Genomic DNA, 57,028 nt, shown 5'->3' with positions numbered 1-57,028 from the left:
GACTTTGATCGTATAGTCGCCTTTGCTCGACGGATTGGTAACGTTCTCGATCTCCAAAGTGAGCGTAGTTCTTGAGGAAATTTTTTCATCGACGGTTATCGTTATATCTCTGGAGCCTACCTTGACCTTGTCGAGACTGATTTTGCTTTTATCCCTGAGCGTAACATCGGATTCGCTTACTTTTTTTAGGGAGTACCCGGAAGGAAACGTAACGGTAATCTCGTCTCCTCTTTTCAAAGCCTCATCGATTTCAAACTCAATCTTATAGTCAGTTTTCTCTCCCGTATCTGTATCGTCGGCGGATACATCGTCCACGGACAGGGCATAAGCCGACATCGGACTCATGGCTAACGGTGCTGTCAATACCGTGGCCGCCATCAGCGCAGCCAGACCTTTTTTTGCGCTTTTGTGCATCACAAACGCCTCCTTTTCCATGCAACTCTCTCCATCATAGGAAAACGCTAGGGAAAAATCGTTACAAACAGGTAACGATTTCGTAACCGGCGGTCCTCCTCAACTGCCGGTCGCTTCCTGACGCGCTGCCTGCGCGAGTTTGGGTATGCCGTTTTTTCCTGTATAAAAAAAAGACTGCACGTGGTGGCAGTCTGCTGTGTTGCTGTATTCATTATCAAGGCTTTGAAGGATTGAAGGCTCTTTTGCCCTTAACCCAAGCCCTTTAGCCAAGAGAGCAGCGCCCAGCGTCTCTCCGTCCTTTTCTTGTACTTGGGCAACCCCCGGTACACCTCCACCGCTTCCCTGTATGCCTGCTTCGCCTTTTCTTTTTGGTTCAAGTCCTCGTAGAGCTTGCCAAGCTTGTAATACACCTCGGCTGATGACTTATGCATGCCGGCCAGCTCTTCCAGATAGGAGAGCGCTTTTTCCGGCTGGTTTTCTTTAGCAAAGGCCTCACCCAAGCGCAAATACGGCTCGCCGTATTTTACCCGCGGATTCAGCTTCAGCGCTTGCAAAAGGGCCTCCTCTCCTTCCGCAATGCGGCCTGTCTTCAAGAGGCAGGTTCCCCGTTCACTGATGTACTCGGCCGATTCCTGCATCACTTGGGATATTTCATCAAGGTTGGCTAGCGCCTCTTTGTACTCCCCTTTTTCCATGAACAGTCGGGCAGCCTCCATTTTGGCAGACGAATCATGCGGGTTCAGCTGGAGCGTTCGTTTGAGGGCTGCCAGGCGCCGATTCCGCCGAAACGGGCCGGTGACGTCCGGAAGCAACCGGACAAAGCGCATATCCAGTACGTAGAGAACGATCAGAATGATCAGAATCGCCACGAACGGGTTTCCCGTTATCCACCATAGCAACGAAAACAACATCACTTTTCCCACGGTCTCATTCCTTTGCGTCTCAGATACTTTTTCTGACTTCTAACACTATACGAAGTTTGCAAATAGCTTGTCAATTAATGGCACAAAAAAGAGGACGACCCTTCCGTTAGGTCTCCTCTTGTCGGGTAAATGGGCTTTTTTCAGCTACCCCTTCAGATATTCGTTTTCCTCTTTTTCGTCACGGGGCACCGGCACTTCGCCGATTACGGAGTAGAGCGTGGCCGCCTCTTCTTTCCGCGGATTTTCCTTGATGTCCTCCACTTTGACCATCACGATCTTCTGTCCGAAGCGGATGGCCAGCTTGTCGCCTATTTTTACCGAGCTGGAGGCCTTGGCCGGTCGATCATTGATCTCGATGCGGCCTTGGTCGCACACGTCTTTTGCCAGTGTCCGCCGTTTGATCAATCGCGATACCTTGAGATACTTGTCCAGTCTCATCTCTCATTCTCCCCTCGTCCCATTCGTTTGGCTTCTTCCCACCACCGGTCCATCTCTTCCAGGCTGGTGTCGTCGAAGCTGCGTCCCGCTTCTTGCAGTTTTTTCTCAATGTAGGCAAAACGGCTGGTAAATTTCCGGTTGGTCAGGACTAGCGCTTCTTCCGGGTCCAGCCCCAGGAAACGGGCCAGGTTGACGACCGCAAACAACAGATCGCCCAGCTCGCCGGCGCGCTCTTCTTCCGTCGCTGTCCGCAGCTCCTGATATTCTTCTTCGATCTTTTTGTAAACATCCGCGACATCGTCCCAATCAAAGCCGACCTGGGCTGCTTTCTTCTGCAGCTTGTAGGCGTACATCAGGGCTGGCAAATCACGTGGGATGCCGGCCAGTTTGGACTGCCGTTCCGAATCGATCCCTTTTGCCGCTTTTTCCTGCGCCTTGATTTCCTGCCAGTTGGCCAACGCTTCCCCTGCATCGTCCGCGCTCTTGTCGCCAAAGACGTGCGGATGGCGGCGAATCAGCTTCTGGTTCAAGCCGGCCACGACGTCATCGACTGTGAAATACCCCTCTTCGGCCGCCATTTGCGAATGGAGCATGATCTGCATCAAAAGGTCTCCCAGCTCCTCGCACATGGCGTCAGGGTCTTCATCGTCGATCGTTTCCAAGACCTCGTAAGTCTCTTCGATCAAATTCTTGCGGATACTCTGGTGGGTCTGCTCCCGATCCCAGGGACAGCCTTCCGGACTCCGCAGCGTGGCGACAATGTCCTTGAGGAAGGAAAATTGCCGGTACAGTACTGCCTCATCCTTGGCCTGGGGTATGTAGACCAACGTCAAATTGCCGAAGTGATCAAGCCGGTCCAGCTCATAAAGCGGCACCGTATCGATCCGCTCCATATCTTTGACTCCTACGGCCGTCGCTACCGTGACCGGATACTCGTCTGGCAGTACCTCCATCAATGTAAGCTTGACCTCGGAGGCAACCAGCTTGTCGTATACCTGTGCAATGATCGTATGCAAGCCGGGATTCACCTGACTTGCTTGCAGAGCCGTACCGTCAAGCAGAGCGAAGCCCTCGATCGGATCGATGCGGAGACGAGCGAACAGCGGGTCCAAAAAGCTCTGACCGCCCCCGACCTCGATTTGCACGCCACGTCCCGGTCCCTCTTGAAGCAGCATCTGAACCGTCCGCTCTGCGACCAGAGGATGTCCGGGTACGGCATACACGATTTCTTTCTCCTCAGCGGCTTTGGCGAGCAGCGTTTCGGCAATTTCTGCATAGACCTGGTCAAAGCTTCCGTGCCGCTCGTATATATCGTCAAATGAGGTGTACGTCACATCCCCCGCCAACTGGGACAAGACAGGGTGCTCACTGGTCCGTACATACAGATTGCCGGCTCCCGTAAGCGTTCGGTACAGACCGTAGGGCAGCTGGTCCAGATCGCCTGCGCCAAGGCCAACTACTGTAATGATGCCTTTTGGATTCATAAGGCAGAGAGCCTCCTTTTATCGAGTGAACTATTTACGCAAAAGGTTGAAACGAACGAGCAAGGAAGCGATGCGCTCTCCCTTCGGCAAAAAGCGGATGTCCGCCAGCGTCAGCCCGCCTGTTTTGAGCAAGGCGACCAGATAGACAGCGCCGCCTGCCGCTACGGTTACGAGACCGACAATGGTATGCAGGAGCCGTTTGGATGCAAGGGCGCCCTCCAGCGAGAGAAGCAATCCCCATTCCACGACAAGAACGACCACTGCCATAGCCAATACCGATAAAAACGGTCTCCACACGATACGCTTGAGTCCGATCCGGGCTCCGGTGTATTTCCGTACAGCCAGTACATTTAATCCCATGGCAACGAAATACGCCAGCACTGTCGCGGCTGCAGCCCCGGAAATCCCCCAGAGCGGCACCAGGGCCAGATTGAAGATCATCTTGACCATTACGCCGATAAACAGGTTGCGAGCAGGTCTCATGACTCGCCCGAGCCCTTGCAAAATGCCGGCGCTGGCAATGCTCAACGTAGCAAACAAGATTGTAAACGATTGAATCGCCAGAGCCTGGGTGCCTTTATCGTCACCGTAGAGCATGACATTGATCGGTTCGGCCAGCAGTGCCAAACCGAAGGAAGCCGGCAAACCGAGCAAAAAAGTGAGACGGATGGCGACCTCCGACCTTCCCGCAATGACCCTCGGCTGCCGCTGGGCTACCGCTTCGCTGATAGCCGGAACGAGCGCGAGCGACAGAGAGGTGGCAAAGAACGTCCCGAACTGAATCAGCGGCTGACTTCGGTCGAACGCCCCTTTGAGCAGTTTGGCCGCATCTTCATTCATGCCGCTCCACTGCAGCATATTGACGACCGTGAGCGAATCCACAAGTGGAACCAAGGGCAGAACCAGCGCCCCCAAGCAAATCGGCAAAGCGTAATAGAGCAAACTCCGGATCACCTGGCGGTTGGACCAGCTTGACCGGCTGGCAGGAGCCTCTTGGGCTGCGGACAACGGTCCCGTCAGCTTGTCCTTTCGCCAATACCACAAAAGGACGAGAACAGCTGTCACCGCTCCGGGAAACGCCGCAAATACAGCACCTGTCCCTGCCAGATACGCGTCCTGATATACGTTCATCGCCCAAAAGGCGGCCACCAGAATAAAGACGACCCGGACCAGTTGTTCCATTACTTGGGACACACCGGTTGGCATCATGTTTTGCTGTCCTTGGAAATAACCGCGCAATATTGCAACCATCGGCACGAGCGGAAGCGACCAGGCGACTGCCCGGAGAGGCTGGGTCAGATGCTCGTCCCCCATAATTCTGGCGATCACTCCTGCACCCCCGTATAACAACAGGAAGAAAAACAGACCGAGCATCACCAGCGTCATGCTGGCAACGCGAAACGCCTTGCGCGCTCCCGCCGGATCACCGACAGCGACGCGCTCCGACACTATTTTGGAAATGGCGATAGGAAAGCCCGCAGTGGCTAAAATCAACAAGGCCGTATAGAGCGGGTACACCTGCATATACACATACAAACCGATGTCACCGGCAATGTTTTGGTACGGAATCCGGTACACCGCACCCAGCAGCTTGGAGACAAGACCGGCCGCTCCCAAAATTGCGGCGCCTTTCACAAATTGTACAGATGCCTTTTCTTGAGCCATGTGTGTGAACGTTCCCCTCTCCAAACACAAACTGCGTACATTATACCACAACCATCTCTCCACAAAAAAATGGACAAGCTACCCGTCCGCTTGCAAATGAAAACGCCTGACGGAACCTTCGGAAGCGATAGCTTCCATCGTTGCCGGACAAAAAAAACAGCCTCGTATCGAGGCTGTTGTATCGAGGCTGTTCTTGTCCAAGCTACTGTTCCATTTGTTTGGCCAGGAAACCTGCCGCGGTTTCTGCCATTTTCGTTTCCAGATCGCCCATTTTCGTCGTCTCGCTTTTGGTGAGGAGAATGACAGAGCCGATGGGGTCGCCGCCAGCCACGATCGGAGAGACGACGAAGGAACCGTAGTTCTCGCTGTAATCGCGACAGATTTCATAAGTACCCGCGTTTTTCTCCAGACGCGTTTTTCGCTCCTCCAGGCATTTCTCGACGATGCTGCCGATTGCTTTCTCCATGTACTCCTTCTTGGATGCACCCGATACAGCGATGACACTGTCGCGGTCGGAAATCAGGACGGTATGGTTCAAGCTCTCATACAGAGAGTCCGCATATTCCTTGGCGAAATCACCCAGTTCGCCGATCGGGGAGTACTTTTTCAGAATGACTTCCCCGTCGCGATCCACGAAAATCTCCAGCGGATCGCCTTCGCGAATGCGCAATGTACGGCGAATTTCCTTTGGTATCACGACCCGACCGAGGTCGTCGATTCGACGAACAATACCAGTTGCTTTCATGTCATGTTGCCTCGCTTTCCTGAGAAGTGGGTTGTGAATGAGTTGGTGGTTAGCTGTATTTTTTCCTCAGATTCTCATTTTAACTACGGACCATCGGCTGCAACATTTTCCAGCTTGTTTCTGTACTCTCCCCCGGGCGGTAGCGAGTGACTATAGTATTCGCCGGGGCTTCAAATATATGCGAGAAAACGAAAAAACAGGGAACCCTGGGCCCCCTGTTTTCCTTATTAGGATGCTGGTTTTGGCTGCGGAATATTGTACTTCGTAATCAGCTTGTCCAGCTCTTCCTTATTGAATTTGTCGTACTCCTGCTCAAGCATTTTGTTCTGCAGTTCGGTTTTCATTTCTTCAAAGGTTCTTTCCTTGCGGCTTTCCACTTTCATGATATGGTAACCGTAAGAAGTCTTGACCGGGTCACTGATCTGGTTGAGCGGCAGCGTCAGTGCGGCATCCTTGAACTCCGGCACCCACTGGCTTACTTCGGCGTTTTCGTACAAACCGCCGGTTTCCTGGCTGCCTGAGTCGTCCGTCTTTTCCTTCGCCAGCTTCGCAAAGTCCTCACCCTTTTTCAGGCGGGCCAAGAGATCGTTGGCGACTTTCAGGGCTTCTTTCTCATTGTTGTTGTGCTTCTCAAAAGAAACCAGAATGTGACGGACGGAGGCCACGGTTATCGATTCTTTATCCAGGCCTTCGTACTCCTTCTTCAGTTGGACGTCGTCAATATTCTTTTTCAGTACAGCCATTGACTTGTTGATCAGGGCCATCTGTTTGACAACGGTGTCCTTGTCGAGCGCTTCCTTTTCCATAAGCTTGGCAAATTTGGACTCGTCCTTGCCGAGCAATCCCAGGTACTGCCCCTTCAGATTTTCGAAGGTTTTTTCAGCAAGCTCCTGAGACTCTTTTTCCATCGCTGCATCTGCCCGGGAAGCGAGAATTTTGGTCGCTGTATATTCACGGGCAAACATTTTCAACGACTCCTGATCGGCGCTTTCGATCATGGCCCCTTGCATCGGGTTCAAGAAATTGATGACACGCAGGAACGTCTCGAATTCTTGCGCGCTCAACACTCCGCCCTGGTACTCCACAATAGCGGTTTTGGGATCAACCGAATATGGCAGCGTCAGTTTTTTAAACTGGTCGAGCACATCATCAGACTGGGATGCCTGTTCACCGTTGTTCGCAGGTTGCTGCGTTTGATCAGCCGGCTTCGCTGCGGAATTCTTTTCCGCTGCTGTACCGCACCCGGTCATCAGAGATACAACCAATACCGCTGATGACAATAAAGCAACAGATCGTTTCATCTTGGTTCTCCCTTCTTCAGGAAGCCCGCATCATCAGGACACGGGCCTTTCCGTATTGGTGTCTTTACGCACCAAATGAAATTGTCGGAGCAGCTTCTCGACGAGCTGTATGCCCTCGTCTTCTCGTAACCCCTTTACTTTAACAGTTATGGTGATCTGTTGTCCACCCGACAACCCTATCCGTCTGCTCCAATTGCTGGCAAGGGCAAACAGCGCCCCTCCGTCGATGTTGTTGTTCTGGCTTGGATGGAAGACCAATTTGATCTCGTCGGGATTTTTCTGGCTGATCTCCGTGATCCGGTGTTCCAGGGCGTATACACGCAACCGGGAGATGGTCAGCAGGTTTTCAACCGGCTTGGTTAAAGGTCCAAAGCGGTCCAGCAGCTCTTCCGCCAAATCGTCGACATCCTCCAGTGACGAAACAGCGACAAATTTCTTGTACATCTCGATTTTTTGCCGGCTGTCCGTGATGTACATCGACGGCAAATACGCGTCGAGCTGGAGGTTGATCTCTACTGGAGAAGCCGCTTCCTGCTTTACTTCCCCTTTCAGCTCATCAATCGCATCCTTCAGCATTTGACTGTACAAGTCAAATCCCACTGAATTGATAAAGCCATGCTGCTCGGCCCCCAGCAGATTTCCCGCACCCCGAATGGACAAGTCGCGCATGGCGATTTTGAAGCCGGAGCCCAATTCGGTAAATTCCTTGATCGCCTGCAGACGCTTCTCCGCCACCTCTGTCAGCACTTTGTCACGCTGGTAGGTGAAGTACGCATACGCGATCCGGTTGGACCGGCCAACACGCCCGCGAAGCTGGTACAGCTGGGACAGACCCATCTTGTCCGCATTGTGAATGATCAGCGTGTTGACATTGGGGATATCCACCCCTGTCTCAATAATCGTCGTACTCACCAGCACATCGTAGTTGCCTTCCAAAAAGTCGAGGATGACGGTTTCCAATTCGCTTTCGTTCATTTGTCCGTGAGCCACCGCAATGCGCGCGTCGGGCACGAGCATGGAAATTTGCTCGGCCATCTGCTCGATCCCCTGGACCTGATTGTAGAGGAAAAACACTTGTCCTCCCCGGGCCATTTCCCGCTCGATTGCTTCCCGGACAAGCGCCGGACTGTATTCCATGACATAGGTCTGGACCGGAAAGCGATTTTCCGGAGGTGTTTCGATGACAGACAAGTCGCGCACACCGAGCATCGACATATGCAAAGTCCGCGGGATCGGCGTCGCCGTCAACGTCAGAACGTCGACATTGGTTTTGAGCTGCTTCAGCTTCTCCTTGTGGCTGACCCCGAAACGCTGTTCCTCGTCGACGATCAGCATGCCCAGATCGCGGAACTGAATGTCCTTGGACAAAAGGCGATGGGTCCCGATAACGACGTCGACCGTGCCTTCCTTCAGCCCCTTCATCGTGGCGTTCTGCTCCTTGCGTGAACGGAAACGGCTCAATACCTCCACCCGGATCGGATAGTCGGCAAAGCGCTCGCGGAAGGTTTCGTAATGCTGCTGGGCGAGAATCGTCGTCGGAACCAGTACGGCCACCTGCTTGCCGTCCATGACAGACTTGAACGCCGCCCGAATCGCCACCTCTGTCTTCCCGTAGCCGACGTCCCCGCAGACCAGCCGATCCATCGGACGCCTTTTCTCCATGTCGGACTTGACCTCGGAGATCGCCCGAAGCTGGTCTGGCGTCTCCTGGTACGGAAACATCGCTTCAAACTCGCGCTGCTCCGCGGTATCGCGGGAAAACGCATGGCCGACCGCCGCTTCGCGCGCGGCGTACAGCTTGATCAAATCCTCGGCGATGTCTTTGACGGATGATTGTACCTTCGTTTTGACGCGCTTCCAGTCGCTGCCGCCCAGGCTGTAAATCTTCGGTTGGCTTTCCTCGCTGGCGACGTATTTTTGAACATGGTCAATCTGCTCGATCGGAACAAACAGACTGTCTCCGCCCGCGTATTGAATATGAAGGTAATCTTTATGAATTCCGAGTATTTCTTTGGTTTCTATGCCTAAATACTTTCCGATCCCGTGGTTGACGTGAACGACGTAGTCACCCGGTTTCAGCTCGAGGTAGTTTTTGATTCGCTCCGCGTTGGTGATCGCCTTTTGCACCTTGCGCGCTTTCCGCTGCTTGGCGGTAAATACCTCGCCCTCCGTAATCACGACCAGCTTGTTTAGCGGAAGCTCGAAGCCGGTTTGCAAATTTCCGAGAATAATGGTCGGCCTGCCCGGCGGAACGGCTACGACCTCATCCGTCAGCAGATCGGCTTCCATCTCGTAATCGTGCAGCACGCGCTCCAGCCGTTTTGCCCGCTCCAGATCGGCCGCCACAAACACGATCTGGTCCTGCGACTTTTTCCAACGGGTCAGCTCTGTTTTGAGAACATTCATCTGCCCGTGGAAATTTTGCATGGTGCGGCAGGTCAGATTGACAATGTTTTGCGGCTGGGTCTTGGGAGACTGACGCAGGAACAACGACAGGTAGACGATCTGACGCTTCTTGGAAGCGACGGTATCGTCATACGAACGAGACAAGGTCAAATTGGCCATGTATTCCCCTTCGGCAATCCGCCCGGTCAGCCACTCCGCTTCTTCCTTTTGCAGCTGCGCCGCCGTATCCAGCACACGCGACGGTTCATCCACGATCAACAGCGTGTTGGACGGCATGTAGGACAGCAGCGTATCGTTCGTCGGATACATAACGGAGATGTACGAATACAGATGGGCAAAACGCTGTCCCTGCTTCAAGCGCTCCACGTCTCCGCCGATGTATTCAACCACTTTTTCTTTTGCGGCCCCATCCTTCAGCCTGGCGACAGTCTCGCCCAGCTTTTGCTCCAGGCGGACAGCCGCTTCCTGAAGCAGGGCCGTAGAGGCGATCATCTCTTTCGCCGGCCCGATGGTGTAGGATTGGGTCGATTCCAGGGAGCGCTGCGTGGTCATATCAAAGGTACGGATCGAGTCGATGTCCACGTCGAACAGCTCGATCCTCACCGGCCATTCCGAGTCGATCGGGTACAGGTCGATGATCCCTCCGCGCACACTTAATTCGCCTTTTCTCTCCACCATATCGACCCGTTCGTAGCCAAGCTCGATACATCGGAGCAAAAAGGCGTCAATGTCCAGCTCTTCTCCCACGTTCAGTTCGATTTGCGCTTCCTTCCAGACATGAGGCGGAACGGCAAGGCGGCGCAGACCGGCAAACGGCGCAACCAAAAAACCCGTAAAGCCTTTGGCCAAACGGTTGCATACATGAATGCGCTGTGCGAGGATATCGGGACTTGCGATAGCCAGCTCCGATCCGATCAGCTCGTTTCCAGGGTAGAGCAAGACGTCATCTGGATGAACAAGCTCGATCAAATCCTCGTACACCTTTTGCGCCTGAAACATGTTATGGGTAATGACGCAGACAGGACGGTCGCTCATTCGCTTGACGGCGACCATTAACGCTTGTCGCGCTGAGCCGGCCAATCCGGAAACAAGCTGTTCGTGCAGCCCGCTTTCCAGACCCGCGGCGATCGTCCCGACGTTGGCGTCCTGTTTCATCGGGTTAATGATGACTTGCATTCACTAGTCCCCTCTCAGGTTTTTCTGTGTCGAACTCTCATTTCGCCAAAATTGGCAGTCTTTTCGATATTCCTTCTTGCGGACAAGCAGCGGGGCTGGATCACAAGCTGAACGCACTGCCGGTCGCCCATGCGAAAAGAAGCCTTAGCTCATCAAGCCAAGGCCTTGTATTTGCAAGCCTTCGAAAGCGTTTCCCCTTTATTGAAGCGGGTTGCCAACCAGTGAGAGCTCCGGGTTTAACTGAAGCGCATCACGGCAGTATGCGCACGTGATGCTGACGACCGTGTCTCCCCCTAGTTCTTTGGATATTATAAGAGCACGCTCTTCTGCGGTCAAGGAGTTCAACCCCAGTTGTTCTTCCGACACTCTGGATTCGTCAAATTCCGCGATCCTTGCTCCGCAGCAGCGGCACTCGTACCGAATGCTCATTTACGATACCCCCCAGTCATTCCTAGGCTTAGTATGACCGGGAGAGTGGAAAAACATACTAACGTGTCGACTCCTGGGGAACAGGCAAAAAAGCTTTTCCTACTCTTGTTTTTTGGAGACGTTGTACTGGTTCATCACTTTCACAAACGGTTCCCTTGTCCACATCGCCGCTGCGGCAGCAGCCAGCTCTGCGGCTTCATCGATCAAAGGGCGCTCTGCCGCGGAAAACGGATGGAGAACGTAATCGCTGACGCTCCCTCCCGGCTGTGGACGTCCGATGCCGATTTTGATGCGCTTAAACTCTTGTGTGCCCATATGCAAAATCAACGATTTGATCCCGTTGTGGCCGCCGGCACTGCCTTTTTCGCGCAAGCGGAGCTGTCCGGGCGGAAGGTCCAAATCATCGTAAATGACCACGACATCGTCGGGAGTCAGCTTGTAAAATTTCAGAATTTCGGCGATCGATTCACCGGAGAGGTTCATGTACGTCTGCGGCTTTACCAGGAGCACCTTTTCCCCTTCGATCCGTCCCTCGCCGACGAGTGCGCGGAACTTGTTTTGCACAACGGGAATGCCCCACTTGTCATTAATCTTATCTATGGCGATAAACCCGGCATTATGTCTTGTATCTTCATATTTTTTGCCGGGGTTGCCCAGTCCGACGATCACTTTCACGCTTGTTCCCTCCTCGTTCTTCATTTCATTGTACTAAAACATAAGCTAGAACAAAAGAAACGGATGAGCCTTTTCATTTGCACGTAGTTCGGGCTTTGGGGGAGGAGATGAAAAAGGGAGAAAAATGCTCGGGTTCGGTGGGACACTTGCATGGGGTCGGCCTGTCCGGCTTTATTTCCAAAGACCCTCGTTTTTTTTCTCCCTTTTTCATCTCTACGGCTGTTCCGTTTACCGGGACTTTTTAGCAAATTCAAAGGAGAAATAAAAGGATAGGAAAAAGAAAACAAACCTTCAATCCCGCTGCGGAAGCGGGTCGAAGGCTTGTTTTCTTTGTTCATTGTTCACCGTTCATTTATCATTGTTAATTGTTTTGTTCTATACTTTCTTCGCTTCCTCCGTCTGGGCCTTGGCATCCTCCGAGACTGCTTCGGCGGCCTGCTCGGCTTCGATCGATTCGTCTGATTTGGCTTTCACCGGGAGGACGCTGATGACGACTTCCATCTCGTCCAATCCCAGGTCGATTGTCGGGGGAATATCGATGTCTTTTGCAAGGATGACGTCCCCGATCTGCAGGCCGTCGACATTGACTGTGAACGACTCGGGGATGTCGCCGGGGAGGCAGGATACTTCTACGCTGTGGCGCACCAGGGTAGCGACGCCCAGCTCGGGATCTCCCGTCATCAGAATCGGTACGCTTGTATGGACCTTTTCATTCATGTTGATTTGCTTGAAGTCGGCGTGCAAAATGTTGCCCATTACCGGATGGCGCTGAAGCTCGTAAACCATGACTGTATGCTGATTTCCATTGATCACCAGTTGAAACGGTTTGTTTGTCGTCTGCTGGCGAAGGGCTTGGTCCAGGACACGTCCTTCTACCTGTATCGACAGGTTGGGGGTATTCGAACCGTACATGACTGCAGGTACCCATCCTTTCCGCCGCAGTTCATTGTTCGTCTTCGCGGTCTCTCCCTTGCGACGGATCATCGCCTGAATGGCTTCCACAAAAAAACCTCCTCTGGCAGCTAGTTTAGAAGTTTCTTCCTTCTAGCTTGTCCAGTGGAGGTCTTTTCCATCCCCTATTGGAATTCAAAGCCTGCGTCTCGCGGCTTTCCTAGTCAAATAGCTTGCTTACGGAAAGTTCTTCGTGAACGCGGATAATCGCTTCCCCGATGATAGGCGCGACCGACAGGACCTTGATTTTGTCAATCAGCTGATCCTGGGTCAACGGAATCGAATTGGTGACGACCAGCTCGCTGATCTTGGAGTTGGCAATGCGGTCGATAGCCGGGCCGGACAGGACCGGATGCGTGCAGCACGCGTAAACGTCCTTGGCCCCGGCCTCGATCAAGGCATTGGCCGCCAGCGTAATCGTACCGGCCGTGTCGATGATGTCATCGATGATGATCGCCGTTCTGCCTTCGATGTTGCCGACAATGTTCATAACTTCCGCGACGTTTGGTTCCGGGCGGCGTTTGTCAATAATCGCGATCGGCGCCTCCAGACGCTCTGCCAGTCTGCGGGCACGCGTTACGCCGCCATGGTCAGGGGAGACGACGACAATGTCCTTCAGCCCCTTCTCGGAGAAATACTTGCCCAAAATAGGTACACCCAGCAAATGATCAACCGGAATATCAAAAAATCCCTGGATCTGGGTCGCATGCAAATCCATTGTGATGACGCGATGAGCGCCAGCGGTTTCGATCAGATTCGCAACCAGCTTGGCTGTAATCGGATCGCGGGCACGCGCTTTGCGATCTTGGCGAGCGTAGCCGTAGTACGGAATGACCACGTTGATGCTCTTCGCCGAAGCGCGCTTCAGAGCATCCACCATGACCAAAAGCTCCATCAAATGTTCGTTTACGGGAGCAGATGTCGGCTGAATGACGAATACATCACAACCCCGAACACTTTCGTTCAATTTGATTTGACACTCGCCGTCACTGAAGCGAATCGCTTCCGCATTGCCCAGAGGAACGCCGATATGCTCGGCAATCTCCTTGGCCAGCTCTCGATTTGCATTACACGTAAATACCTTCAGTTTGGGGTCGCGGTAATTAGCCATTATCTTTCAAGAACCTCCCGTTTAATCCTTTTTGCCTTTTCGCGGCAATTTGTTCGCGTATCCTGGTTTGTTTACCTGACGCTCGCGGGCGATCGCCAGCGCGTCATCCGGCACATCCTGGTTGATCGTCGAGCCGGCTGCGACATATGCGTTTTTGCCTACGGTCACCGGCGCTACCAGATTGGTATTGCATCCGATAAAGGAGCCGTCCTGCACGATGGTCTTGTGTTTGACAGCGCCGTCGTAGTTTACCGTGATTGTCCCGCAGCCAATGTTGACACCCTCGCCAATTTCCGCGTCACCTACATAGCTGAGATGAGGTATCTTGGTCCCTTTACCGATCTTTGCGTTTTTCAATTCGACAAAATCACCGATTTTCGTCTGAGGGCCAATTTCTGTTCCCGGCCGTACATAAGCGAACGGCCCGACAGTAGACTGCTCCTCCACCCGGGCGTCCACCAGAACGGAGTACGAAATGGTGACGCCGTCAGCGACTGTGGTATTGCTCAGGTCAGCTTGCGGACCGATGACGCAGTCGCTGCCGATGGTTGTCCCTCTGCGCAGATACGTACCGGGCTGGAGAATCGTATCGGACCCGATCGTCACATCCGCCTCAATGTACGTAGACAGAGGATCAATGATAGAAACGCCATTTTTCATGTGGCGAACGGCGATCCGTTTGCGCATGTACGCTTCCGCTTCCGACAACTGTGCACGGTCGTTTACCCCCATCGTTTCATCGGGGTCCGCCGCTTCGAAGGCAACGACCTTTTCGCCGGCTTCACGCAGAATACCAATGCAATCTGTCACATAGTATTCTCCTTGCACGTTATCATTTTTCACTTGCGCCAGCGCGTTCCACAATTTTTGGTTGTCAAAACAGTATATTCCCGTATTAATCTCTTTGATTGCCCGAACCTCGTTCGACGCATCCTTGTGTTCGACGATTTCCATAACTTCCCCGGAATCGTTGCGGACAATACGCCCATAACCGGTTGGATCCGGAAGAACAGCGGTCAATACAGTAGCGGCTGCCTTCTGGTCTTCATGGAAATGCAAAAGAGCGGTCAACGTTTCCTCCGACAACAGAGGCACGTCCCCGTACAAAATAAACGTAGTTCCTTCTTTTACCTGTAAAAACGATGCTGCTTGCTGCACAGCATGCGCCGTTCCCAACTGTTCCTTCTGCAATGCGTATGCGACACGATCGCCCAAAGTAGCTTGAACGGTGTCGGCACCGTGACCAACGACGACAACGACATCCTCCACCCGCATGGAAGCCAGTGTATCCACTACGTGCTGGACCATCGGCTTTCCGCAAACAGGGTGCAGAACCTTGTACAGCTTCGATTTCATCCGTGTTCCCTGGCCTGCTGCCAGTACCACGGCATGGATCTTAGACATGTCAACCCTCCAGCGTAGAAGTTCCACAATGACTATATCTTAAATCATATAAGGATTTCAAGATAATAGGCGCAGTATTCTATTTTCGTAACAAATCAACGACTTGCTTTCGCCGCGTTTGACGCCTGTTTCCACCTATCTTATGATGGAAAGGGAAAAGTTGACAAATGAATCGGCAAGGAGGACGGATGCGATGAGTGCCGGCGTATACATCTTGACAGGCTACCTGGGCAGCGGAAAAACAACGCTTCTGCAAAAGCTGCTAGCCTATCTGCGAAAGCGAAGAGGACAGGTCGTCGTGCTGATGAATGAAATGGGCGAAGTCGATATCGACGGGGAACAGCTGCAAGGCTATGGATTTCCCGTCAAAAAACTTCTGGACGGCTGCATCTGCTGCTCCATTCAGGGCGAGCTGACAGAAGGACTCCAGGAGATTCTCTCTACGATCAACCCTGACCATATCCTGATCGAAACAACCGGGGTCGCCGATCCGGTAGACGTCGTAGACGCGCTCACGCACCCCGAGCTTTACGACAATTTGGAGCTCAAAGGCATCGTCAGTGTCGTGGACGCTTCCCGCTTCCGGGACCTGAACTCCCGCTTCCAATCAAAGAGCTCTCTCGTCAAAACGATTCGCAACCAGGTGAAATACGCTGACTTGCTTCTATTAAATAAAAGCGACCTGGTCGCACCGGATGCTCTGGAAAAGGTAAAGGCAAAGATAGCCGAACTAAACCCTCATGCCCCCATTCACGTCACGATCCAGGGGGATATGGACCTGAATCAATTGCTGCAGGTAAAGAGAATTGCCGAAAAGATCGCTTCCGAACGTGACGACGACCGGACAAAAGGACCGGTCCTGCAAAAAAGCATAGGAAAAATGTCTGCACTCGAAAGGGTCAAGCAGTCGCTTGGGCTGACATCTTCCGAGCCCTCTTTGTACAATAGCATAGAAACATTTTCCTATCGGTTTACCCGGCCTGTAGATGCAGAAAAATTCGAAGATTTCCTTTGGGACCTGCCGAAAAATGTGTACCGCGCAAAAGGCTATGTGCTGTTTGCAGGGCGGGATGAGCTGATTTCCTTTCAGCATACAGACAACCAGGTTCACTTGTTTCCCTTTGCGAACCATGGACCGAAAATGGTAGCCGTCTTCATCGGCGAGGGATTGGACAAGGAACAAATCATCCGCGATCTAAAGGCTTGCTATCCATAAAACAAGGCACCCTGTCATAGGACGGGGTGCCTGTTTTTTCGCATTTACGCGCCTGCTTCGATCGTGTTCTCTTCTTCCTGACCTACACGCTCGTACTCATTCAGTACTGCTGCTTGGATCTTTTCGCGTGTCGCCGAGGAAATCGGATGAGCAATGTCGCGGAATTCCCCATCAGGGGTGCGCTTGCTCGGCATTGCTACGAACATGCCATTGTTTCCGTCAATTACACGGATATCATGAACCACGAATTCATGGTCGATGGTAATGGATGCAATGGCTTTCATACGACCATCCGTATTCACGCGGCGAAGTCTGACGTCTGTTACTTCCATCTAGTTCACTCCCTTTATCTATAAAAAGCGTTTAGGAGTATTTCCACGCACTGGGTAAATATTCCTGCTGCGTTTACCGAAATTTTGCAAAAAAAACTATAATTTTATCCAGCATACTCCAATTACTAGCAAAAAACAAGCCCGACACGCGAGTTGTGTCGGGCTGTTGTTGATTGATAAACGTCTTTTTTGTCCGTTATTCTCCCAGATACGCGACGACTTCGATCTCCACCTGCACATCCCGCGGAAGCCTTGCCACTTCTACTGTGGAGCGGGCAGGCTTGTGGTCTCCGAAATATTCGGCGTACACTTCATTCAGGCGTCCGAATTCATTCATATCCTTGATAAACACCGTTGCCTTGACTACGTCGGAAAGCGTCAGCCCCGCTTCTGCCAAAACGCCTTTGATGTTGGCGAAAACCTGATGAGCCTGCTCCACGATGCCGCCTTCCACCAGGGTTCCATCCGGACGAAGCGGGATCTGACCGGAGGCAAACAGGAAAGCTCCTGCCTTTGCCGCTTGACTGTAAGGCCCGATCGCTGCCGGAGCCTGGATTGTCGACACAAAAGAGATTGCCATGCCCTTCTACTCCTCTCTATTTTTGAAAATAACTGCCCAATTCAAGCTCGATCTGCTTGCCTTTGATGTCTACTTCCTGAAGCTTCGCCAGAGAGACGTACTCATCTACGAGCCTCTCCGATACGTCCGCTGTCTCGACAAGGACACCGCAGCCAACAACCGTTGCCCGGAACTCCTGCAGGAGATCGATCATGCCGCGAACCGTTCCTCCCGCCTTCATAAAGTCGTCCACGATCAATACGCGCGACTGCTCAGGCAAGGCGCGGCGGGCCAGCGACATCGTTTGAATCCGCTTGCTGGAACCGGATACATAATTGATGCTCACAACCGAACCCTCTGTCACCTTGTTGTCTCTTCGGACGATGACGACCGGCACATTCAAATAGACTGCCGTCGCATAAGCGAGCGGAATCCCCTTCGTCTCAACGGTCATGACCAATTCCACGTTTTTGTCCGCGAAAGCGGAAGCAAACAGCTTGCCGATCTTCGACATGGTCGCGGGATCGCCGAGAATATCTGACATGTACAAGTATCCGCCGGGCAAGAGCCTTTCCGGATTGCCCAAGTGGCCGATTAAATTGTGCATGAAGGCAAGCGCATCGTCCGTCTTGACCTTGGGAATATACTTTACTCCGCCAGCCGCACCCGCCACTGTTGTCAATACGCCCACACCCTGGCTCTCAAACGCTTCTTTAATGATCGACAGGTCCTCACTGATGGACGATTTCGCGGCTCCGTACTGTTCGGCAAACACGGTAAGCGGAATCAACTTGTGGGGCTCGGCAAGCAAGTGCTGCGTCATATCCACAAGACGGGCACTTCTGCGCAATTTCTTCATGTTTCTTCCTCCAAAAAACCGAATATTATGGTGCTAATGTATCATTTCCATACGTGTTTGCGCAAGCATTTCCCCTCTCGGAAACACCCAACATACGGGCCACAAACACATCTTTTACAAATCCGCGCAAGGCATTGTAAATGCGATGCACTTTTGCTTCCTTTTGGACAAGGGCGAAAACGGTAGGGCCGCTGCCTGACATCAAGACTCCGTCGGCTCCGGACGCCTCCATCAAATCCTTGATTTGCCGTACCTGCGGGTGCACGTTCAAGGTCACTTCTTCCAGCACATTGCCCAGCGAGCGGCACATCAAGGAAAATTTCTGTTCTTCTATAGCGCGCAGCATGCTTTCCGTAGACGGATGGCACCCAATCCCGTTTACGCGCAAATTCCCGTACACATCTGCCGTAGAAACGCCGATGGGCGGTTTCGCCAGGATGACCCAGCAAGGGGGTGGCGGCGCCAGATGCGTAATCTGTTCTCCGCGCCCTCGGGCCAGCGCCGTCCCGCCATACACGCAAAACGGTACGTCTGAGCCAATCTCCGCTCCCACCTCAGCCAGCTCGTCCAGGCCAAGTCCCAAATTCCAGAGCAGGTTCAGTCCTCTGAGCGTTGCCGCGGCATCGCTGCTTCCTCCTGCAAGCCCGGCAGCGACGGGTATGTGTTTATCTATGTACAAATGCGCCCCGCGGGGCACCTGATAGCGTTCCTGCAGCAATACCGCTGCCTTGTAAGCGTGATTGCGAATGTCATCCGGTACAAAGCTGGCCGAACAATCCAGCGAAATACGGCCGTCATCGCGCAAGGTCAGATCAACCCGGTCCGCCAAGTCTACTGTCGTCATCACCATTTCCACTTCGTGATAGCCGTCAGGGCGTTTGGCCAATACATCAAGAGTAAGATTAATTTTGGCGGGCGCTTTGACCGAGATACGCACGTTGTTCACCTCTGCCTACGATCTGTTTTCCTAGTCTCTTATTGTAGCACAGGGGGATTCAGCCTTGCCAGTAGAGGCGAAAATAACCAAACTATTCGCACCAAACATAGCGAGGCAAAAAACGGTCTCGATTGCGCCGATAAAATGCGGCATGAGAAAAGCCGGGGAGATCCCCGGCCTTCCCAGTCAACGAGTGTTTGTGGTATTTTGCTTCGCCAGCGCTTCTTCGGCAATCTGAATGGCGCGTTTCACCAAATTTCCGGCGTCACGCGTCGTGATGCCGCCCCAGCCCTCGGTTTTCACTGTATCGTAAAACCCCAGTTCCTTGGCCAGCTCCAGCTTGAACTCATCAGACATAATGCCTCGTCTGCGTCCCATAACACCCTCCCTTTCTCGTTGACAGACTTAGTATGCACGGCGGAGAACAAAAAAAACAATAGAGCCGAAAGCAGGCTCTATTGTTGAACAAATGTAATGCGAATGTGCTCATTCTCTCTGCAGACAGTCAACTCAACGGTTTCCGTCAAGATGTCGGCATAGCTGTATGAAACTCGTTCGAACAATTGATCGTCATCAAGCTTTACTACGAATACTGATGGGTACGTTTCTTCGAGGATGCCCGTCCGCTCGACGGTCTTGCGTCGACCGCCATTGGCCTTTAGTAGGATGCGTTCGCCAATGTGCCCGTCTAAACTGCGCTTAATGTCAAGTAACGCGTTTCTTGCCATTGTTCCATCCACCTCGCTTGATCCCATTATAACAGCATACGCTTATTTTGTCAAAGAAATAAAAAATTATAGCAATCAGGCCGAGTTTTTGTCAACGGCCTTTTTTTCGATAAATACGTTGATATTTGTCGATTTTATTTACATTCCCAATATAGCCGCAAAAATCCCCTGCTTTTGCTAATTTCTCGCAAGGAGCAGGGGATTTTGAACGGTTATTTTCCCAGAAATTGGCGTCGAATCACCTCGTTTGCGAGGCTGGCGTATTCACCAATCGACAATGTTTCGCCTCGCCGGCCGGGGTCGATCGCCAGGTCGCTTAGCATCTGTATTACTTCGTCTTTTCGCTGTTTATCAAACAGCCCGCTCATCAAATTGTTCAGCAGCGTTTTGCGGCGCTGGGCAAAGCTTGCCCGAACGAGACGAAAGAAGAGAGCCTCATCCTCGACCTTTACCGGAGGACGGTCCCGAATTTTCAATTTGATCACAGCGGAGTCTACATTCGGACGCGGAATAAAGACTGTGGCCGGCACAATCATCGCCACTTCCGTCTCCGCGTAGAATTGGGCGGCCACGCTCAGCGAGCCGTAATCCTTGCTTCCCGGCTTCGCCGCAATTCGCTCAGCCACTTCCTTTTGAATCATGACCACGATGTTCTCCAGCGGCAGTCTGCTCTCCAAGAGCTTCATCAGTATCGCCGTGGTCACGTAGTAGGGAAGGTTGGCGACTACGCTCACCTTTTCATATCCAGCCAGCTTGTCCCGAACCAGAGCGGCGAGATCCAGCTCCAGCACATCTCCGTGCACGACCTCCACGTTGTCATAGGGAGCCAGCGTGTCTTCAAGAATCGGCAGCAGCCGCTGGTCGATCTCGATGGCGACGACCCGTCCCGCCGCTCTCCCCAGCTGCTCCGTCAGCGCGCCGATTCCCGGGCCGATCTCGATGGCAGCCTTGGACCTGTCCAGCTCCGCTGCGTCCACGATGTTGTGGAGGATATTCGTGTCGATCAGAAAGTTTTGGCCCAGACTCTTTTTAAAAGAGAAGCCGTATTTCTCCAGGACCTCTTTCGTTCTGGTCGGTGTTGCAATATCCTTCCCCGAGACGTTCATCGCGACTTCTCCTCCTCTCGTTCTATTGCTTCCATCGCCTTGAGAAATTCCTCGCGGCTTATCTGAAACGCGTTGAGACGGGAGAGCATCTGCTTGGCATTGGCGTAGCCGATACCGAGACTCTCTCCCAGCTTGATGCGCCGCTCTTTGGAATCTGCCCCTGAGGTGAGTCTGTAGGCCAGCATGTCGTCCGCCGTGATCTCTCCCGCACTTTCCGCCATCTCGGTCCTGACGTCTTGCAGCGCGCGGATAATCGTCTCTACGGACGCGTTTTCCACGCCGATATCGTCTTTCTTTGTTCCGTCCGCTTGCGTGATAAAGGCATGCTTGCAGCCAGGTACCGCCTTGCTGATGATTTTGCGAATCCGCTCGCCCTGGTAGTCGGGGTCTGTAAAGATAATGACGCCGCGCTTGGTTTGAGCCAGGCGGATTTTTTCAATCGTTTTTTGATTGATGGCAGACCCGCCTGTTTCAATCGTATCTGCGTTGACTGCCCGCTTGATGGCAGCCGTGTCGTCTCGTCCTTCCACGACAATGACTTCCTTGATCTTCATGTCGATGCTCCCGCTTTCATAAAAGTGTCGGAAACGACAGTTTTGAGGATGCTCAAAACAGTTATAGTTTGCGCCAAAAAATCAGTAATTCCTTGCATTTTTGGGTGAAACATTTACGGCTCGCTTCCGTCTTACTTAATAACACAGCTTAACACAACCTCACCGGATTGGAAAACTCGGCTGCGCTGGCTTGCAACCGAATCTCTGCTTGAATAGAAGCGACCGGCTCGACGAAAATAAAGAAGACAGGAGCATGGCTCCTGTCCTATGGCTTGTGCGGCCCGATAATATAGACAGTTCGGTTTCGCTTGCGTCCAAACTGAACCGCGTCCGCCTCGGTCCCGACGAAAACGTCGATCTTCGCGCCTTTGATCGCTCCACCGACGTCTTCTGCACGACGGTATCCGATGCCGTCAATAAACACCCACCACCCGAGCGGAACGACTTTTGGGTCAACCGCGATCGTGTGCCCTGCTTTTGCCTTCACGCCCGTAGCTGTACGCCCGTAGCCTGGCGAGCTTGGATGTTTGCCTCCACCTGCCGGTGAATAGGCGGTCAAAGTAACCCCGTTCAGGACCTGTTTTGGCCGGAACACTTTTCCGCCCCGGGAGACCATCCCCGCTGCGGACGCTACGACTCGATTTGATTTGTCGTCAATTTGAACAGCAACGGCTGTTCCTACCGCTACAATTCGATCTTTCTTTGGTGTGATTACATCTCGCTTGATCAGCTTACGGGAGACTTCTTTCCCGTTCTCCGTGATCACTTTGTAATGGCCGATGGCTTTCCCTTCTTGACCTTCTTGCATGACGCGCGTCGTCCCTTTTTCCAATACGGGATCGTTTTTGCGCAGCTCCTGGAAGGCCAAGCGCTCTTCTTGCTGCATGACTTTCTCTTCCACGCGAGTAATGACGATGGTCGTCTCCTTCGAAAGCGATTCGGAAAGAGACGGTTTTACCCGGTCCTGCTTGCCTAACGCGATGCCCGCCTCCTGCAGAGCGCCGGCTACATCGCGCTTCAGCGTTTTTACTACTTTTGTCTGCCCGTCCACCTGGACCGGAATCGTCCAGCGTGTATGTAAGGTAATGGTTGTTCCGTTTTTTATTTTGGTGTGAATGTCTGGTTGTAGTAGATCATCTTCCGTTACCGTGATGTTTCGTTCTGCCAAAAACTGTTCGACGGTCGAGGCTTTCGTCCCCACTTGACGGGTCTTTCCATCCATCGAAAACGTAACCTGTTTTGGCTGGGTTGCTTGGGCAGAGAAATAGCCAATCATGGGAACGAGCACCAGAGCCAGGCTGCCGAGAACGACAATCGCCCGGTTCTTTTGCCTTTCCCACACCGTGCGTAACTCCATTTCCCACACTCCTTTTTTGCTGAAAAGCGTAAAGCTTTTCGAGTCTAGCCAGGCAAGGGTTGATGAAATCGCACCAATATTTTGGAAATTGGCCAGTTCTGAACAAGGTCGGATTTGATTGTATTCTACTTTTTTCTCTTTGTCAAACTCCCCCTGCCGGACTGAGGATTTGATTGCTACCAGCCTAGCATTAACCGTTTGGCGAATGGAAGCGGGTTTCTGTCGAGGGTGCATGTCGATTCGGAATGAATCGTTCGACACATTACTTTTATGCTTATGCAGGATGTCCTTTGGAAGAACCTGTTTTTTGGCGCCTGTCCAGCGAAAAACGGCTCCGGCCTCTACCGCCCTGGCAGGGGCACTTGTTTTTGCCGTCCTGCTTTTTCATGCTACCAAAAAAAACGAGCTTGCCCACTCCAAGGGACAAGCTCGTTTTTTTCAATCCAGCCGGAACAGTCTCCGCGCATTCTCGGCAGTCTGTCTGGCCATCTCTTCGTACGTCACGCCGTGGATGTTGGCCATCTCTTCGCAGACAAAGCGGACATAGCCCGATTCGTTCCGCTTTCCGCGGAACGGATGCGGCGTCAGATACGGGCAATCCGTTTCGATCAGCAGGCGGTCAAGCGGTACTTTGGCCGCCACTTCCTTTGGCTGCTTCGCGTTTTTAAACGTGAGCGGACCGCCAAAGGAGATGTAGAAGTTCATATCAAGCGCCATTTTCGCCGTTTCCCAACTGCCGGAGAAGCAGTGCATGATGCCGCCGACCTCAGCCGCCTTTTCCTCTCTCAGGATCGTGATGACATCCTGGTGAGCGTCGCGATTGTGGATGATGATCGGCAGGTTCACCTTGCGGGCCAAGCGGATTTGCTTGCGGAACACCTCCGCCTGAACGTCCTTGGGAGAAGTGTCCCAATAGTAGTCCAGCCCCATTTCCCCGAGTCCTAGCACTTTCGGATGGCGGCTCAGCTCCTCCAGCCATTCCAAGTGTTCGTCAGTCATGTCCTTGGCATCCTGCGGGTGCCAGCCCACGACCGCATAAATGAAGTCGTGCTGCTCAGCCAGCTGGAGACAGGTGGGAATCGTTTCGGCGTTGAATCCGATGTTGACGATGGTGCTTACGCCGTTTTCACGAGCGCGTGCGATCACCTCTTCGCGATCCTCGTCGAATTCCGGGGCGTTGAGGTGCGCGTGTGTTTCAAATAACACGTGAGCGTCCTCCCTTTCCTTATTTCACGATGGCTCCGTTTGGCATGCTCGGGTCTACAGTCGCCAGCGTCAGCTGATCCCCGACGGAAGCCGCCAGAATCATGCCCTGGGACATTTCCCCGCGCAGCTTGACCGGTTTGAGATTGGCCACGAGTATGACTTTTTTCCCAACCATTTCTTCCGGTGTATAGTACTTGGCGATGCCGGAGACAACCTGCCGTTTTTCGTAGCCCAGATCCAACTGGAGAACCAGTAGCTTGTCGGCGTTTGGATGCTTTGCGCATTCGATTACCTGAGCCACGCGCAGCTCCACTTTGGCAAAGTCATCGATGCCGATCTCTTCTTTTGCGTCGGCCGGTTTTTCTGCGGCTTGGGCCTCGGTTTGGTTTGTTGCTTCGCTCACGGTTGTATCTCCTTTCAATTCGTCCTGCTTCTTCTTGTTTTCTTCTGCCTGGCGGCGGGCTTCTGCTGTCGACTCATCGATGAAGGCCAGCTCGGCCTGTACATCCAGGCGCGGGAACAGAAGCTCCTTGCGGCTGACTTTGCTTCCAGCCGGAAGTCCTCCCCACACGCCAGCCGACTCCCAGCTGCACGCTTCCGGTTTGTCGAGAATGCCCAGTTGGTCCCAAATCTTCGCCGGCGTCTTGGTCATGTACGGCTGGATGAGGATGGAGCAAATCCGGATGCTTTCCACCAGGTTGTACATGACTGTCGCCAGTCGTCCCTTGCTCTCGTCAGACTTGGCCAGATTCCACGGCATGGTCTCGTCAATGTATTTGTTGGCCCGTCCGACCAATTCCCAGATGTGGGCGAGAGCGTTGCTGAAGCGCATTTCATCCATATGCTCTTCCACCAGCGCTTTGGTTCTGGTCGCGAGGCTGATCAGGCTGTCGTCGGGCTCTCCCTTGTCCTGTGGGGCGGGAACGACGCCGTCGAAGTATTTCTCAATCATTGTCGCCGTGCGGCTGAGCAGATTTCCGATGTCATTGGCCAAATCGTAGTTCAGTCGCTGGACAAAGCTTTCCGGTGTAAAGACGCCGTCCTGTCCAAATTGGATCTCGCGGAGCAGGAAGTAGCGAACGCCGTCCGAACCGTAGCGATCGATCAGGAGCTTCGGATCGATTACATTCCCTTTGGATTTGGACATTTTGCCATCAGGCATCAGCAGCCAGCCGTGGCCGAACACTTTTTTCGGCAGCGGCTGGTCGAGCGCCATCAGCAGGATCGGCCAATAGATGGTGTGGAAACGGAGAATGTCTTTTCCAACCAAATGCACGTCGGCCGGCCAGTAGCGCAAGTATTTGCTGTCGTCATCGGACAGATAGCCGAGCGCGGAAATGTAGTTGGTCAATGCGTCAATCCAGACGTAAATGACGTGCTTCGGATCGCTTGGAACCTTGATCCCCCAGTCAAATGTGCTGCGGGAGACACTCAGATCCTGCAGACCCGGCTTGAGGAAGTTGTTGATCATCTCGTTGCGGCGCGTTTCCGGCTGGATGAAATCAGGGTTGGCTTCGATGTGCTGCAGCAGTCTGTCCTGATACTTGGACAGGCGGAAGAAGTAGTTCTGCTCCTTCACCTTTTTGACTTCCCGTCCACAGTCCGGGCAAAAGTATCCTTTCTCTGTCTTGCATTGTGTCTCTGTCCAAAACGCCTCATCCGGTACACAGTAAAAGCCCTCGTACTCTCCCAGGTAGATGTCCCCCTGGTCAAGCAGTCGCTGGAAAATCTTCTGGACCACGTCTTTGTGGCGCGGCTGCGTGGTGCGAATGAAGTCGTCATAGGAAATATCCAATTTTTCCCATAAGTCCCGAATCCAGTCGACGATCGGATCGATGAATTCCAACGGCTGCTTGCCGTCTTGGGCCGCTCTTTCCTGCAGCTTTTGCCCGTGCTCGTCCGTGCCCGTCAGGTAGTAGACGTCATAACCGCGCAGTCTTTTGTAGCGGGCCATGGCATCCGCCGCGATCGTCGTATAGGCGTTTCCGATGTGCAGCTTGTTGCTAGGGTAATAGATCGGCGTCGTAATGTAATACGTCGGTTTCATGAGACAAGTACCCTCCTTGATAAAATAGTAAAAGCCCGCCCCGGATTGGGACGAGCTTTGCTCTCGTGGTACCACCCAAATGCTCCGCCTTCTCGCGAATGGCGGACTTGGCAAGTCAAATTATTGACTTCACCTGTAACGCAGGCTTGCGTCACGAACTACTTGATGCCTTGGGGGCTGTTCATCCGTGAAACTCAGGGTCCATGTTCGGCTTGGTCGCTTATACCGGTTCGCAGCTCCCCCGGCTCTCTGCCATAAGTTTGCAAGCCTACTCTTCCCGTCATGGTCGATCATTTATTCAGCATGCTTCTATACTATTCTATTGTACACATTGGGTTTTGTTTGTAAACCATCGCCTGGCAATAATCGCCCATGCGGTTCTCTCGACAAGTTGCAACAGCTTGTCGAACAACAAATGGATTACCTCACATTTTGTCGAATAATATCACGAGCATTCGACATTAACTGACTCTTTTCCCTCCCAAAAATCCCAGTTAGTTTTTTCCATGAAGCAAGGCATATATATAACAAACACATGTAATTGATGCTACTGTATGGATTTTCAATGCCAAAAACACATTTGTCTTCAATTAAATGTAAAATGAATGTTGACACCTTTGGGAATCGCTGGTATGATGAAAACACCGGAAATTGTCGAATATTGACGACTATAAATCCGTTTCAAACAATAAACGACATTTTGAAACATCTTGAGAGGAGAGTCTAGACATGATGAAATCTACAGGTATTGTTAGAAAAGTGGACGAGCTGGGTCGCGTCGTGATTCCAATTGAATTGCGCCGCACTTTGGGGATTGCTGAAAAGGATGCGCTGGAAATTTACGTGGACGGCGAGCGCATTATTTTGAAGAAGTACGAGCCTGCCTGTATCTTCTGCGGCAACGCTGATCGTGTATCCCACTTCAAAGGCAAAATCGTTTGCCAGGATTGTCTGTCTGAGATGCCTGCCGTTAAACGCTAGGCCCTCCTTTTGGAAAACAAGCATCTATTTTGATTCCTTCATAAAAAAGAGGCTGGCCTTCTGGACCAGTCTCTTTTTGCTTGCCTGACGGCTAGAGCGGCATTTCCCGGTGATACTCGTTGTATACGTCCCTCTTTGACACTCCCCTGTCATCTGCCGCTTGCTTGATCGCTTCCTTCTTGCTAAAGCCCTGCTCACAATATCGGTCCACGTGCTCAACCACACTAACCTGCATCCACCAAAGCTCTTCATCGGGATTTTTTTCGACCTGCCCGGTGAATCCCTCAACGACCAGACAGTATTCTCCGCGCGCTTCACCGTCTCGAACATGCCGGATCAGCTCATCCAGCGTTCCGCGGGCAAACTCCTCGTAGCGCTTGGTCAGCTCTCTGGCCAGAACCGCACGCCTGTCTCCCCACTCTTCCCGGATCGCTTCCAATGTCCTTGCGATCCGATGCGGCGCTTCGTAAAACAGCAGCGTTTCCGGATAAAATTTGAGCCGCGCCAGTTCTTTTCGACGATCCTTGTTTTCCCGCGGCAAAAATCCGCAAAACACAAACCGGTCCGTAGGCAGACCGGACGCGATCAGCGCTGTCAACGCCGCATTCGCCCCGGGCACTGGCACGACCGGATATCCTGCCTCTACGGCATCCCTGACCAGATCAGCCCCCGGGTCGGAAATGGCAGGCAGCCCGGCGTCGCTGACCAAGGCGATTCGCTTGCCCTCAGCCAGCCACTGCAGCAGCCCGCTCCCGCTCGCTTCTTTGTTGTGTTCGTGGTAGCTCACTGTTCGCTTCTCGATCTGAAAGTGAGTGAGCAGCTTTCTGGTCTGGCGGGTATCCTCGCAGGCAATCACATCCACGGCGCGGAGTGTTTCCAGGCAGCGGACGGAGATGTCGTCGAGATTGCCAATCGGTGTCGCTACCAGGTACAGCACGCCCGTCTTTTCATCTGCAAAGCTTCGCTGGATGTTCATTCACATCCTCCCTTCGCTTGACTAATAAGCGCTTCTTTCTGGAGGCGGGAAAGCCGCTTGATCGCTTCCTCCCGTTTCAGCCCCCACGAACGATCCGCTCCTTCTTCCATATACATCAGCTCGACAGGGCCCCTTCCTCGCGTATATTTCGCTCCTTTTCCCTCGTTGTGCTCGCGGATTCTCCTTTCGAGCTCGGTTGTATAACCGGTGTAGTACGAGCCGTCCGCACAGCGCAGGATATAGACGAAGTGGCTTTTATGAGAGGGAATCGCGTTTTCCAAAGTAGATCTCCTGAAGTTCTTCACAGTATTCCTCCCCGTTCTCGTAAACAATCAGCGGGGGCTGGATGCGAAGCTCCGGTTTGCCGTTTCTGATTCCCTCGATCAACACCATATTGGGCTCGGCATCTCGTCTCGGATATACGAGACGCATCCGTTTCGGCTCGATTCCGTACTGGCGCATCAAGGTGACGATGTCGATCAGACGGGTAGACCGATGAACCAACGCCAATTTTCCGCCATTTTTCAGCAGCTGGCTTCCCACCCGGATCACATCCTCCAGGGATAACCGGATCTCATGGCGGGCAATCGCAAAATGCTCGCTCAGGTTGTGCTCTCCGCTTCCCGCCGGCATGTACGGCGGATTGCACGTGATCAAGTCAAATTTTCCGTAGCCGAACAACTGGACCGCTTCTTTGACGTCGCCGTGATGCATGGTCAGCCGATCGTCCAGGCTGTTTAATCGGACGTTGCGGCTGGCCATGTCGTACAGGCGAGGCTGAAGCTCGATTCCCTCAAATACTGCCTCGGGGGAGCGAGTCGTCATGATCAACGGAATCGCGCCGTTGCCGGTACAAAGGTCCAGCACTCTGCCGCGCTTGGGCACGGAAGCAAATCGTGCGAGCAGCACAGCATCCATCGAGAAACAAAACACCTCATAGCTTTGAATGATTTTCATTTCGTGAGTCAGCAGGTCATCGATCCGCTCCGACTCGTAAAGCGGCACATTTTTCCCCGAATCCATTCGTCGCTTTCTACTCCTTTGCTTTGCAAACCACGTCTTTTGCGCATACAGGTCTGAAAAAGCGACCTGCCATTTGGGCCCAGGTCGCTTTCCTTCCTTGTTCAGTTCGATCGTATTGCTTCCTTATTTCTGTACGCCGCTGAGGAAAGAGAGGCAGAACAAGCAGTCCCCTTCCTTGCGCAAGCTGCCGAAATGCACATTGCAGATATGAAACCCTTCCGCATACAAACGCGCTAGATTATCGTATCCTTCTCCGACTACTTTCTTCTTGGCCTCTTCGGTTTTGACCTGCTCGGACCGTTTTTGCTTCGGTGCGGGTGTGGTCGTCTTTTTGTCCAGTCGGTTGCGAAGGTGCTGGTTTTCAACGAGTAATTGGGCGTTCTCCTCCATCAAGACGACGATGACGTCCTTTAATTCGCCGATTTCTTGATACAGATCGCCGATACGTTCCTCGATACTGGCCATCTTGACGAAGATTTCCCGTTTGTCCACTTGCTCACCTCATCCCCGCTACCTGTTCTTTTTCTATCGACTACTCAAACGTGGGCTGCCCCACGACGATCTCATCCAACGCAAATTCCATGATCCGTTTGTTTTCCGAAAGCTCCACTTGCATCGAATGGTCCAGGATGTTCAAGGACACCACCCGTCCTGCGCCCATCGGCGTCGTGACCGAGGCTCCGATATCAGGCATCTCGTCGCGCGTGCTTTCATAATTATCATTTTCATATTTCAGACAGCACATCAGCCGTCCGCACAGCCCGGAGATCTTCGCCGGATTCAAAGAAAGGTTCTGATCCTTGGCCATCTTGATCGAAACGGGCTCGAAGTCGCCCAAAAAGGTGGAGCAGCAGAGAAGCCGTCCACAAGGTCCAATCCCGCCGAGCATCTTGGCTTCGTCACGAACGCCGATCTGGCGAAGCTCGATGCGCGTACGAAAGACGGAAGCCAAATCCTTGACCAGCTCGCGGAAATCGACTCGGCCATCCGCTGTGAAATAAAAGATGATTTTGTTGCGGTCAAAGGTGTACTCCACGTCGACCAGCTTCATCTCCAGCTTGTGTTCCTTGATTTTCGTCTGGCAGACGGAAAACGCGTTTTTGGCGGCCTGCTTGTTTTCTTCGACCTGCTTCGCATCCCGGTCATCTGCCATCCGGATGACTTTTTTCAACGGCAGAACCACGTCCGAGTCAGCCACTTGCTTGCGGCCGATCACAACCTTGCCGTATTCCACCCCTCTCGCCGTCTCGACGATCACGGAAGAATCCCGCTCGATCGGCAGCTGGTCAGGGTCAAAGTAATATATTTTGCCCGCTTTTTTAAAGCGGACACCTACAACCTCGTACAAGGTTATCCCTCCTGGATTTGAAGAACCAACCGCTCAAGGGCCAACTGTGCGTTGGCGTTTCGCTCTATCCGATTTTTCGTTTCCATGACCAGATCGATCCCATGCAAGAGCTCAGCTTTTGTCCATATCAAGGCTTGTCCTTGCAGCACATCCTGTTGGTCGCTGTTGATGAGATGGGCATGTCTGTCTACTTGCACATACAGGATATCGCGCAGCCAAAGGATGAGCAAATCCAAAAAGAGGGGCAGTTCCTCCTTTAATTTGTCGCTCTTTTGCAACATATCGTGAATGGTATAGAGTGCTGAGGAGTTGTGCTGTTTGCATTCCTGCACCAATTGTATCATTACATTTCTTAGCTGTGCAAACCATTCTGCTTGACTGAGCGCACGGGCTTCTTCCAAATTTGACGTAATGTGGGACGCAATCCTGGCCATCCCTGCGGAGACGCCCTCCAAGACCAGTTTTTCGGCGATCGCTTCGGCAGAAAGTGGAGAGAAGTGAATGATTTGACAGCGTGACAGGATGGTAGGCAAAATGGCGTGATTATGCTCTGTCAAAAGCATGGCGATCACACCGGCAGGGGGTTCCTCCAAAAATTTGAGCAGACTGTTGGCTGCCTGCGTCGTCATTTTGTCTACATGCTCAAGAATGTACACCTTGTGAATGGATTCTACGGCACGCATGGCCATTTCCTTTTGCAGATGGCGGATTTGATCGATCTTGATGGAGGCTCCATCCGGCGTAATGACCGTAATATCCGGATGATTTCCGGCATCAATGCGTCTGCATGAGAGACAGGCCCCGCAGGCATCCGCCTCTTTCTCTTGACAAAAGAGGGATTTCGCCAGATGCAGGGCCATCTGTTTTTTTCCTGCGCCCTTGGGACCGGTAAACAGGTAGGCGTGTGCCAGCCGGTCATTGCGCAGGCTATGATGGAGCAGTTCAGCCGCCCGGGGCTGCTGCGAAAATGTTGTCCACGTCATGGTTTTCACCTAAAAGTACAGATTGATCAGCATACCCCGAATCTCCCCGATCCGTCCCAGCATATCGATAATGGGCGAATGGACATCTGTGATTTCATCGGCAAGCCGAAGGAGCTGTGCATCTACTTCCTTGATCATTTTGTACAGCTTGCTTTGTCCCCGTCGGTTCGTTCCTTTTCTGTCATCGAGGGCAATCCCGTATTTGACTGCCTCTTCCATAAACTCCTTGATCAGCTGTTTATAACGGTAAAAATCGCGGATCGAACGGGAACGCGCGAGAATTTGGCCTTGCTTGTCGATGTCGTTGAAAAGTCTGATCAGCTGGTCTCGCGACATGCGCTGCTCTTCTTCCCTGATCAGTTCAGCAAAGGCAGCTTTCCCCGTTTGTGGAGTCTTCCGCATGTCTGAAGCCTTGCCCAAATCCACGATTGGTCTGAATCCTTCGCCGATTTTCATCCGGCACCTCCGACAACACTCCTTTGCCGCCTTCCTTTAAGTATATACAAAGCAGCCGCAAAAAGGAGATGCCTCTTTCGCATCGTTTTAAAAGGAGTGAAACTGTTGGACGTCCAAAACAAAGACCGCAGCGCCACCCACCTGAACCTCAAGCGGATAGGGCATAAACGAGTCGACGGCATTGCTCAAGGGTGAGACAGGGGTGACCATCTGTTTGCGTGATTTGCAGTTCTGTTGAATAATATCAATGACATCCGGCAGACTTTCGTCATTCGTACCAATCAAAAATGTCGTATTGCCTGCGCGCAAAAAACTTCCGGTACTAGCCAGTTTTGTGGCTCGGAAACCTTTTTTCACCAACTGCTGCGACAGACGACCACTGTCTTTGTCCTGAACGACAGCAACCACCATTTTCATACGGCGCTCACCCTTTCCGCATCGTTTTGGTTTTCCAGTAGAATACCTGTCTCCCTTCTATAATATGAAGGAAGCCGGGGCAATGTAACGATATTCTTCTTATTCATAGTATACAGCATGTACACGCAAGTACGGTACCCCAACCTTACAAACGCGCTTCGAGCTGCTCCAGTGCCTCCGCGAACACTTCATCGACCGGCCTCTCGGCGTCGATGACGATAAACCGATCGGCGAAGCGATCCCGGACGATACGATACCCTTCCCTGACTTTTTCATGGAAATCCAGCGCTTCCAGGTCAAGCCGGTTGACCTCCCGACCTTTTGTGGCATTGATCCGGGCGAGTCCAACCTCCGGACGGACGTCAAAATACAGCGTCAAATCCGGCATGCAGTCTTCCACCGCAAACTGGTTGATGGCAAATACCTCGTCGATCCCCAGTCCCCTGGCATATCCCTGGTAGGCAAGACTGCTGTCAATAAAGCGATCGCATAGAACCAGTTTGCCCTTTGCCAGTGCAGGCAACACCTTTTCCGCCAAATGCTGCCTTCTTGCCGCTGCATAGAGAAGCGCTTCGGTCCGCTTGTCCATGTTGACGTACTCCGGGTTGAGGATGATCTCGCGAATTTTTTCGGCAATCTCAATGCCGCCCGGCTCCCGCGTCAGTATGACATCCCGTCCCTTCTTTCGAAGTTCGTCATACAGGCGTGCCGCCACGGTCGATTTTCCGGCCCCATCTGCTCCTTCTACGGTGATGAACCGACCTGTTTTTCTCGTTGTCACGACAATTGCTCCCTCCACATTTCTATTCAAGCGGGTTGTGTCCGGCGCTTTCGGCTTTCACACAGATGTGCGATTTACTGCACGACCAGTATCGTCTGAAGCCGACTATCCCGCACACCCTGGAATCTGACCTGACTTTTCCTCAGTTCTTTGAGCAAGGCAAGAAAGGACTCATCGATCCTCTCGCCTGGGGTTAGCAAGGGAATTCCCGGCGGGTACGGAATGATCATTTCTCCCGCGATCCGGCCCAGCGACTGCTCGAGAGGAACGCTCACCAGCGGAGCATCCATCGCCTCGTGGATCGGCATGGCCTGCTCCCGCAAAAAGCTGGAAGACACGATTCCCGGCTGGACAATGCGCTTTGACGGAGAGTGCGGCTGCTCTGGCCGCGACTGCAGTGCACGCAGCAGCTGATCGAGGTCCTCCGGCCTGGTGCCTGACGAGGCCGCCAGCAAAACATGGCCCGTGTCTGCAAGCTCGGGGTAAATCCGGAAATCCTCCAACAGCTGCTGCAATCCGAATCCGTCCATATCCCCAGTGCGGGGCATGAGCATCAGCTTCAGCGGATCCATCGTGGTATAGACACTCGTGGGCTCGCTTGCCGCAAGCTCCACCCATGGCATTTCTCGAACGGCCTCCCTCAGCTTGTCCAATAACGGGAGAAGCTCGCTCCACTCCTCGGGCGCTTCCATCACGAGATGGCGTCTGGCCAGATCCAGCGAGGCCATCAACAGGTAGGAAGGGCTTGATGACTGCAGCAGCGCGAGGCTGCGGGCCAAGCGTTCCCGGTCGATCAGGCTTCCCTGTACATGCAGCATGGATGACATCGTCAGCGCTGTTGTCATTTTATGCGTGGATTGCACGGCAGCATCCGCCCCGCTTGCCATAGCCGACTGCGGAAAAGCGGGATGGAAGCCGTAGTGCGAGCCATGCGCCTCATCGACCAGAAGCGGCACGCCAAAACGGTGAACCGCAGCCGCCATTTTGGCAAGATCGATCCCCATTCCGTAGTAGGTAGGGTTGGTTAAAAAAACGGCTTTCACATCAGGATGGGCAATCAGGGCCCTCTCCACGTCTTCCCGCCGCAAGCCGACAGCTACCCCGCTGGCTGGATCGACGGCAGGCACAATATAGACAGGGTTGGCTCTGGCCAGCATCATGCCGTGAAAAACCGATTTGTGGCAATTGCGCTGAACCAGAATTTTCTCCCCGGGGCGGCAAACCGCCATAATGAGCGCCATGTTTCCAACCGTACTGCCCCCGATCAAAAACCGGGTTTCCTCGGCCCCGAATGCTTCGGCTGCCAGCTTCTGTGCTTCGGCAATGACGCCTTCGGGATGATGCAGATCGTCCATCCCGGATATTTCTGTCGTATCCAGCTCCAGTAGGGGACCGAATGTTCCCCTGCCGATCTGGTCAAAACTGTGCCCCATTTTATGTCCGGGCACATGAAAAGGATGCGGATGCCTGCTTGCGTGCTTGACTAACTGTTCGTACAAGGGAGCGCGCCGCTGTCTCTCCCCGTCGTAGCCAGGGCTTTTTTCCCGCACGAGCTTCACGTCCTTTTTTTATCAGCTTTTTTCATTGTAGCACGATTTTCACCGGCGTAAGTCTGCCAAAACGGAAAAAGGCATGGACCCTTCGGCCAATGCCTTTTTTTTGAACGTAGCTACGCGTCTTTTGTGAGCCAGATGCGCCTCATCTGATGGATAAAAAACGGATATTTGGCATCTTGTACGTCAGTGTGCACCATTTCCTGTTCGCAATGTTGGCAGATAAACTGCTCACAGATCGCGATTCCGTCCAGTCGTTCTTCCTCACAGACGATGCATCGCTGAGCAATCCTTTCCATAGTAAACGCCTGCCCTTTTCCTCAATCTACCAACCATTATACCCCATTATAATCGGCTCCATTCCCAAACGTTCGTGTTTTCGCCGATAGCTCGGTAGATTATCTGGCATGATTCCGCTTCTTCTATGGGAAAGCATGAACAAGCATCGATCACGATCGGCTGGGCCATCCTCCCGACCAGCTCAGGCAATGGCATCTCCCGAATCACCGGATCGGCAGTGCCGATCATCAAAAGATCAGACTTCGCCAGGGCTGAACGCCAATCCTCATGAACAGACCAGGAAGCAGGAAGGCTTTCAACCATGGTGTGATCAGCTTCCGGAGAAACCAGCCGGACTTCTTTCCCGAACATGCCCGCTGCAGGCATCTGCCGCCAAAACGATATGCTTCCCCATAGAGTAATCCTATGTACGTTCGTTTTGTTTAAGACATGCCGAAATTCTCGATCCAACCAGCGATAGAGCGGTGTATGGCTTTTCCGTTCCGGGTACAGCCAGCCTTGGCCGATCCGTTTATCCATTCCGAGCGCGCGGGCGATCACCTGGAGCCGCATCCGCGAGCCTCCTTTGTCGCACTCCTCCCCCATACGCATAAAAAACCGTTCCTTCCACGTCAAATAAAGCCCCAGCTGACGGACAGCTTCGTCAACCTCACACCTGCGGCACACGAGCGAAGTGAAGTTTCGCCGAGCCAGCTGCACGCTCAGCTTTCTCAGCCATTTGCCATTCGGCTCCCCGCCCAGCAGCACTTTGTCTTCATTTGCAAAAGAGAACATCCGAATCACTTCCCACCCGGGGTGAGCATCAGACAATGCATCTGCCAGCCCGGCCCTGATTTTATCCCCGTAGACGAGCAATAGACGGGGGACATCCCCCGCCTCGCTCTGCCGGATCGCCGCCTCCACCTGGTCGTTCGTTGGACCGGCCACCAGCAAGCCTTCTACCTGAACGGCTGCATCCATTTCACTGTCAGAACAAATCTCCAGCCCTTGCTTGTACAGTTCAGCTTTCAGCGATTCCGAAAGAGTGGCACCAGAGATTTCGCTGAGTATGATCGTTCCCTCTGGCAAGATCGTTCTCCGCCTCCTTTTTCCTCGCCCTCTGCCGAGACACGCCCGTCTTTCTCATCAAGAGGGGCTGTGCCATAATAGAGGATATAGATTCTGCCAGATCGTCCTGGCGGGCGGCCCCTGCTCGCTTGCAAAAAGATGCCGGGCTTTTTGAATAAAATTCCCGGTTTATGGCTTCGTTATCCGGGGGTAGTAGTAAATGACGACTCACGAGAACGAATGGATGTGACGTATGAACAATCAAACCATTTACAGCTATAAACTGGTGCGCCGTTTTCGCTGGAGGTTGGCCGGATTTTTGTTTCAGCTGCTGCTTTTCGCACTGTTTTTTACAGCTGCTGACCGCCTGCTGGCTATCCCGTTCCCGGACCTGGTTGTCTCACTCGCTGTACTCCCGGGAATTGCGGTCATCCATCTCTGTTTGTTTCGCATGTACGTTCACTTGCGGGGACATGCCCCTCAGACGACGCCCGACATGCTGTTCTCACCGTGGTGGGGAGCGGGCTATCGACTGCCTGTCCCGCTTTCAGCTTATCGCGGCGCAGAAGCAACCGTTTTGGCAGGCAGCCTGTTTCTGACGGCTTTCCTGTACGTCTGGCTGCCCGTTCCCTACGGGCTCACACTTTTGGCAGGCGCGATTATCTCTTCGCTTCCGCGGCTCTTGGCTCTGCTTGTTTCCCTTCGCTTGCCCAAGCACTGCCGTGTCAAATACGAACATCGCAGCGTCGCCTTTCTGCTGACGGACGGATGATTTCTCTCGCCTCAGATCATCCACATTTTAATGACGATGAGAGCAGCCAGACCCGGCAAACGCAACAACCCGGTCAATAGGGCCGTAACAGGGTTGATTGGAATGTGGAAGTCGGCCAGCTCCCCGATGAGGTTGGCAAAAAACAACAAGACAGCACCAATGACCAGCTGCATGACACCGAGTCCAAGCCAGCGGATCGGTCCCCATACTGATTTGCTGGCTGCAATCAACAGCAACAGCCCCGCCACGAGCAGGGCAATCATCCACCCTGATGTCATGGAAATCCTCCTTTACGCTTGCAGGTACTCCTGCTCTCTTTTGGCATGGGAGAGAAGGTACATGTAGCGTTTTTCCGTTAGCTGCAAATAGTAAATGGCGTCCTCCAGCCCTTTGTCCGGCTCGCAGATCTCCATCAGATGACGGGCGTGCTGCCAGTCGAGCCGAGCGCGGTTGACCGCTTCCTCAATTCCTCTTTTTCTCCATGTCATTGACGGTTTTTCTTGCCTCCAAAAGCCCATTGTCCATCTCCCCTATTGGAAGTAGTAAAGAACCCCGGCCATATTATTGAGCGCATGCAGGATGACAGCCCCCCATATGGATTGGAAACGATGCCGCAAATACCCGAGGAATATACCCATCGCAAACAGCGGGGCAAACAAGGCGATATCCACATGCATCAACGCAAACCACAGACTGCTGATAAAAATGCCGATCACGGTACCCATCCGGCTCACCAGGTACGTTTGCACCACGCCTCGGAACAACAATTCCTCTGCGATCGGTACTAGCCCACCGATCACCACCATCGACGTCAAAACAGCCCATCCATTGCGTTCGCGGGCATGGACGATTTCCTGTTCAATCTGTCTTTCTCTCTCGGAATCGAGTGCCAGCCCAAACCATTCCGCGACCGGTTTGGTTACTGCCACATCAAGAAGCAGCATGACAGCCAGAAACAACAAGATCAAAGCAGCGATCATCCACCCTAGCTGACGGGGCCGACGAACGCCAATCTGGTCCAGCCGCCCCTGCAGCATGAGCGGCACAAGGACCAGGATAAAGAGCTGAAAGGAAGCAGATTCAATAAAGCTGCCAACTGATCCGGCGGGGAAAAATGTGGCGGGCAATACCAATCCATACAACAGCAGCGTACATGCCTGAAACACGTGAAGCCATGCCACAACATGCAGGACGTCGGTACCTGTCACATCTGACGGAGCCCACAGCCAGTCCCTTCTTTTCCGATTTCTCGCTGTCTGTATCGCATACGGGATGGAAGCCAGCAAACTCAGTCCTGTGACGCTCAAGATCAGGATGACGAGCCACATTCCCGGCTCCTCCGCAGTGGTCGCTACCCATAAACCATCGGCTCTCCGCTGAAAGCGGACCATCAGCAACTCCACTGCAAACATGACCCAGTACCCGATAAATAAGACGATAGCCCAACTCTTCGCCTTGTCTTTCCGCGTTTTTCCCGAGAGCAGCAGCCCCGGTCCATTCAGCATTGTCTCACTCTCCCCGTTACACTGTATGTCTCGTCCTAGCAAAAAAGTAGTTTTTTATCAAGTCACTGCTAATTTTTTTATTGATGTTCTGCCAATAAATAAAAACCCACTGCCACTTGTGGGTTTATGCTTTGGTTTTCAAGTATTATATCCGTTGGTTCTAATTATTTCGTTAATGGGCGGACCGCAATCTTTCAACTTTTGCTAATTCTTGACCAATAAACTCCATTTTATAGACATCTGGCTTAGATGTATGCAATAGAAAATTAAAATCGTACTGACTATCGTAATATCCCATCATTAACGTCATTATCGCTCCATGCGTGCCAATTGCTATTTTCTGTCCTTGATATGTCTTTAATAATTCTTTTAAGACAGCTATTGCTCGCTTCTGGCAATCCAGATTAGACTCCCCTCCCGACAGAGCAAAGTCTGGATCGGAAAATGACCGATTCAGCAACGGCAGCAAGTCTTTATCAGGCATTCGGAAGTTTTCCCCTGAAAAATTTCTTTCCTTAAGATTTTCAAAAATTAAAATTTCTTTTCCTGAACATTGGGCGAGCTCCTGAATAGTAAGGATTGCTCGTAGATATGGACTTGATATGAAAACTTCAATTCCCTCAGTTTTCAATAACTCCGTTATACGATGAGCATCCGCTTTCCCTTTATCGGTAAGTCCCCTTGTTCTTTCGTTCCCATCCTTTGGTGAATCGCCATGCCTCACCATGTAAATGCAAGTTTTCATAGTGCCCCCAGCGATGAAATTGTATCAAGCGTTATAGATACTTGTTCTTTCTTTATTCTCATTCGACAAGAGTTTTCATATTCCTTGCTGCCTAATAGCGAAACCAAGTTAATAATGTTGCAATACTTTGTTGCAATGCCATTGAATCGGTTTTTCTCAGCGGAGAGGGCTGCCCCTTTCTCGGCTATCAAAAAAAGGACAGTCCCTCAAGCCAAACTTTCGGGACCATCCCTTTTTCACCAGCTGAACGCACTCCGCGTTCTCTTATAACTCCCGGCGTCCTTCCAACGCCTTGGTCAGCGTAACCTCGTCCGCATATTCCAAATCGCCGCCAACCGGCAATCCGTGGGCAATCCGCGTGACGCGAACGCCGAAGGGCTTGATCAGACGGGAGATGTACATCGCCGTAGCTTCCCCTTCGATATTCGGGTTTGTCGCCAAAATGACTTCCTTCACCTGTTCGTCTCCCAGCCGTTTGAGCAAATCGGGGATGCGAATGTCCTCCGGCCCGATCCCGTCCATCGGAGAGATGGCCCCGTGCAGCACATGGTAATACCCCTCGAATTCCCGGGTTTTTTCCATCGCCACGACGTCTTTTGGCTCCTGTACGACACAGATGATCGAGCCGTCCCGGCGTTTGTCGCGGCAAATATGGCATGGGTCCAGATCGGTGATGTTGTTGCAGACGGAGCAATACTGCAGCTGGCGTTTGGCGTTGACCAGCGCCTTGGCCAGGTCCAGTACGTCGTCCTCTTTCATGTTGAGTACAAAAAACGCCAGACGGCCTGCCGTTTTCGGACCGATGCCCGGCAGTTTCATAAAACCTTCGATTAGTTTTGAGACCGGTTCGGGATAAAACATCGCTTCTACTCCTTCAAAAGGCTCCGACGTTCGCGACTAGAACAATCCCGGAATGTTCATCCCTCCGGTAAAGCGTCCCATCTCTTTGCCAACCATTTCATCCACTTTGCGCAGCGCATCGTTGACCGCCGTCAACACGAGGTCCTGCAGCATTTCGACATCATCGGCGTCCACTACTTCCGGCTTGATGGTGATATCGATAATTTCCTTGTGTCCGTTGGCCTTTACCATCACGGCACCGCCGCCAGCGGAGCTCTCCACTACCTTTTCCTTCAGGCCCTCCTGGGCTTTTTGCATCTCTTCCTGCATTTTCTTTACTTGACGCATCATTTGTTGCATGTTTTTCACGTGGGTGTCCTCCTTAATCGGATGTATGGGTATCTATTCTTTCACTTCGACAAGCCCTTCGCCCACCAGACGGATGGCCTCGGCCACGAACGGGTCCTGCTCCTCTTTGGTCTGGGCCTCACCCTGTGCGGCTTGCTGGTGAACGGACTGCCACTCTTCCTCCATGACGGAGAGAAGCTGCAGCGGCCTGCCAATCACTGCAAAAATGGCTCGCTCGATGACGCTTTTCAGCTCAGGCTCCATCGTCTTGTCGCAGTGGATCGGGCTGGTAAAGGTGACGATAATCGAATCGCCGCCGACAGCAGCGGGCTGCCCGTTTACAAGCCAGGCTTGATACTGGATTTTCACCTTTTTGACCTCGGCCAAAATCTGGCTCCATTGGCCCCGGACCTGACGGGAAGCCGCCTCATCGATGGCCATCGCCGCTTCCCGCACCTTGTTCATCGGCGTCCGTGAGCCACCTCCGGCTGGAGCCGGGCGACGAGCTTCGCTTTTCCGCGGCTCTTCCGCCCTCGGTTGGCCGGCTTCGATGGGCTGGCCCTGAGCGAGCTGGGCGAGCTTCTCTTCCAGCATTTTGACGCGATTGGCAAGAGGGGCCAAGTCGTTGTTATCCACCGCAGCACTTGGTACAGCCGCCGTTGGGGCCTGCCCTTGAACCTGACACAATTTCACCAGCGTCAGCTCCACCAGCACGCGTGAATACGTGGACCACTTCAATTGGGTGAGCGCCTGATTGCACGTCTCAATGGCCGTATAGAGGTCGGCTATCTCGTACAGCTTAGCCACTTGGGCAAACTGTTCGTCGATCGTTGTCCGTTCCACGATTTCTTCCAGATGAGGCGCTGTCTTCAGCAGCAGCATATCCCGATAGTAGTAGAGAAGATCGTGTAAAAATTGCTCCGGGTCTTTTCCCTGCACCATCACCTTGTCAAACTGCTCCATGACGGGAGCTGCATCGCGTTCGGCGATGTGTTTGGCCAAAACGGAGAAGTACCCTTGCGATACCGTTCCCGTTATCTGCATGATGTCTGCAGCTGTCACCTGATCCTTGGCGTAGCTGATCGCTTGGTCCAAAAGGCTCAGCGCATCGCGCATGCCGCCCTCTGCCAGCTTTGCTACGAGCGTCAGGGCTTGCTCTTCTACCCGCACCTGCTGCGCTTCACAGATATAGGACAGACGCCTGACCATCTCCCTGAGCGGGATGCGGTGAAAGTCGAAGCGCTGACAGCGGGAGATAATCGTGGCGGGCAGCTTGTGCGGTTCAGTCGTCGCTAAAATAAAGATGACGTGCGGAGGCGGTTCCTCCAGCGTTTTTAACAGCGCATTAAACGCTTCCGTCGTCAGCATATGCACTTCGTCAATAATGTACACCTTGTACCTGACATCGCTGGGGGCAAATTTTACCTTGTCGCGGATGTCGCGGATCTCCTCAACACCCCGGTTGGAGGCGGCGTCAATTTCCAGTACATCGGTGACGGAGCCGTCGGTGATTGCCTTGCAGGTATCGCACTGATTGCACGGCTCGCCATCCTGCGGCTGCTCGCAGTTTACGGCCTTGGCCATAATTTTGGCTGCACTGGTCTTGCCTGTACCCCGGGGACCGTTGAACAAATAGGCGTGAGACAGTCTTTGCTCGCGCAGCGCATTGCGCAAGGTGACGGTCACATGCTCTTGTCCTACCACGTCTTCAAAGGCTTGGGGTCGGTAAACGCGATACAGCGCGGTGTAAGCCATGTTTGTGTGACACTCCAATCTGCACAGTCCTCTTCCGAATCTCATCTATTATACAACATCTGCTCCCCGTCGTACAAAGAAAACGCCCCGTACTGCTTGCGGGACGCCACGTCATGTCTGGTTTACAAATAGGGGAGCAAGATGTGAAAGGTAGTGCCGTATCCTTTGGTGGAAACGCGAATCTGTCCGCCGATGTCGTGAATGATCTTTTGGCAAACAGACAAGCCCAGACCGGTCCCTTCCTCTTTGGTGGTAAAGAAAGGGTCGAATATTTTGTCAATGATATACAAGGGTATGCCTGGCCCGGAATCCCGGATGTCAATGCTGACCTTGTCGCCGTCCGGATCAATGTGGTGGGAGATGCTCAAGGTGCCCTGTTCTCCCATGGCCTCAATCCCGTTCTTGCATATATTGATGAATACCTGCTTCAGCAATTCCGTATCGCCCACGACAAGCGGCATTTTGCCCCGGGACGAGAACTGGACTTCGATGCCGTAGAGCAAAGCCTGCGACTCCACGATCGGCATAATTTCCTCAAAGACCGTATTCAGGTCGACGATTGCGTATTGCACATCTCGCGGCTTGCTCAGCAAGAGAAATTCGCTGACGAGAGAGTTGATTCGGTTGATCTCCGTCAGCATGATTTCGGTATAGGTTCGTTCGCGGTCCATCCCGTTTTCGCTGAACGATTGTAAAAACATTTGCAAAAATCCTTTTATGGACGTGAGCGGATTGCGTATTTCATGCGCAGTGCCGGCGGCGATTTGTCCGATCATGGCCAGCCTCTCGTTTCGCTCGATTTTTTGTTCGAAGGAGCGCAGGTTTGTTATATCTTTAAACAGAAAGAAGGCGCCTACGGTTTTTCCACATTCATCCTGAAGCGTGTTGGCGTCGACAATGAGTTCATAGCGCTGGTTGTCATTGCTCCATGATGTCGCCATGTTGTACAGCTTGACACCGTCGAGCAGCTCCCGCCTGATGAGACGATGATCCTCCGGTATCCCGGCAAAGACTTGGTCCACGTGCTTGTTGATGACATCCAAGCGGTTTTTCCCCAGCAGCTTGCAAGCCATCTGACTGGCTTCCACGATCCGCCCGTGCTCGTCCAGGACAAACAATCCCAAGCTGCTGTCATTGGTCAGCTTGGCAATCAGTCGTTGAGAGAGGACGCTCTCCGTTTCCTTGCCTGCATCAAACAAGAGGACCGCATAAGACGGATGCTCTCCCGGCTGCATCATCATCAGGGCTGGTGTTTTGCCCGTTCTGCCCTGCTTGTCCTGCCATTGCACATCCAGCGGCTGGTCAGCTTCCCGCCCCATTAGATCGAGATACAACTGCTCGATCGTACCGTCATACGGCAAGAGAAGGTGAAAGGGTTTGTTCATCAAATCTTCGTATCGATAGCCCGTGGCACGCAACAGCTTTTCATTCACCTCTACGATACATCCCGCTTGATCTACCAGGACAATAGCAGTTGGCAACTGTTGTACAAACTGTTGCAATCTTTTGGACGAGCCGACGAGATGTAACGACATCGATTCTCCCACAGCTTGTCCCTCCTGACCTTAGCGATTTCCGGGCGCTTGCCGTTCTGTACAATTTCGTCAAAAAAATGGGAATAACCTTCCGAATCAGCCGATTTTTACCGGAAATTGTTTCGCTAGGGATCGTCAGAAATCAACAAAAATTGTCATGAACGGTTCGTCGGAGAGTCTTTATCGAAACAAAAAAACGATACGATCCGCTCGGGATACATACCGTCTGTTCGTCATTATGAATAGTAACCGTGCACCTATCGTCGATCATCCCCATCCAAGCGTTACTTATGGCCGCAGCTCAGAACAGGCTACCCTGCGGCACACGCGATGATCCACTTATGGCTGCTTCCTTCCGGACCTGACCAGGTTCATGGGTTCGCGTTGCACAGGACCCGCTCCTCAACACCGCTGCCATAAGGCAGCCTCACATGAGAAGACCTCTGATAGGAATTCAACCCTGCTATTGCGGATTGCAGGTTACAGGGCACCGCAACCTCCCCGTCTAGCACGGTAGCATAAGCATACCAAAGATAAGACCTAATCGCAAGGCGAAAAGCCAACCAAAAGAGGGAAACTCCTCCTTAGGCTTGAGCAGCTGCCGGCAGCTCGCTTTGGTTTGCCGATGCCGGCAGCTTGTTTTTATGAAAACAACCCGCTTTGTAAGCTTCGCTAAACACATGGACGATCTCCGGATCGAACTGGGTACTTGAGCAGCGAAGTATCTCGGCGTGCGCTTCCTCCATGGAAAGCGCTTTTCGATAAGACCGCGTTGAGGTCATCGCATCAAACGTATCGGCAACAGCTAAAATTCTCCCCATCAACGGAATGTTTTCTTTTGCCAGCCTGTCGGGGTAACCTCTCCCATCCCACCTCTCATGATGATGGCGGACCCCGGGACTCACGTGCGCAAGGCTCACGATCTGGTTGACGATGTTCGCCCCAATCGAGGCGTGCAATTTGATCAATTCATACTCCTCGTCTGTCAGCTTTCCGTCCTTTAAGAGGACGCGATCCGGTATCGCCACCTTGCCGATATCGTGCATCAATCCCGCGAAACGCAGGTCATCACGGGAAAATTCCGCTTTCTTGTGATCATCCAGATGATCGTAAATAATCAGCGCATATTCGGTGACTCGTTCGCTGTGCCCGGCCGTATAAGGGTCCTTCATCTCTACCGCCAAATAAAAGCTTCGCACGATTTGATCCAATCCTGTCTGCATGTACTCACGTTCACGCTCGATCAGCGTTTGCAGCTGCGAGGCCATTTGATTAAATTTATCCTCCAGCTGGGCTATCTCTTGCAACCGGTGCTTTTTAACCCGTATGGAGAAATCGCCCTTTTGCAAAGCTTCCGTCGCCTCGACCAGAGAACGAATCGGTCTGTCAATCCACTTGGCGACACGCCTCGTAATGATCACCACCAACAACAAAACGAGAATCGTAACCACCCAGAAGATCTCTTTAAGCGGATCAAGCTGTCTGTCAATCGTGCTGCTTGGCAAAAGTTCTGCGTAGGTGTACCCCGATACCGGCGATGTGTAGTGGAACAAGTGGGTGTTTCCTTTCCCGCTGATGAACGGCACGCCTTCCTCTTCGGCATTTTCATGTATCGCTCGGAGCACAGTTGCGTGCTCCTCTTCCGTCCAGCTGTCTATATCGACGCCGCTCTCGTCTACATAGAGCAGCATATTTCCTTTGGAAAAGATGAGCAATGTCGTATTCGTCGGACGGATGTCCCTTTGCAGCCATTTGGTGATAGTTTGGGCATTCCACTCAATCGCGAGGACACCGAAGAGCTTTCCCTGTTCATCCTTTACCAGACGCGATGTCCACCAGCTCTCTCCTTCGCGGCCTTCGCTCTTCATGATATGAAACTGTTCCTGCCCGTTCATCAGTGTGTGATGATAAACATCCCAGTTTCGCGGATCGCTTTTACTGCCCCCTTTTTTCGGCAGCAAAGAGAGGATGCTTCCATCCTTGCCGATCAGGCATATATTTCGCGAGCTTGCGTGCTTTTTATGAAATTCGGTAAATGCTGCAAGTACGGCCGCCGCCTCAGAATTCGGGTTTGATGCGGGAATGCCGCTGCCTGCAGGCATGATGAGCTTGCCGGAATTGATCGGGGCAGACAGTTTTTGCTCCAGCTTGTCCAGTTCTTGCTGCCCCAGTACCGTGTAGAGGGCAAGCTGATCGTCAAGACGACGCATATGCTCCCGTATGTTGGTCGAATACTGTTCAAACAGCGCCTTTTTGGCCGCATGATAATTGACCAGGCTGACGAGTATAATGGGGATCAGGCACAGAATAAGTAAAGCTGCAAAAATTCGATCTTTTGCTTTTGAAAACATTTGCCTCCCCCTTCTCGGCCAGTTTTGGACCCGGCGACACTACAGCAAGGATATCTTCCGTCCTCCTGACATACGCTCAGATAAAGAAGTCGCTTGCCTTGTTTGATAAACCCACTCCGGATGGTAGCCCGCATTCGGCGACACTTCAATACTTCCACCTCCGCTAGGACGGTAAACCTGTTATTTTTGATTTACCGGATTTTTTTGCCATGAAATTTTCCAAACATAGACAAAAGGGAACATTCGTATTATCCTAGCAAAGTACAAACACATTGTAAGGAGTTACATACCTATGCGATACATTCTGCTTGTCTTCTTGGGCGCCTGCAGCTATGGGATTCTGTCGACGATTGTCAAGCTGGCGTACGGACAAGGATATTCTCCAGCGGAAGTAGTGGGCGGGCAGATGTTTTTCGGTTTTCTGCTGACCTGGATACCGGCTCTCTTCGCCCTGCGCCATAAGCCGCCTCTCAGGCGCATTCTGCTCCTGTTGGCAGCCGGCCTCCCGGTTGGCTCCACCGGTTTGCTCTACTACAACGCCCTGCAGCATATTCCCGCTTCTATCGCGATTGTTCTATTGTTTCAGTTTACCTGGATGGGAGTCTTGCTGGAGGCCATTCTCACGCGCAAAAAACCTTCGGCGACCACCTTGTTTTCACTCGTTCTGCTGCTTGCGGGTACGCTTTTGGCCGGAGGTGTGCTGGATAAAGGAATCGGCGGTTTTTCGCTCGTCGGTGTCGCCTTTGGGCTTTTGGCGGCCGTTTCCTACACGCTGTTCATCTTTTTCAGCGGAAAAGCGGCCACTGACATGAACCCCTGGATTCGGACTTCCTTCATGTCGACTGGCTCGATCCTACTCGTATTTCTCATTTATCCGCCCTCTTTTCTCACCAGCGGCGTGCTGTGGGAAGGCTTGTTCGGCTATGTGTTCATGCTCGCCTTGTTTGGCGTGTTTGTCCCCACTGTCTGCTTTACGTTCGGGGTCCCGCACATCGGCCCGGGGATGGCCGGAATCCTGGGCGCAGCGGAGCTGCCGATGGCCGTTTTCTCGTCCTACATCATCCTGCAGGAATCGGTCAGCCTGCTGCAATGGTTAGGCGTCATCATCATCTTGCTCGGCATGATCCTGCCCGAATGGGCACGCCACCGCAGCAAAAACAGAACGCCCTCTTCCCTGTCTTGAGAGGGAGAGGGCGTTTTTTCGCATCCGCACTAATGCGGCAAAAATGCCAGTTGATAAATAAACAGCACAGCAAACATGTAAACGAGGGGATGCACCTCTCTCCACTTCCCTTTCAACACCTTCATCAGCGGGTGGGAAATAAAGCCAAGTGCGATCCCCGTAGCGATGCTAGAGGTCAGCGGCATGCTGACGATGACGAGAAAGGCGGGGAAAGACTCGTCCATCGCATCCCAATCGATATGCCGGACATTGCCCAGCATCATGGAGCCTACCACGATGAGAGCCGGAGCTGTAATGGCGGACATCCCCGACACGGCCCCGACCAAAGGACCGAAAAACGCCGCCATGCCAAACAGGATGGCCACCACGACTGCTGTCGCTCCCGTCCGCCCCCCTGCGGCTACTCCGGACGCCGACTCGATGTAGGCGGACGTCGGACTGGTGCCGAATATCGAGCCGACAAGCGTCGCGGCTGAATCAGCAAACAGCGCCCTCTCTGCCCGGGGAAGCTTGTTGTCCACGAGCAATCCCGCCTGCTTGCTCACCCCGAGCACAGTCCCGGTCGTATCGAACAACGTAACCAGCAAAAAGGAGAACACGACAGCGTACAAGCCATAGTTGACCACATCGGAAAAAGCCTGCATCGGGTTGGAAACGATCAATCCATTCGGCAGCGCGGGGGTGGAAATGATTCCCTTTTCAAAGGTGAGCTGCCCCGTCATATACGCCAGCAGGCCGGTGACCGCCATCCCGAAAAAAAGCGCTCCGTTTAGGTTCAGCGACAAAAACACAAGCGTGACTCCCAATCCGACCAAAGCCAGGACAACCTGCGGCGAGTGTAGATCTCCCAAGGTGACCAGATTGGTCGGGTGACTGGTGACAAGGCCGGTCAATCGAAGACCGATAAAGGTAATAAACAAACCGATCCCGGCAGTGATCGCGTACTTGAGATTATCGGGAATGACTTCGATCAGCTTGGAGCGAAGCGGTGTCAAAGACAACAGAACAAACACGACGCCAGCGACAAAAACAGCGGAAAAGGCGACGGTGTAGGTCAGGGCGCTCCCCGCTTTTACAACCGAGTAGGCGAAATAGGCATTTAACCCCATCGCCGGTGCGATCGCGATCGGATAATTCGCCCACAGCCCCATGATCAGGGTTCCCGCCATTGTAGCGATGATCGTTGCGGTAAAGCCTTGTTCAAACGGCAATCCGGCATCGGCCAAAATGAGTGGGTTTACGACCATAATGTAAGCCATCGTGAAAAATGTCGTAAGACCCGCGATGATTTCCTTCTTCCACGTCCACGTACGCTGGTTGATCATGTTGTGTTGCTCCTGTACCCCGTTTTTCGAAACTCCAGGTCAAAACAAGAAAAATTCCGTTTTGGCGGATACACGTATTTTGATCAAATCAAACCAAATTAATCCGCCTTTTCCTTGTGGTCCGACAGCTCCGTCACGTATATTCCCGCAAGCAACAGGACGACCCCGATCGCGATCACAGTGGTCAACGGCTCTCCCCACAGGAGCCAGGAAAAAAGAAAGGCAAAGACCGCTTCCAAAGAAAGCAGGATGCTCACATGTACCGGCGGGGAAAATTGCTGTGCCTTGATTTGGACGACGTACGCCAAAAGCGTCCCGATCAGGCAGTCAAACCAGAAGGCAAACCAGCCGTATCCGCTGAGCTGACGGGGAAGCGGTTCGCTGACAGCAGCGATCACCGTATCAATGATGCCTACAACCATTAATTGAATCATCACAAAGGAAAGCGTATCGATTTCCTGGTGCTTTTCATATGCCCGGTCCACCATCAGGATGTGCAGGGCAAAAAAGACCGCACAGAGGAAGACGAGCAGATCGCCGAACGCCAGTCCCGCCCAATCGCCTTTTCCAGACAAACAGAGCAGACCTGCGAAAGCGAGCAGAGAGCCGATAACCGCTCCTTTTTTTACCGGCATTCTTCTCCACAGGAAATACAGAAATGGGACGAGTATCACATTGGTTCCTGTAATGACTCCGGCCTTGCCTGGCGTCGTCCTCTCGATCCCCAAGATTTGCAGGGTGTAGGCGGCACACAGGGCGATCCCGCAGATTGCGCCTTGCATCCATACGTCCCGACTAACGGATTTCAGACGTTTCCACGCGAACGGCAACAGGATCATAGCGGCGATCAAAAAGCGCGTTCCGGTGAAAGCAAATGGCGTCAGCTCCGTCAGCAGATCCTTGGACAGGATAAACGTATAGCCCCAGGCGAGGGCAATGAAAAACAAGGACAGATCCGCCCAAAGAAGTTGTTTTTTTAAATGCACACTATCACGCCTCCCATAATCACCCATTATAAGCGAGAGATGAGAGAGTTAGCTTTCCTTATGAAGAAAAAACCTCCGCGTTGCAGCGGAGGCAAAAAAGACAATGGACATTTTCATTTATACTAAAAACTAATCCATCAAGCTACCCATTGGACCAAAAAACTCATAGTGGATTCGCTCATCCGGCACGCCCCATTCCTTCAGCGCGCGGTAGACGCTTTTCATAAACGGAACGGGACCGCAGAAATAAAAGTCAGCCTGATTGTCGGAAAGCTGTGCTTGCAGCCACGGCAGATCGATATAGCCTTCCTTGTCGAAACCGCCGCATTCGCGGTCTTCCTCAGTCGGCTCCGAGTAGAGAACATACGACGCCACGTTTTCATGCCGACGTGCAATCTCTGCGACTTGTTCCTTCATCGCATGGGTCAGGCTGTTGCGAGCAGCATGGATGAACGCGACCTGCCGTTTCGGCTGCCGCTCCACGATCGTCTGGAGCATGCTCACCATCGGGGTAAGGCCGACACCGCCGCTCAAAAGCACTACAGGTGTTTCAGCTTGGGTATCCAATAGGAAGTCCCCGGCCGGAGCGCTGATTGGCAGGACGTCTCCTTCCTTTACATGGCGATGTAGGTAGCTGGAGACGATTCCGGCCGGTCTCTCCTGTTCCCCGTCCTCCCGTTTGACGCTGATGCGGTAGTACTCTTTGCCGGGACTGACGGACAGGCTGTACTGGCGGATATGCGTATAGGCTTCACCGGGTATTGTCATTTTCACGCTGATGTACTGGCCAGGCTGAAACGGGGGCAGCGGTCCCCCATCTTTTGGCTGAAGATAGAAAGAGGTGATGACAGCACTCTCTTCCTCTTTTTTGACTACGACAAAATCGCGAAAATCTCTCCAGCCTCCCTCAGCTCCCTCGGCTTCCTGATACATGCCTTCTTCCACGCTGATAAAGGCATCGGCTATAACACCGTACGCTTCGGCCCAGGCATTGATGATCTCATCGGTAGCCGCTTCTCCCAGCACGTTCTTGATAGCGGCAAGCAGGTTTTCTCCGACAATCGGATAATGCTCTGGCTTGATCCCCAGGCTCCGATGCTTATGCGCGATCTGCTTGACTGCCGGCAAGATCGCTTCCAGATTGTCGATATGAGCGGCGGCCGCATACACGGCATTGGCCAGTGCCATTTGCTGACGGCCTTGCTTTTGGTTCGCGTGATTGAATATGTTCAAAAGTTCGGGATGGTTTGCAAACATCATTTCGTAAAATCTTGTCGTGATGGCTTTGCCGTGCACTTCCAGGACAGGCACAGTCGATTTGATGATCCTGACGGTTTGTTGACTAAGCATTCTAGGCCCTCCTTCTTTCCTGAGGTCAAATTTCTTTGACAACTCCCAGTATAAAGAGGGTCTTATTCTGTATCTGTGACTGCAATCACATCAATCGTGGAAGGTTTGTGAACGACGAAGCCTTCTGGTGTTACATCGGTTGAGGTTTGGCTTTTTCCGGCCGCCAGTCGCGGACGTCGTTATCCTCCAGAATGCCCAAAGTGACGTCGCTGATATCCGGGTCCTTCAAAAGCTCGTCCCGCACCCGAAATTTGATATCATCCGCATCTGCAAGCGTCAAGCCTTTCTCCAGCTCCAGATAAGCCTCCACATGGTAAAAACGCCCCTCCTGCATGATTCTCATCTGATTGATATCCGTTACGGAAGGGTCGGCGAAAATGATCTGCGCCACCCGGTCCTCAACCTCTCGTGGGGCGGCCACGCCAATCAAGCCCACCATATTGTCATATCCGACCTTGAACGCCACTCCCACCATCAGAATTCCGATCAGGATAGTCGCAATGCCGTCGAATACCTTGACAGGCGTCAGCTGCGTGACAACGACCGCAATCAATGCCAGCAAGGCGCCTAATGTGGCGACGAGATCCTCGTAAAACACCAGCCGGGTCGGAGGCGCGGCTCGTCCCACATTTTGAAAGGCGCTCTTTACCACGCCCAATCCTTTCGCTTCCGTCCTTGTCTCCCGGACGATTTCCTTCATCGCCTTCAGCAGGATAGAGCCGTCTACAGCAACTGCCAACAGCAATACGACGAGGTTGAGCACAAAGCGACCGGCCTGTACGGGGTGGGTCAGCAGATGAAAGCCTTCTCGAATCGTTTCATAAGCCATGATAGTGACGACAATCACCGCCACCATGCAAAAGATGTTGATGACCCGCCCGAATCCTGACGGGAACCGGCGGGTTGGCTCTTTTTCGGCGAGTACGCTGCCCGTATAGACAAATCCTTGATTGACGGCATCCGCTACCGAATGCATGGCCGAAGCAAACATGGCTCCGCTGCCGCTCAGAGCGGCCGCTATGCCTTTTACGATCGCCAAGCCCGTGTTGCCAATGGCCGCCGCCCCGGATGATGTATTTCCTTTTTTCATCAGTTGCCACAAGGTCCCCAAGCGTATCCCCCTTTTTTTCCTAAGGCTTCTATAAATCTATGGATAGCCAAAGCATGTAAGTATGATTATGAGGATTCCCCCGGCCATTTCCAGAAATTTTCTCCGTCTGGGGATGGAGATCCTTTTCAAGCTTTTGGCCGTTACTTAATCTGGTGCTGTTTCGTCTATAATGACATAGACATTATTATTTCATTTTTTAGGAGGCTCTATCATGGATCATAAGGGCGTAAAAGCGATTACTCACGCGAGCGCATTCTTTGCACCCGTTCTGGTGCCGCTGCTCGTCTGGCTGCTCATGGCCGATCGAGAGGTGAAGAACATGGCGCTCCAGGCATTGCTGTTCCACGTGATTATCGGGATTTTGATTGCGATTTCCTGGCCGTTCGTCTTTATTATAATCGGTATCCCATTCTTTGTTATTTTTGGCCTCGCGGCGCTGTACTACCCGATCAAAGGGATTTTGTACTCGTTGAGCGGCCGGCCGTTCTCCTATCCGATCATTGGCGCTTTGGTCGGGTAACGAACGACTCACAATAGCCACATCAGAGAAAAATATGATTTTATATAAAATAACTGATACATCTCTCTCTTTTGTAAAGGGGAGATGTATCGGTATTTTTGCGGATATAGACGAACGCATGGACGATAGATCCCGGAAACCTTCCGGGAAACAGAAAAAAGTGTCCTGCCATACTTGTACCACCCAATTTCTTGCCTTAAAGAAAACGTTCCCCTAGCTCAAGGACGTGGATTGTATCTCCTTGCAATCGGCGGTTCCGCAGCCTCGCGAACCCGCCAATCCGAAGCAAAAATTTGGCTTGCTTGCAGAAAAACGCGGCACTCCATCGCGTCGGCACCGCAAGCCTGCTGTTGCTCCTATACTTGACCGGTCCTGTTACCAATCCCACTTCCCTTTTTGGATACCCAGCTTTTCTGTGACCCAAAAGAAAAGCGGTACTTGTATCGGCTGCAAAGATTGCTGCGTACAGCCGGATTCCGGGCTGTAGGAAAGCCCCAAAGCTTCTCCAAGCGTGGCCTCGCCAATATTATTGGTCTTTTCCGCCTCTTCATAGCAGGGAGGGGAGATATAGGTGCGATGGGTATGCTCCAGAATCATTCTCGTATCGTCAGGAGGGATGACTGTCACTTTTGCGCAAACGGCAATCAGGACAACAGCAGTCAATACTGCTGCCCCTCCAATCAGGATGCGGGTAAATCGCTTTTTGTCATCCGTCATGCCGCTTATTCTCACGCTTTCTGAATGTAATTTTCACCGGCGAATTATCCTGTGATCGGTCACGCCCGTCAAGGCTTACCTGTCCGTCATTATGGCCGTGCCGAGACTTTTGGGCATGTCCGGAATCTTGATCGTGCCCGGAATCTTGGCCATGTCTGGAATCTTGACCGTTCCCGAAAACTTGGCTATGCCGGGAATTTTTCTCCTGCCGGTTCTGGTCCTGTTGGTACTCGTCCTGTTGATACTTGTCCTGCTGGTACGGGTCCTGCCGCTCCCCTCCGCCAAGACCGCCTTGGCCGTCAAACATCCCGCCAACAGTCCCGTCGATATCGCCTGTCAGCTGCCGGCTGATCAGGGATGCGAAGGCCCCTTGCAAGCCGGACGGTCCGTACTTGGCGCGGTACTCTTCAATCGTCCCCCTGCTTACCGTCTTTCCGTCCATCAGAAAAATGGCCCGGTCTGCCACTTCCTCGGCTACCTGCAGCTGATGCGTCGAGAAAATGACCGCTTGCCCTGCCCGTTTCACTTCCATTACCAGGCTGACGAAGGTATCCATCCAATACGGATCGAGTCCGTTTGTAGGCTCATCGAGAATGACCAGTGGAGGCTTGTCCAGGATAGCCTGAGCGAATAGCAGCCGCTGCTGCATCCCTTTGGAAAAAACGGAAACCCGCTTGTTGCGAGCATCCTGCAGGCCGACAGCCTTCAGGGCATCGTCCGCTTCTTGCGCCGTACGCCCCTTGAGGGCAGCAAAGAAGCGGATCGTCTCGCTGGCCGTCAGGCCCGCTCCAAAGTTGAAATGATCAGGCATGTAGCCGATTTGCCGCAAATAATACTCGCGGTCCTGCCTGCGGTTCAGCCCATTTACCTCAATCGTGCCCGAGGTCGGCCGCGCCAGGCCCGCAATCATGCGCAATATCGTGCTTTTTCCCGCGCCATTGCCGCCGCAAAGCGCTACTACTTGTCCTGGCCTGATGGTCAGATCGAATGGATGGACGATTGTTTTCCCCTTTATCCTTTTCGTTACCTGCACCATTTCCAATCCGGTATTAATCACGGTATCTCCCTCTTTCCCAGACGAATGTGGCAATCCCCATCGTGACGACAATCCAGGCGATGCTGAGGGTGATAAAACCGATTACGCCAAACGGAGACTGCATCCAGGTGACCCAGTTGTAGTATTCCGGGCCAAAAATGGAGCCTCCGCCCATTTTCACGACGGAGAAAATCCGCACAAACTCAGCCGGATTGAGACAGGTGGCGATTTGCAGCACGGGCTTGATCCACGTATAAGGCAAAAAGCTCAGCACTGAGATCAAAATTGTCGGCCATGCGAGGATAAAGAAGAACCAGATGCTCACCCCGAACGTGAGGGCCTGCCAACGGTTCTTGCTCACTGTCCCGACGATTATCGCGATTCCCAGAAAGAGCAGAACAATACAAATGGAGAAGAACAGGAAAAAAAGCAGCGCAGATAGCGTAAAGCCAGTCCCGAGCAGCGAACCGATCAGCCCGGATACACCGTATCCAAAGCAGACGATCGAGACCAGGACAACCGCCAAGCCAAAATATTTTCCCCATAAAAAAGCGGTCGTCGTGATCGCATAGGTGGAAAGAAGCTGCCAGCTCCCCTCCTCCTTTTCCGCGGTGAGGGAAAAGGAGGCGAGCAGCATTGTCATCAGGGGAAGCAAATACAAAATCAGGTTAAGCATCGTCCCTGTCGTGTACGTATACCCTTCCATAAACGATTGTGATTGGATGATCAGCAAGGCGAGACTGAACAGAGAAAAAAGAGCCATGAAAGAATATGCCCACGGGTTGCGAAAGCCGATCTTGATCTCCCGTTTGGCGATTTTATCGATGTGCACATCAGCCACTTCCCATGATCAATTGTGTTTGCCTTGCATTTCGTTGCTTGGCGCATGCGAGCTGCCTGCATCCGCATTCTGGCCGTGGCTGCCTGCGCCCGTTTCGCCGTGGCCTCCGCCGTGCCCTTCCTTATGCTTTTTCATACTGGATTCCCAGCTGTGATTGCCCAGATCTTGCGCACTCAACAGTTTGCCTGCCTGCTGCTCCTTCACGAACGCTTCTGCAGCGGTTTTGTCTTTGAAGGAATAAACTCCGTAGCCCATCGGCGTTTTAAAGCTCTCGTCATACGCGTAGCTCGCCTGTTCCGACTTTACCCACTCCTTGGAAAGGTAATCCCGGACGAACTGGACATCCATCTGCTCTGTCCCGTTTTCGTTTGTCCAGCGGTACATGCAGCCGATGTCGTCGAATTTCAAGGCTTTTCCGTCCTTTAGCACAATTTCGGTCGCGTGCTGGTTATTGGCGACTTCCATATGACAGATGTCGCACTTGTCCACTCCTTCCACAATCTCCACCGGTTGCGCTTCCTCTTTGCCGCATCCGATCATCAATGCGGAAACTACCATCATTGCACCTGCTGCCATTGTCCATTTTTTCATTTTTGTCTCACTCCCATATAGATTCCAAATCCAGTCAACGCCAGTAAGCATGCGCTGATACCCATGATCCAGCCTTGCTGCTCGGGCCGACTCTGTCCGGCGGCCGCCATTATTTCTTTGCCCGGGGTTATTAGCGGACGGGCATCCCGAATGACTGTACCTGTTCCGGAACTAAACAATCCTTCCAAAAACACAAAACCCGGCGCTTGAAAAAACAGCTGATACGGTGGTACGGCTCCCGTCAGCGCCAGAAAAAACGGGTTCATCTCGTAGGGGACGTCGCTATGCCCGTCCGCATCCAGATCAATTCCCTGCATCGTATCCCAGTAGTTTCCCTCCAAGAGGTTCTCTTTGCCATCTTGTGCCTGCGCCTGAATGACATTGGAAATAAACTGGTTGGCTGCTATCTCATTGCGAGCCGCCTCTTTTAGCTGCATGCCAATAAAATTTTTTTCCAGCCGGTTTGCGGAAAAAAAGTTCAGGCTGGACTGTTCCATGAAAAAGCCGACACGGTTTCCCTCGATCAGGTTGTTTTCGATGTGCGAGTGGGTGACATCGAACAAAAGGACTCCCTGCGAATTGGGGTTTTCTCTCTGCTTGACGAAGCGGTTCTCCCTGACGATGGCTCTCGTTGTTTCCATCAGCATGGCCCCTGTTACGTTTGCGCTTCCTGTGTTGCCTACAAGCTTGGTATCGGCCGTACCCATGAAGTGGTACCCGTAGCGGGACTTTTCAACGAAATTTTGTTCAATTTCATTAAAATTGCTGTTTTCCAAATAAATGCCGTCAAACATGTTTCCAATCCGATTGGACGTCAGCTGGTTGTAATGAGACCGATCCAGGTTGATGCCGTTCCCTTTCTGCGGTTTGGGACCTGTTTTTTTCGGGGCCAGCAGCTTGTGCTGGCTGTGGTCGAGCATATTTTCTTCCGTGTCGTCATCAGGCTCGCTGACTCCGCCGATAATTGCGATGTCCTTCAATGTGTTGTGATCGGACTGGATCAGCTGCACGCCCGTTCCCATCGTCTCAATCGTCAGGTGTTCAAGGACGGTATAGCTTCCTCTGACGACCAGCGATGCGTCCGGTTCGTTAATCCGCTTGTCGACAATCCGCATCCCTCGCACCGTCACATGGTCCGCCTGGATCACCAAAACAGGCTCCTTGTTCGTACTGTTTACCTCCACGTTGCCATGTCCCTGCAGGATGATCGGTTTAGTCACCCGGATCGGTCCCGGATACGCTCCTGCTGGGACGACGACAGTTTCACCAGGCTGTGCCCGGTCAATCAGCTCCTGCAATGACGCCGCTGTGGCTGCCGCTTTTCCGGGTAAAGAGTTGACGGTCACCACCAAACCAATGACAAGCAGAAGCCAGAGAGCCCGACATAACCTTGCCAAGTTCTTCTTCTCTTTCGTAAACAGGCGCCTCCCCCCTTTTTTATCTACGCTTGGCCATCTTCTGTTGAGGCTACACGTCCAGAATACCAGTCCCTGACAGTTTTGAAATGACTCATCCGGGCTACGAGAAATGGCAAAAAAGAGACAAATCGTAAAGCGACAGAAAATGCAAAAAAGCCATCCTGATCAGGATGGCTTCATTTATTCCTTCAAAACTGGATATGCATGCAGT

General features: G+C 52.7%; 58 protein-coding genes, 1 other RNA gene, 1 pseudogene and 1 other annotated feature (1 of these 61 cut by a window edge). Of the genes and pseudogenes, 5 read left to right on the top strand and 55 right to left on the bottom strand.

Annotated features, from left to right (window positions below; all coding sequences use genetic code 11):
- From Q3F21_RS12845 to glmU, 13 genes are all read right to left on the bottom strand, one after another.
- Window positions 1-414: the beginning of a stalk domain-containing protein gene (locus Q3F21_RS12845; protein WP_340253108.1), read on the bottom strand. It extends 1,647 nt beyond the left edge of the window; the window shows 414 of its 2,061 coding nt (coding positions 1-414); the start codon lies at window positions 412-414; its stop codon lies beyond the left edge, outside the window.
- Between the two features lie 248 nt (window positions 415-662).
- On the bottom strand, window positions 663-1,337 hold the full coding sequence (locus tag Q3F21_RS12840; RefSeq protein WP_340253107.1) for a tetratricopeptide repeat protein: 675 nt from the start codon (window positions 1,335-1,337) through the stop codon (window positions 663-665).
- Window positions 1,338-1,481: 144 nt separating this feature from the next.
- Complete coding sequence (locus Q3F21_RS12835; RefSeq protein WP_340253105.1) at window positions 1,482-1,775, bottom strand: RNA-binding S4 domain-containing protein; 294 nt, start codon at window positions 1,773-1,775, stop codon at window positions 1,482-1,484.
- Window positions 1,772-3,259, bottom strand: a complete 1,488-nt coding sequence (gene mazG / locus Q3F21_RS12830) for a nucleoside triphosphate pyrophosphohydrolase (RefSeq protein WP_340253103.1) — start codon at window positions 3,257-3,259, stop codon at window positions 1,772-1,774. The genes Q3F21_RS12835 and mazG overlap by 4 nt, the downstream gene beginning before the upstream one ends.
- A gap of 30 nt (window positions 3,260-3,289) precedes the next feature.
- A complete protein-coding gene (locus Q3F21_RS12825) occupies window positions 3,290-4,924 on the bottom strand; it encodes a putative polysaccharide biosynthesis protein (protein WP_340253102.1) in 1,635 nt (544 codons plus the stop codon).
- A gap of 202 nt (window positions 4,925-5,126) precedes the next feature.
- Entirely contained in the window at window positions 5,127-5,669 is a 543-nt protein-coding gene (gene spoVT, locus Q3F21_RS12820) for a stage V sporulation protein T (RefSeq protein WP_003390235.1), read from the bottom strand.
- A gap of 227 nt (window positions 5,670-5,896) precedes the next feature.
- Window positions 5,897-6,970 carry a peptidylprolyl isomerase gene (locus Q3F21_RS12815; protein WP_340253100.1) on the bottom strand — a complete coding sequence of 358 codons (1,074 nt, stop codon included), beginning with the start codon at window positions 6,968-6,970 and terminating at the stop codon, window positions 5,897-5,899.
- A gap of 33 nt (window positions 6,971-7,003) precedes the next feature.
- Entirely contained in the window at window positions 7,004-10,552 is a 3,549-nt protein-coding gene (mfd, locus tag Q3F21_RS12810; RefSeq protein ID WP_340253098.1) for a transcription-repair coupling factor, read from the bottom strand.
- Window positions 10,553-10,750: 198 nt separating this feature from the next.
- The gene (locus tag Q3F21_RS12805; RefSeq protein WP_340253097.1) at window positions 10,751-10,981 is read right to left on the bottom strand and encodes an anti-sigma-F factor Fin; all 231 of its coding nucleotides are present in this window, start codon (window positions 10,979-10,981) and stop codon (window positions 10,751-10,753) included.
- Between the two features lie 99 nt (window positions 10,982-11,080).
- The gene (pth, locus tag Q3F21_RS12800) at window positions 11,081-11,656 is read right to left on the bottom strand and encodes an aminoacyl-tRNA hydrolase (RefSeq protein WP_340253095.1); all 576 of its coding nucleotides are present in this window, start codon (window positions 11,654-11,656) and stop codon (window positions 11,081-11,083) included.
- Between the two features lie 375 nt (window positions 11,657-12,031).
- Window positions 12,032-12,658: a 50S ribosomal protein L25 gene (locus tag Q3F21_RS12795; RefSeq protein WP_340253094.1), complete on the bottom strand. Its 627-nt coding sequence runs from the start codon at window positions 12,656-12,658 to the stop codon at window positions 12,032-12,034.
- A gap of 109 nt (window positions 12,659-12,767) precedes the next feature.
- A complete protein-coding gene (locus Q3F21_RS12790) occupies window positions 12,768-13,718 on the bottom strand; it encodes a ribose-phosphate diphosphokinase (protein ID WP_340253092.1) in 951 nt (316 codons plus the stop codon).
- A 21-nt stretch (window positions 13,719-13,739) separates the two neighbouring features.
- Window positions 13,740-15,122: a bifunctional UDP-N-acetylglucosamine diphosphorylase/glucosamine-1-phosphate N-acetyltransferase GlmU gene (glmU, locus tag Q3F21_RS12785; RefSeq protein ID WP_340253090.1), complete on the bottom strand. Its 1,383-nt coding sequence runs from the start codon at window positions 15,120-15,122 to the stop codon at window positions 13,740-13,742.
- Between the two features lie 193 nt (window positions 15,123-15,315).
- Here glmU and Q3F21_RS12780 point away from each other — a divergent pair, with 193 nt between their 5' ends.
- Window positions 15,316-16,338 carry a CobW family GTP-binding protein gene (locus Q3F21_RS12780; RefSeq protein WP_340253088.1) on the top strand — a complete coding sequence of 341 codons (1,023 nt, stop codon included), beginning with the start codon at window positions 15,316-15,318 and terminating at the stop codon, window positions 16,336-16,338.
- A gap of 44 nt (window positions 16,339-16,382) precedes the next feature.
- Here the strand turns inward: Q3F21_RS12780 and spoVG are convergent, their stop codons facing one another.
- From spoVG to metG, 11 genes are all read right to left on the bottom strand, one after another.
- On the bottom strand, window positions 16,383-16,670 hold the full coding sequence (gene spoVG / locus Q3F21_RS12775; RefSeq protein WP_251872986.1) for a septation regulator SpoVG: 288 nt from the start codon (window positions 16,668-16,670) through the stop codon (window positions 16,383-16,385).
- Window positions 16,671-16,866: 196 nt separating this feature from the next.
- The gene (locus Q3F21_RS12770) at window positions 16,867-17,250 is read right to left on the bottom strand and encodes a Rid family detoxifying hydrolase (RefSeq protein ID WP_340253082.1); all 384 of its coding nucleotides are present in this window, start codon (window positions 17,248-17,250) and stop codon (window positions 16,867-16,869) included.
- 16 nt (window positions 17,251-17,266) lie between these two features.
- Complete coding sequence (purR, locus tag Q3F21_RS12765) at window positions 17,267-18,088, bottom strand: pur operon repressor (protein WP_340253080.1); 822 nt, start codon at window positions 18,086-18,088, stop codon at window positions 17,267-17,269.
- A gap of 25 nt (window positions 18,089-18,113) precedes the next feature.
- Window positions 18,114-19,025, bottom strand: coding sequence for a 4-(cytidine 5'-diphospho)-2-C-methyl-D-erythritol kinase (ispE, locus tag Q3F21_RS12760; RefSeq protein ID WP_340253078.1), 912 nt, complete (start codon window positions 19,023-19,025; stop codon window positions 18,114-18,116).
- A 186-nt stretch (window positions 19,026-19,211) separates the two neighbouring features.
- Window positions 19,212-19,403, bottom strand: a complete 192-nt coding sequence (locus Q3F21_RS12755) for a small, acid-soluble spore protein, alpha/beta type (protein ID WP_340253076.1) — start codon at window positions 19,401-19,403, stop codon at window positions 19,212-19,214.
- Between the two features lie 77 nt (window positions 19,404-19,480).
- Window positions 19,481-19,753 (bottom strand): biofilm formation stimulator Veg, encoded by a 273-nt coding sequence (gene veg / locus Q3F21_RS12750; RefSeq protein WP_003390218.1) that lies wholly within the window; start codon window positions 19,751-19,753, stop codon window positions 19,481-19,483.
- Between the two features lie 212 nt (window positions 19,754-19,965).
- Window positions 19,966-20,859: a 16S rRNA (adenine(1518)-N(6)/adenine(1519)-N(6))-dimethyltransferase RsmA gene (gene rsmA / locus Q3F21_RS12745; RefSeq protein ID WP_340253074.1), complete on the bottom strand. Its 894-nt coding sequence runs from the start codon at window positions 20,857-20,859 to the stop codon at window positions 19,966-19,968.
- Window positions 20,856-21,413 carry a ribonuclease M5 gene (gene rnmV / locus Q3F21_RS12740; protein WP_340253072.1) on the bottom strand — a complete coding sequence of 186 codons (558 nt, stop codon included), beginning with the start codon at window positions 21,411-21,413 and terminating at the stop codon, window positions 20,856-20,858. Before rnmV ends, rsmA begins: the two co-directional genes overlap by 4 nt.
- A gap of 265 nt (window positions 21,414-21,678) precedes the next feature.
- The gene (locus Q3F21_RS12735) at window positions 21,679-22,770 is read right to left on the bottom strand and encodes a ubiquitin-like domain-containing protein (protein WP_340253070.1); all 1,092 of its coding nucleotides are present in this window, start codon (window positions 22,768-22,770) and stop codon (window positions 21,679-21,681) included.
- A 438-nt stretch (window positions 22,771-23,208) separates the two neighbouring features.
- Window positions 23,209-23,976 (bottom strand): TatD family hydrolase, encoded by a 768-nt coding sequence (locus Q3F21_RS12730; RefSeq protein ID WP_340253068.1) that lies wholly within the window; start codon window positions 23,974-23,976, stop codon window positions 23,209-23,211.
- 19 nt (window positions 23,977-23,995) lie between these two features.
- The gene (gene metG, locus Q3F21_RS12725; protein ID WP_340253066.1) at window positions 23,996-26,023 is read right to left on the bottom strand and encodes a methionine--tRNA ligase; all 2,028 of its coding nucleotides are present in this window, start codon (window positions 26,021-26,023) and stop codon (window positions 23,996-23,998) included.
- A gap of 43 nt (window positions 26,024-26,066) precedes the next feature.
- Window positions 26,067-26,316: a binding site (T-box leader), on the bottom strand.
- A 436-nt stretch (window positions 26,317-26,752) separates the two neighbouring features.
- On the opposite strand from metG, the gene Q3F21_RS12720 reads away from it, so the two are divergent.
- On the top strand, window positions 26,753-27,004 hold the full coding sequence (locus tag Q3F21_RS12720; RefSeq protein WP_003390211.1) for an AbrB/MazE/SpoVT family DNA-binding domain-containing protein: 252 nt from the start codon (window positions 26,753-26,755) through the stop codon (window positions 27,002-27,004).
- 91 nt (window positions 27,005-27,095) lie between these two features.
- On the opposite strand, the gene rsmI is transcribed toward Q3F21_RS12720, so the two are convergent.
- The 12 genes from rsmI to Q3F21_RS12660 all read right to left on the bottom strand — a co-directional run bounded on the left by rsmI (window position 27,096) and on the right by Q3F21_RS12660 (window position 35,909).
- Window positions 27,096-27,980, bottom strand: a complete 885-nt coding sequence (rsmI, locus tag Q3F21_RS12715) for a 16S rRNA (cytidine(1402)-2'-O)-methyltransferase (RefSeq protein ID WP_340253064.1) — start codon at window positions 27,978-27,980, stop codon at window positions 27,096-27,098.
- Window positions 27,977-28,261 carry a GIY-YIG nuclease family protein gene (locus Q3F21_RS12710; protein WP_340253062.1) on the bottom strand — a complete coding sequence of 95 codons (285 nt, stop codon included), beginning with the start codon at window positions 28,259-28,261 and terminating at the stop codon, window positions 27,977-27,979. Before Q3F21_RS12710 ends, rsmI begins: the two co-directional genes overlap by 4 nt.
- A complete protein-coding gene (locus Q3F21_RS12705; RefSeq protein WP_340253060.1) occupies window positions 28,236-29,003 on the bottom strand; it encodes a tRNA1(Val) (adenine(37)-N6)-methyltransferase in 768 nt (255 codons plus the stop codon). Before Q3F21_RS12705 ends, Q3F21_RS12710 begins: the two co-directional genes overlap by 26 nt.
- A gap of 123 nt (window positions 29,004-29,126) precedes the next feature.
- On the bottom strand, window positions 29,127-29,495 hold the full coding sequence (gene yabA / locus Q3F21_RS12700) for a DNA replication initiation control protein YabA (protein ID WP_340253058.1): 369 nt from the start codon (window positions 29,493-29,495) through the stop codon (window positions 29,127-29,129).
- A gap of 40 nt (window positions 29,496-29,535) precedes the next feature.
- On the bottom strand, window positions 29,536-30,351 hold the full coding sequence (locus Q3F21_RS12695) for a regulatory iron-sulfur-containing complex subunit RicT (protein ID WP_340253056.1): 816 nt from the start codon (window positions 30,349-30,351) through the stop codon (window positions 29,536-29,538).
- 2 nt (window positions 30,352-30,353) lie between these two features.
- Window positions 30,354-31,334 (bottom strand): DNA polymerase III subunit delta', encoded by a 981-nt coding sequence (holB, locus tag Q3F21_RS12690; RefSeq protein ID WP_340253054.1) that lies wholly within the window; start codon window positions 31,332-31,334, stop codon window positions 30,354-30,356.
- Between the two features lie 9 nt (window positions 31,335-31,343).
- Window positions 31,344-31,790 carry a YaaR family protein gene (locus Q3F21_RS12685; RefSeq protein WP_340253052.1) on the bottom strand — a complete coding sequence of 149 codons (447 nt, stop codon included), beginning with the start codon at window positions 31,788-31,790 and terminating at the stop codon, window positions 31,344-31,346.
- Between the two features lie 87 nt (window positions 31,791-31,877).
- Window positions 31,878-32,207, bottom strand: coding sequence for a cyclic-di-AMP receptor (locus Q3F21_RS12680; RefSeq protein WP_003390201.1), 330 nt, complete (start codon window positions 32,205-32,207; stop codon window positions 31,878-31,880).
- 145 nt (window positions 32,208-32,352) lie between these two features.
- Window positions 32,353-32,994 carry a dTMP kinase gene (tmk, locus tag Q3F21_RS12675; RefSeq protein WP_340253240.1) on the bottom strand — a complete coding sequence of 214 codons (642 nt, stop codon included), beginning with the start codon at window positions 32,992-32,994 and terminating at the stop codon, window positions 32,353-32,355.
- 68 nt (window positions 32,995-33,062) lie between these two features.
- The gene (locus Q3F21_RS12670) at window positions 33,063-34,538 is read right to left on the bottom strand and encodes an aminotransferase class I/II-fold pyridoxal phosphate-dependent enzyme (RefSeq protein ID WP_340253049.1); all 1,476 of its coding nucleotides are present in this window, start codon (window positions 34,536-34,538) and stop codon (window positions 33,063-33,065) included.
- Between the two features lie 119 nt (window positions 34,539-34,657).
- Window positions 34,658-34,840, bottom strand: a complete 183-nt coding sequence (locus Q3F21_RS12665) for a sigma factor G inhibitor Gin (RefSeq protein ID WP_340253047.1) — start codon at window positions 34,838-34,840, stop codon at window positions 34,658-34,660.
- A 46-nt stretch (window positions 34,841-34,886) separates the two neighbouring features.
- The gene (locus Q3F21_RS12660; protein ID WP_340253045.1) at window positions 34,887-35,909 is read right to left on the bottom strand and encodes a hypothetical protein; all 1,023 of its coding nucleotides are present in this window, start codon (window positions 35,907-35,909) and stop codon (window positions 34,887-34,889) included.
- Between the two features lie 232 nt (window positions 35,910-36,141).
- Between Q3F21_RS12660 and Q3F21_RS12655 the strand changes: the two genes are divergently transcribed.
- Window positions 36,142-36,660 (top strand): hypothetical protein, encoded by a 519-nt coding sequence (locus tag Q3F21_RS12655; protein WP_340253043.1) that lies wholly within the window; start codon window positions 36,142-36,144, stop codon window positions 36,658-36,660.
- Between the two features lie 11 nt (window positions 36,661-36,671).
- Here Q3F21_RS12655 and Q3F21_RS12650 read toward each other — a convergent pair whose 3' ends face one another.
- The 10 genes from Q3F21_RS12650 to Q3F21_RS12605 form a co-directional block, all read right to left on the bottom strand.
- Window positions 36,672-36,938: a pro-sigmaK processing inhibitor BofA family protein gene (locus Q3F21_RS12650; protein ID WP_340253041.1), complete on the bottom strand. Its 267-nt coding sequence runs from the start codon at window positions 36,936-36,938 to the stop codon at window positions 36,672-36,674.
- A gap of 12 nt (window positions 36,939-36,950) precedes the next feature.
- Window positions 36,951-37,148 (bottom strand): DUF2508 family protein, encoded by a 198-nt coding sequence (locus Q3F21_RS12645; RefSeq protein WP_340253039.1) that lies wholly within the window; start codon window positions 37,146-37,148, stop codon window positions 36,951-36,953.
- A gap of 42 nt (window positions 37,149-37,190) precedes the next feature.
- The gene (locus Q3F21_RS12640; RefSeq protein ID WP_340253037.1) at window positions 37,191-38,165 is read right to left on the bottom strand and encodes a CPBP family intramembrane glutamic endopeptidase; all 975 of its coding nucleotides are present in this window, start codon (window positions 38,163-38,165) and stop codon (window positions 37,191-37,193) included.
- Between the two features lie 172 nt (window positions 38,166-38,337).
- A complete protein-coding gene (locus tag Q3F21_RS12635) occupies window positions 38,338-38,910 on the bottom strand; it encodes a histidine phosphatase family protein (protein ID WP_340253035.1) in 573 nt (190 codons plus the stop codon).
- A gap of 264 nt (window positions 38,911-39,174) precedes the next feature.
- Complete coding sequence (gene recR, locus Q3F21_RS12630; protein WP_340253033.1) at window positions 39,175-39,771, bottom strand: recombination mediator RecR; 597 nt, start codon at window positions 39,769-39,771, stop codon at window positions 39,175-39,177.
- Window positions 39,772-39,807: 36 nt separating this feature from the next.
- Entirely contained in the window at window positions 39,808-40,119 is a 312-nt protein-coding gene (locus Q3F21_RS12625; protein WP_340253031.1) for a YbaB/EbfC family nucleoid-associated protein, read from the bottom strand.
- A 33-nt stretch (window positions 40,120-40,152) separates the two neighbouring features.
- Entirely contained in the window at window positions 40,153-41,853 is a 1,701-nt protein-coding gene (gene dnaX / locus Q3F21_RS12620) for a DNA polymerase III subunit gamma/tau (protein ID WP_340253029.1), read from the bottom strand.
- A gap of 122 nt (window positions 41,854-41,975) precedes the next feature.
- Window positions 41,976-43,388: a PAS domain-containing sensor histidine kinase gene (locus tag Q3F21_RS12615; protein WP_340253237.1), complete on the bottom strand. Its 1,413-nt coding sequence runs from the start codon at window positions 43,386-43,388 to the stop codon at window positions 41,976-41,978.
- 249 nt (window positions 43,389-43,637) lie between these two features.
- An RNA gene (gene ffs, locus Q3F21_RS12610) (signal recognition particle sRNA large type) lies at window positions 43,638-43,902 on the bottom strand.
- Between the two features lie 70 nt (window positions 43,903-43,972).
- Entirely contained in the window at window positions 43,973-45,739 is a 1,767-nt protein-coding gene (locus tag Q3F21_RS12605) for an HD domain-containing phosphohydrolase (protein ID WP_340253027.1), read from the bottom strand.
- A 292-nt stretch (window positions 45,740-46,031) separates the two neighbouring features.
- On the opposite strand from Q3F21_RS12605, the gene Q3F21_RS12600 reads away from it, so the two are divergent.
- The gene (locus Q3F21_RS12600; protein WP_340253025.1) at window positions 46,032-46,922 is read left to right on the top strand and encodes an EamA family transporter; all 891 of its coding nucleotides are present in this window, start codon (window positions 46,032-46,034) and stop codon (window positions 46,920-46,922) included.
- Between the two features lie 29 nt (window positions 46,923-46,951).
- On the opposite strand, the gene Q3F21_RS12595 is transcribed toward Q3F21_RS12600, so the two are convergent.
- From Q3F21_RS12595 to Q3F21_RS12580, 4 genes are all read right to left on the bottom strand, one after another.
- The gene (locus Q3F21_RS12595; protein WP_340253023.1) at window positions 46,952-48,247 is read right to left on the bottom strand and encodes an NCS2 family permease; all 1,296 of its coding nucleotides are present in this window, start codon (window positions 48,245-48,247) and stop codon (window positions 46,952-46,954) included.
- A 98-nt stretch (window positions 48,248-48,345) separates the two neighbouring features.
- Entirely contained in the window at window positions 48,346-49,233 is an 888-nt protein-coding gene (locus Q3F21_RS12590) for a DMT family transporter (protein ID WP_340253021.1), read from the bottom strand.
- Window positions 49,234-49,362: 129 nt separating this feature from the next.
- Window positions 49,363-50,583 carry an NO-inducible flavohemoprotein gene (gene hmpA, locus Q3F21_RS12585; protein WP_340253019.1) on the bottom strand — a complete coding sequence of 407 codons (1,221 nt, stop codon included), beginning with the start codon at window positions 50,581-50,583 and terminating at the stop codon, window positions 49,363-49,365.
- 130 nt (window positions 50,584-50,713) lie between these two features.
- On the bottom strand, window positions 50,714-51,673 hold the full coding sequence (locus Q3F21_RS12580) for a cation diffusion facilitator family transporter (RefSeq protein WP_425341254.1): 960 nt from the start codon (window positions 51,671-51,673) through the stop codon (window positions 50,714-50,716).
- A gap of 232 nt (window positions 51,674-51,905) precedes the next feature.
- Between Q3F21_RS12580 and Q3F21_RS12575 the strand changes: the two genes are divergently transcribed.
- Window positions 51,906-52,214, top strand: coding sequence for a DUF4870 domain-containing protein (locus tag Q3F21_RS12575; RefSeq protein ID WP_340253015.1), 309 nt, complete (start codon window positions 51,906-51,908; stop codon window positions 52,212-52,214).
- 375 nt (window positions 52,215-52,589) lie between these two features.
- Here the strand turns inward: Q3F21_RS12575 and Q3F21_RS12570 are convergent, their stop codons facing one another.
- From Q3F21_RS12570 to Q3F21_RS12550, 5 genes and pseudogenes are all read right to left on the bottom strand, one after another.
- On the bottom strand, window positions 52,590-52,931 hold the full coding sequence (locus Q3F21_RS12570) for a hypothetical protein (protein WP_340253013.1): 342 nt from the start codon (window positions 52,929-52,931) through the stop codon (window positions 52,590-52,592).
- Window positions 52,932-53,274: 343 nt separating this feature from the next.
- Window positions 53,275-53,967 (bottom strand): annotated as a pseudogene (locus Q3F21_RS12565) (ABC transporter ATP-binding protein); the annotation flags it as partial.
- 13 nt (window positions 53,968-53,980) lie between these two features.
- Entirely contained in the window at window positions 53,981-54,799 is an 819-nt protein-coding gene (locus tag Q3F21_RS12560) for an ABC transporter permease (protein WP_340253011.1), read from the bottom strand.
- A gap of 18 nt (window positions 54,800-54,817) precedes the next feature.
- A complete protein-coding gene (locus Q3F21_RS12555) occupies window positions 54,818-55,399 on the bottom strand; it encodes a nitrous oxide reductase accessory protein NosL (protein WP_340253009.1) in 582 nt (193 codons plus the stop codon).
- Window positions 55,396-56,796, bottom strand: a complete 1,401-nt coding sequence (locus tag Q3F21_RS12550; protein WP_340253007.1) for a right-handed parallel beta-helix repeat-containing protein — start codon at window positions 56,794-56,796, stop codon at window positions 55,396-55,398. The genes Q3F21_RS12555 and Q3F21_RS12550 overlap by 4 nt, the downstream gene beginning before the upstream one ends.
- Window positions 56,797-57,028: the final 232 nt, after the last annotated feature.

Source organism: Brevibacillus borstelensis (genome assembly GCF_037834415.1).
Classification (GTDB): domain Bacteria; phylum Bacillota; class Bacilli; order Brevibacillales; family Brevibacillaceae; genus Brevibacillus; species Brevibacillus borstelensis_A.
The sequence above is the reverse complement of the archived record's forward strand: the minus strand, read 5'-3'. Positions and strand labels throughout refer to the sequence as shown.

Excerpts from the sequence above, each read along its gene's own strand:
- Q3F21_RS12835 (WP_340253105.1), bottom strand. The coding sequence starts at position 1,775 with ATGAGACTGGACAAGTATCTCAAGGTATCGCGATTGATCAAACGGCGG.
- mazG (WP_340253103.1), bottom strand. The coding sequence starts at position 3,259 with ATGAATCCAAAAGGCATCATTACAGTAGTTGGCCTTGGCGCAGGCGAT.
- Q3F21_RS12825 (WP_340253102.1), bottom strand. The coding sequence starts at position 4,924 with ATGGCTCAAGAAAAGGCATCTGTACAATTTGTGAAAGGCGCCGCAATT.
- spoVT (WP_003390235.1), bottom strand. The coding sequence starts at position 5,669 with ATGAAAGCAACTGGTATTGTTCGTCGAATCGACGACCTCGGTCGGGTC.
- Q3F21_RS12815 (WP_340253100.1), bottom strand. The coding sequence starts at position 6,970 with ATGAAACGATCTGTTGCTTTATTGTCATCAGCGGTATTGGTTGTATCT.
- mfd (WP_340253098.1), bottom strand. The coding sequence starts at position 10,552 with ATGCAAGTCATCATTAACCCGATGAAACAGGACGCCAACGTCGGGACG.
- Q3F21_RS12805 (WP_340253097.1), bottom strand. The coding sequence starts at position 10,981 with ATGAGCATTCGGTACGAGTGCCGCTGCTGCGGAGCAAGGATCGCGGAA.
- Q3F21_RS12790 (WP_340253092.1), bottom strand. The coding sequence starts at position 13,718 with ATGGCTAATTACCGCGACCCCAAACTGAAGGTATTTACGTGTAATGCA.
- glmU (WP_340253090.1), bottom strand. The coding sequence starts at position 15,122 with ATGTCTAAGATCCATGCCGTGGTACTGGCAGCAGGCCAGGGAACACGG.
- Q3F21_RS12780 (WP_340253088.1), top strand. The coding sequence starts at position 15,316 with ATGAGTGCCGGCGTATACATCTTGACAGGCTACCTGGGCAGCGGAAAA.
- spoVG (WP_251872986.1), bottom strand. The coding sequence starts at position 16,670 with ATGGAAGTAACAGACGTCAGACTTCGCCGCGTGAATACGGATGGTCGT.
- Q3F21_RS12770 (WP_340253082.1), bottom strand. The coding sequence starts at position 17,250 with ATGGCAATCTCTTTTGTGTCGACAATCCAGGCTCCGGCAGCGATCGGG.
- purR (WP_340253080.1), bottom strand. The coding sequence starts at position 18,088 with ATGAAGAAATTGCGCAGAAGTGCCCGTCTTGTGGATATGACGCAGCAC.
- Q3F21_RS12755 (WP_340253076.1), bottom strand. The coding sequence starts at position 19,403 with ATGGGACGCAGACGAGGCATTATGTCTGATGAGTTCAAGCTGGAGCTG.
- veg (WP_003390218.1), bottom strand. The coding sequence starts at position 19,753 with ATGGCAAGAAACGCGTTACTTGACATTAAGCGCAGTTTAGACGGGCAC.
- rsmA (WP_340253074.1), bottom strand. The coding sequence starts at position 20,859 with ATGAACGTCTCGGGGAAGGATATTGCAACACCGACCAGAACGAAAGAG.
- rnmV (WP_340253072.1), bottom strand. The coding sequence starts at position 21,413 with ATGAAGATCAAGGAAGTCATTGTCGTGGAAGGACGAGACGACACGGCT.
- Q3F21_RS12735 (WP_340253070.1), bottom strand. The coding sequence starts at position 22,770 with ATGGAGTTACGCACGGTGTGGGAAAGGCAAAAGAACCGGGCGATTGTC.
- metG (WP_340253066.1), bottom strand. The coding sequence starts at position 26,023 with ATGAAACCGACGTATTACATTACGACGCCGATCTATTACCCTAGCAAC.
- Q3F21_RS12720 (WP_003390211.1), top strand. The coding sequence starts at position 26,753 with ATGATGAAATCTACAGGTATTGTTAGAAAAGTGGACGAGCTGGGTCGC.
- rsmI (WP_340253064.1), bottom strand. The coding sequence starts at position 27,980 with ATGAACATCCAGCGAAGCTTTGCAGATGAAAAGACGGGCGTGCTGTAC.
- Q3F21_RS12705 (WP_340253060.1), bottom strand. The coding sequence starts at position 29,003 with ATGGATTCGGGGAAAAATGTGCCGCTTTACGAGTCGGAGCGGATCGAT.
- holB (WP_340253054.1), bottom strand. The coding sequence starts at position 31,334 with ATGACGTGGACAACATTTTCGCAGCAGCCCCGGGCGGCTGAACTGCTC.
- Q3F21_RS12685 (WP_340253052.1), bottom strand. The coding sequence starts at position 31,790 with ATGAAAATCGGCGAAGGATTCAGACCAATCGTGGATTTGGGCAAGGCT.
- Q3F21_RS12680 (WP_003390201.1), bottom strand. The coding sequence starts at position 32,207 with ATGAAAATGGTGGTTGCTGTCGTTCAGGACAAAGACAGTGGTCGTCTG.
- Q3F21_RS12665 (WP_340253047.1), bottom strand. The coding sequence starts at position 34,840 with ATGGAAAGGATTGCTCAGCGATGCATCGTCTGTGAGGAAGAACGACTG.
- Q3F21_RS12655 (WP_340253043.1), top strand. The coding sequence starts at position 36,142 with ATGAACAATCAAACCATTTACAGCTATAAACTGGTGCGCCGTTTTCGC.
- Q3F21_RS12650 (WP_340253041.1), bottom strand. The coding sequence starts at position 36,938 with ATGACATCAGGGTGGATGATTGCCCTGCTCGTGGCGGGGCTGTTGCTG.
- Q3F21_RS12645 (WP_340253039.1), bottom strand. The coding sequence starts at position 37,148 with ATGACATGGAGAAAAAGAGGAATTGAGGAAGCGGTCAACCGCGCTCGG.
- Q3F21_RS12640 (WP_340253037.1), bottom strand. The coding sequence starts at position 38,165 with ATGCTGAATGGACCGGGGCTGCTGCTCTCGGGAAAAACGCGGAAAGAC.
- Q3F21_RS12635 (WP_340253035.1), bottom strand. The coding sequence starts at position 38,910 with ATGAAAACTTGCATTTACATGGTGAGGCATGGCGATTCACCAAAGGAT.
- recR (WP_340253033.1), bottom strand. The coding sequence starts at position 39,771 with ATGTTTTATCCCGAACCGGTCTCAAAACTAATCGAAGGTTTTATGAAA.
- dnaX (WP_340253029.1), bottom strand. The coding sequence starts at position 41,853 with ATGGCTTACACCGCGCTGTATCGCGTTTACCGACCCCAAGCCTTTGAA.
- Q3F21_RS12615 (WP_340253237.1), bottom strand. The coding sequence starts at position 43,388 with ATGTCGTTACATCTCGTCGGCTCGTCCAAAAGATTGCAACAGTTTGTA.
- Q3F21_RS12605 (WP_340253027.1), bottom strand. The coding sequence starts at position 45,739 with ATGTTTTCAAAAGCAAAAGATCGAATTTTTGCAGCTTTACTTATTCTG.
- Q3F21_RS12600 (WP_340253025.1), top strand. The coding sequence starts at position 46,032 with ATGCGATACATTCTGCTTGTCTTCTTGGGCGCCTGCAGCTATGGGATT.
- Q3F21_RS12595 (WP_340253023.1), bottom strand. The coding sequence starts at position 48,247 with ATGATCAACCAGCGTACGTGGACGTGGAAGAAGGAAATCATCGCGGGT.
- hmpA (WP_340253019.1), bottom strand. The coding sequence starts at position 50,583 with ATGCTTAGTCAACAAACCGTCAGGATCATCAAATCGACTGTGCCTGTC.
- Q3F21_RS12580 (WP_425341254.1), bottom strand. The coding sequence starts at position 51,673 with ATGAAAAAAGGAAATACATCATCCGGGGCGGCGGCCATTGGCAACACG.
- Q3F21_RS12575 (WP_340253015.1), top strand. The coding sequence starts at position 51,906 with ATGGATCATAAGGGCGTAAAAGCGATTACTCACGCGAGCGCATTCTTT.
- Q3F21_RS12570 (WP_340253013.1), bottom strand. The coding sequence starts at position 52,931 with ATGACGGATGACAAAAAGCGATTTACCCGCATCCTGATTGGAGGGGCA.
- Q3F21_RS12555 (WP_340253009.1), bottom strand. The coding sequence starts at position 55,399 with ATGAAAAAATGGACAATGGCAGCAGGTGCAATGATGGTAGTTTCCGCA.